We start from the raw sequence: 57,671 nt of genomic DNA, 5'->3' as shown, positions 1-57,671 counted from the left end.
GCTGTTGATTGTTTTGGTGAAGATTTTTATAGTGGAAATTTGAAGTTTTTTGCTAATCTTGATACAAGAGGCGAGTCATTGTTTAAAGCTAAGGTAGTATACTTAATAATATTTTCATTAATTATTGTTATTATTAATTTAGTTTTAGGATTTATAAGTAGTAGTATTGTATTTCATATAAAATTTCAAGGTATATTTAGAAGCTTGATAATTTACCTGTCATCGATTCTTCCGATTGTGTCATTTAATCTTATAGTTGGGTTAATATCAATGTTTATTAGAAATAGAGCCCTAAGAACGGTAGTGGGAGTAGGATTGTGTATATCTGTTGGTATTTTAGACAAGATAGTTAAGGTTGATTATTTTTCACCAATTGGAATAATATCCATAATAGCAAGTAAGCAAGTTGAAAATATAAAATTTATTGATTTAGCAATTTGTAATTCAATTTCTTTAATATATTTTATATTAGCTTTCTTTATTGGCAAAATAATTTTTAAAAAAATAGAGTATAAATATTAAATTCACAGAATCTATTAAATATAGGTTCTTTTTTTGTACAATTAAATTGTGAGATAAACTAAAGATAAGTAACAGAAAATTATTAATTAAGAAATAGAAGTATTATCTTTCATTAAGCTAGAATGGAATCTAAAAAAAGCTGATTCCTGTTTAATCTAGAAATCAGCTCCTTGCTGCTCAGCTCTTTTTTATATTGTCCTTGAACATAGAAAAATATTTTGCTTCTATAAGCTCATTTTCAATAAGCATTAATTTCGAAAACATATTTTTTTATGAATGGTTAGAGAATCTTTAGGTATTTTATAGTTACTTTGTTAAAATTATGATTTTAGTAAATCAGCTTCTAACTCATCCATAATTTCCTTGACAGTAGATAACTTATCTATTTTATAGGCATTTTCACCACAGAAAATTAGGCCTTCATTTAAATTTCCATTAACAGCATTAATTAATGCTTTAGTAATACAATATGGTGTATCTGCTGGATTACATGGGGTTAAACAGTTAAAACATTTTGTGATTTTAATTTTTCCTAGCTTAGTTCTTTCAACAAATGGATTTAATAGGGCTCTTCCAGGCATTCCTACAGGACTTTTAACTATAGAAATATCTTTTTTCTTGGCATTAATATATGCCTTTTTAAATTCTATAGAAGCATCACATTCTTCTGTAGCAACAAACCTTGTAGCCATTTGAACTCCATTAGCTCCAAGATTTAAGTATTTTGCAATGTCATTACCATCAAATACTCCACCAGCTACTATTACTGGGATTTCTTTAGAATATTTTAAGGCATATTTTTTTACTTCTTCTATTATGCTAGTAATGGTTTCATCAAATTTAGATTGTTCTTCATCTAAGTTATCTGCATTAAATCCTAAGTGGCCACCAGCTTTTGGCCCTTCAATAACAACCATATCAGCTGTAGTTTTATCATGCTTATCCCAAAGCTTTAATATAACTTTGGCAGCTTTTAGAGATGAAACTATAGGGGCTATTTTAACTTTAGAATCTTTAACTAGTTTAGGAAGCATGGTAGGTAGTCCTGCTCCTGATATTATAATATCTATTCCAGAATCCACAGCTGTCTTAATATATTCGGCATATCCTTTTGTAGCAACCATTATATTAACACCAAGAATTCCATTATTGCATTTTTCTTTAGCAAGTTTAATTTCATTTTTTAGAGCTCTTAAGTTACAATTTATAGAATCATCTTCAAAGTTATCTTCTCTAAATCCTATTTGAGCAGAGGATATTACTCCTATACCGCCAGCATTAGTAACGGCTGAAGCAAGACCTGATAAAGAAACGCCTACACCCATTCCACCTTGGATTATTGGAAGTCTAGAAGATAAATTACCTATCTTTAATGGATTAATATTCATTTAAATTACATCCTTTCTTTTGACTATAAAATATTTTGATACTCAAAATATACTCATATTATAAAATATATTTTGTAACAATACAACTAAATTAAGAAGATAGAGACTGCTAAAAATAATTTATTGACAATTGTTAGTAAACATGATACAATAAAACTCGTCTTAGGGGTATGGCTCAATTGGTAGAGTAGTGGTCTCCAAAACCATTGGTTCTGGGTTCAAGTCCTAGTGCCCCTGCCATAGAAGTATCTAGATTTTTATCTAGATACTTTTTTTATAAAAAAATAAGTAATGCATTTTATAGCTTATATTTTAGTATTACTCAATTTATATGAACATATTATTTTTTTGATTTAAAAAATGTTGTTAAATTAGATTTAGGGGAAAAATGGTTATAGTACCGTTTTTTTTGAGAATATAAATTTTCATAAAGGATAATATAATAATGTAAGTTAATTAAACAATGGGGTTTAATTAACTTACTAACCGTAAGCCAGAGGAGGGATTTACAATGTCAAGTAATAAAGCATTAGTTCCAGAATCAAGAAATGGTTTAAACAAATTAAAAAACGAAGTAGCTGAAGAGCTAGAAGTTCCATTTTCAGATTATAACGGGGATTTAAGCTCAAGACAATGTGGTTCCGTAGGTGGCGAAATGGTAAAGAGAATGGTGGAAGAATACGAAAGTAAGATAAAGTAAACACCTACTAACCTTACTTAAATTAAGGTAAATCATTTATGGAAATTACACCACCAAAATGTTACATAAAGTATTCTAACTACCAAGAGGATGACGTAAGTCATCCTCTTCATTTTTACGTATGGAATTATAATAGAGTTAAATATGGTAAGAATATTTTTATATAAAAAGGACAAGCTTTCTTTTATTTAAGTATACATTATGTTAAAATGAGAACAAAAGTTCGATGAGAAAGGTGATAAAATGAAAAAAATAAAAATACTTCACTCAGCAGATCTTCATTTTGATACTCCTTTTAAAGAAGTAGGAGAAAAACAAAGAAAATTTAGTAAAGAAGAGTTAAAAGAAGTATTTATGAAAATCATATACTTTTGCAAAGAAAAATCTGTTGATATATTTCTTTTAGCTGGGGATATCTTTGATAATTTTACATTGAGTAAGGATACTTTATATTTTATTGAAAAAGCCTTTGAAGAAATAAAGGATACAAAAGTATTTATAAGTCCTGGGAATCATGATCCCTATATGAATACATCTTTTTACAAGTTAATTAAGTGGCCTGAGAATGTTCATATTTTTACATCTAAAATAGAAAAGGTATATGTGGATGATTTAGATGTTAATGTATGGGGTGGGGCTTTTGTAGATAAATATGTGAGAAGATCTATGTTAGATGGATTTGACGGCAATTCAGATAAAATAAACTTAATGGTTCTTCATGGTGAAATATCTAGTTCTAGTGAAGGAAATGAGTATAATCCAATTACTTTATCGGAAATAAGGGAGAGTGGAATGGATTATATAGCACTTGGACACAGGCATGGATTTAGTGGTATTAATAAAGAAGGATATACTTATTATGCATATAGTGGAAATCCTCAAGGACGAGGGTTTGATGAGCTTGGTGACAAGGGAATAATTTATGGGTTTATATCTAAAGGTATAGTAGATTTGCAATTTATTAAGACTTCAAAAAGAAACTATGAAGAGATTAAGATAGATATTTCAAATTCTTTTGGTTATGAAGAGGTTAAAAATATAATTTTAACTTCAATAGAGGAAAAGGAAAGACAAAAAAATTTGTATAAGATTATTTTGCATGGTGAAATTTCAGGAGACTTTAATATAGATGAAAGAATTTTAGATGAGAAACTTAATTCACATTTTTATTATTGCAAGATTGTAGATAAAACATCAGTTAAGCTAAATATAGAAGAACTTTCTAGAGGTTATTCAGTGAAAGCTATATTTGCAAAAAAGATTCAAAAGATGTTGGAAGAGTCAAGCACGGAGGAAGAAAGAGAAGTCATTAAGATGGCTTTCAAGATTGGTATGAGTAGCCTTACCGAGGGGGAGGTAAATATGGATGATTATTAAGATGTTAAAAATTGATAGTTTTGCTGGCATTGAGAAAAAGATCATAAACTTTGAAAAAGGTTTAAATTTAATTTATGGGGAAAATGAAACTGGGAAAAGTCGTATAGAGTCTTATATTAAGATTATGCTTTATGGGCTGTCACCTAAGCGAGGTAAAAATGAAAGTGATAGGAAAAAGTATTTGCCATTTAATAATAGGCATATAGAAGGAGAATTGGTAGTTGAACATAATGGAAGGGATTACCTCATAAAAAGGAGCTTTGGAAAGACTAAAAAAGAAGATATTTCAATGGTGTTAGATTATTTAACAGGTGAAGAAGAGAAGAATATAAATAAAGATGAGCCTGGTAAATATTTTTTGGGAATAAATAGAGCGACATTTGAAAAGACGTTATATATAGGACAACTAGCAGTTTCATTTACAAAAGATAAAGAAGAAGAGATTATGGATAAGATTACAGCTCTTTTGGGATGTAGTGAACATGAAGTGCCAGTAGCAAAAGCCTTAGAGAAGTTAGAGAGCATAAAAAAAGAATATGTAACTACTAGGGGAGTTGGAGCTTTAGATCTTTTGAAAAAAAAGCATTCATCTCTTTTAGAAGAGAGATATGAAGGATATAAGCTTTCAGAAGAAAATTTAGGTTTAGAACATAAACTTTTAGAACATAAGGCTGATAGAAAAAGAATAATTAACGAAATAGAAAAACTTGAGGTATATAAGAAATATTTAAAAAGAGTTAATCTTCAGAAAGAATACAAGGATATTACTGAATATCTTAAGAAATCTGAAGAACTTAAAAAGAAAGAAGAAGAGATTAAAAATGATTTGGAAAATGGTAAGGATATAATAGATGAAGCATTTATAGATGATTTAAAGGAAGTTAATAGATTATATCTGGTACTGTTAGATAAAAAAGAAGAGCTTAATGAAGAACTAACAAAGCAAAACATGGAACTAAAAGATAATGAAATAGAGTTAGAAAACTATAAGTTTTTAGATTTATTTGGGGAAAATATTAAAGAGAGACTTATTGAGATAAAGTATGAGCAGAAGACATTAGAAGATAAGATTTCTTACATGAAAGATATAGATAATTCTATAGTTTTGGATGAGAGAGAGTTAAACAATAAAAGAAATTTATTGGGAAATATAATAGCATTAGAAAATATAAAAGAAGATATAGAAGAAAAATTTAATTTATATGATGTAAAATTAAGGAGCATTAAGACAATTGCACAGAGTAATGATATAAATTTTGATTCAAAAGTAGATGTTAAGAAGGAAAATTTTAAAGTTTTAATTGGGGGGATTTTTTTAGCTATTGGCTTAGCTATGTTTTTTTTCGGTATGCCATTTATGATAATAGGAGGTATATCTGTGATAACAGGTGCTACCATAATATTAATGACTAATAGCAGGAAAAAGCAGATGAAATATAAGGAAAAGGAAATAGAGAAGCTTAGAAAAGAAATTAATAGTATTGAAGAAGTATTAGATGAAACCATGATAAAGCTAAAAATAAATGATTATGGAGAGCTAATAACATCAATAAAAAAGTATTCTATCTACAAAGAATATGAAGAAAGAATTTTAGTGCGATTAGAAGAAAAGAAAAAGATAATAGATAAAGGAGAGTATGAAGAAACTTTAAATAAATATAATAAAAATAAAGAAATGATAGATTCTCTTATAGGATTATCTTCATGCAAAGATTTAGAGGAAGTCCTTGAAGCAATAAGTATATACTCAAAGATTAGTGAAACCATAGAGGCTATTAAAGAAAAAAGATTTCAGTTAGCTGATTCTATAAAGAATATCAATATAGAATTAGAAATTAAAGAGAAAAAACTAAAAGCTAAATTAGAGATAATGGATTTAGACTTAGGAAACTTATTGGATATTGAGATTTATATTAAAGAATATAAAGAGAAAATAAAAAAGAAAAATGAGATACATGCAAATCTACAGTCTATGGAAGAAACTTATAAAGTATTATTAAAAGATAGAGATATAAATGAAATAAAAAATGAACTTAAGGATATTATTAATGAAAGCAATCAATATTCTTATGAGTCAGAAGAAGAGATTGAAGTTGAAGAAAAGAGAAAATCTAAAGAATTAATTGAAATAGAAAAAAATATAAAAGATTTAGAAAATAAAATAGCAAATAGGTATATTGGAAAAAGAGATTTAATTTTAATTGAAGAAGAAATTGAAGATATTAAGTCAGAAATAGAAAAGGATGAAAAGAAGGTAAAATCGCTCGATATAGCAATTAAAGCTATTGAAGAATCATTTCATGAAGTGCGTAGAGAGGTTGGTCCAACTTTAAATAATAATATAGCGAGCATATTTAAAGTTTTAACTAAAGAAAAGTATGAAGAAATAAAACTAGGGGAGAATTATGAAATGATGGTTCGAGATAAGAATAATTTATTTGCAGGAAATTATTTAAGTAATGGAGCTCTAGATCAACTGTATTTGTCTTTAAGATTAGCATTAATAGATATATTGTTTAATGGTGAAGAGAGGACAATTATATTAGATGATGCATTTGTACAATATGACAACCATAGAAGAGAAAAGGCATTACTACTAATTAATGAAAAAATAAAAGGACAAGGCTTGATATTTACATGTCATACATTAGAGAAGGAAATATTAGAAAATAATAAAATAGAATATAATCTTATAGCTCTATAAATTAATGTTGACAATTTAGAATGGTAGGACTAAAATAAAATAGCATTGCAAATGCAAATTATGTGCAATTAGAGGTGGAGTATGAGAAAGTTCTTATCAAAGATATTAATACTGATGACTATCCCTATGTTATTTGTTGGATGTGGAAAAAGTACTGAAAATGATGGAGATAAACTAAAAGTTGCAGTATCAATAAGTCCATTAAAGGAATTTACTGAAATAATCGGTGGGGATAAGGTAGATATATATACTGTAGTTAAGGAGAATATGGAACCTCATGACTTTGATTTTAGTCCATCAGATAAAAAGGCATTAAGTGATAGAAAGTTATTTATATATAATGGATTAGGCATGGAAGGATGGCTAGATCAAGTTAAGGAAGGAAATAAAGATACTAAATTAATCGATGCTAGTAAAAATGGAAATATAATAGTAGATAATGGGGTAGAAGATCCGCATATATGGCTAAGTTTGAAGGAAGCTACTAACGAATGTAATAACATAAAGGATGCACTAATAGAGGCTGATCCTGAAAATAGAGAGTATTATGAAGGAAACTATAATAAGTATAAACAAGAATTAGATTTATTATTTAATGAGTATTCACAAAAACTTGCTAGTATTAAAGGTAAAACTTTTGTGACTAGTCATGAGGCTTTTGCTTATCTTTGTAGAGATTATGGACTACAACAAAAAGCCATTAAAGGAATTTTTGATGAAGAAGCAGAAACTACTTTTAAAGATATGGAGAGCTTAGCTAATTATTGCAAGTCAGAGAATATAAAGATAATTTTCTCAGAAGGAAGTGAATCTCAAAAGGATTCGGATACATTAGCAAAAGCTATTAATGGTAAAGTTGTACCTATACATACTTTAGAAACAAAGGTTGAAGGCAAGAGTTATATAGAAGCAATGAAAGATAATTATGAAAAAATATATGCAGAGCTTAAATAGCATCTCTTTGGAGATGCTTTTTTTTATGTTAAATTTAAGCGAATAAGTATAAATTTTAAAGGAAATTATTAGGAAGTGTTGGATTTTCCTATTTATTGTGCTATCTTATAATTATAAAAGAAATGAGAGGTAATATATGAGTAGAGCAGAGGCATTTTACAATGAAAATATAGAAAAAAATAAAAGTGAAATATGTAATTTAAACAAAAAAATAGAAGTGATAGGATGGTGTAGACTTGTAATCCTTATATCAGGATTAATCTTCTCTTACAGAAGTTATAAAAGTCAAGGTTTCTTAACAGCTGTTGGCATATTGTCTATGACGGCATTAATATTTTTGGCTGTGGCATTTATACACGGTAAGATTATAGGAAAGAGAGAAAAGTTAGATATTGAATTAGAATTTAATGAAAAAGGATTGAAAAGATTAAAGGGAGAATATAAGGAATTTGAAGATGATGGGAAAGAATTGCTTGAAGAAAATCACGCATTTGCAGATGACTTAGATATATTCGGGAAAAACTCTTTATTTCAAATGATAAACACTACAAGAACTCTAAGTGGAAGAAGAAAACTTGGAGAAATACTTTCATTAAAAAAACTACCAAATAAAAATTCAATTAAAGAAAGACAAGTATCTATTAAAGAGTTAGGAGAAAAGGTAAAATGGAGACAGCAATTATATGTAGATGCAACTTTCAAAAAGAAAAAAGGTGAAGAACTTGAAGAATTAATAAAATGGGGAAAAGAAAGTTCAACCGGAGACAATTTAAGAATTGGAGTTGCAAGTTTATTCATTTTAATTACAGCTGTAATAATATTTTTATGTATTGTGAAAGTAATACCTTTTTCATTTTTAATACTTAATTTTATGATAAACTATGTAGTGATAAAAGTATTAACAAAGGATAGAAATGAAGTTATAGAATTATTTAATTCAATAAAAAATAGTGTTAAAGCTTATTCTAATATATTAACTTTGATAGAAGATGAAAGTTTTAATAGCCCTTATTTAAATAGATTAAAGGAAAAGCTTAAAGATGATTCAGGTTTATTATGTAAAAATGAAATGAGAAAGTTATCTAATTTACTTGATTGGGTTGGAGATTCAGCAGGAAATGCCTATTTCTTTATTTTGAATGTAGTAGTGTTTGCCGATGTGTTTATATTGTTTAATTTAAACAGATGGAGAAAAATAAATGGTTCAAAAATTGAAAATTGGTTAGAAGTCATGGGAGAATTTGATGCTCTTGCAAGTATTTCTAACTTAAGTTTTGATTATGAAGATTGGTGTTATGCTGAAATAACAGATGAAAGTGGAGTTGTTGGTAGGGAAATAAAACATCCATTAATCGGTGACAGAGCTGTAGCAAATGATTATGAATTAATAAAGCCTAAGCAAATAACTTTAATTACAGGATCCAATATGTCAGGTAAAAGTACATTTTTAAGGACTGTGGGAATAAATCTTATATTAAGCTATATAGGAGCACCATGTTCAGCAAAAAGTTTTAAATGTAGTATAATGAACATTTATACTTGCATGAGGACTAAGGATAACCTGGAAGAAAGTATATCTTCTTTCTATGCTGAGATATTAAGAATAAAACTTATTATAGAAGCATGTAAGCGTGGAGAAAAGTTATTTTTCTTATTAGATGAAATATTTAAGGGCACAAATTCTAAGGATAGGCATACAGGGGCAACAGTTTTAGTAAAACAACTAGCTGATAATGGAGCAACAGGATTATTGTCAACTCATGATTTAGAATTATGTGATTTAGAAGAAGAAATGAAGGAAATAGAAAATTATAATTTTAGAGAATATTATAAGGATAATAAAATAAACTTTGATTATAAGTTAAGAAGAGGAAAAAGTACTACTCAAAATGCAGTATATTTAATGAAACTTGCTGGAATAGAAATAAAAAAGTAAATGATAAGGATGATGGTGGTGAAACATAAAAAAAATGGGACCTATAATAAAGATTATAAGCAGAATGATAGAAGCTATAGAAAAATAGTCATCATTTTAATTTCTACTATTATGATTTCATTATCAGTTTCACTCCTATGCTTTAGTAAACAGGTAGATACTCAAGGAGAAGAAAATGTTGAAGAGCATAGTAATTTAAATGAAGAAGCAGAAAAAGAAAGTATTAGAAAAAAAGAAGAAGATATAGAAATTTCAATGCAGAAGATTAACAAAATATCTAAAAAGGTAAGTGAAATTGTAGGAGATAAAAAGGAGTCATACGGGATTTTTTATTATGATATAAACAGCGGACTACAATATACATTGAATTCAGATGTAGGGTTTCATGCAGCGAGTACTATAAAGGTACCTATTGCAATGATGATTGCTGACAAGTTAGATAATAATGAGATTACAAAAGATACAAAAATCAAATATGAGGAGTCAGATAATTGTGATGGAGCAGGGGAACTACAGGGAAGAGTTTCAAAGGGAGATGAATTTCCGGTAATTGATCTACTTAAATATATGATAGAAGATTCGGATAACATTGCTACATCTATGTTAAAAAAATCTATAGGAAGTGTTTCTTCTTATATTTATAATTTAACAGAAATAAGCATGATAGGAGAATCTAATTTTATTACTCCAAGGCAAAGTGGTATTCTGCTAAAGAAGATATATGAGAAGGCAGAAGAAGATAATAACTATAGAGATATTATTAATTTAATGTTAAAAACTAATACTCACGATAGGTTAGATAAAAAAATACCTAAAAATATGGTTGCTCATAAGATTGGTGATTATGAGAATTATGTTAATGATATTGGTGTAATATATAGTGAAAGGCCATATATATTGTGTATCTATACAAAGGATGTTATGGAAGAAGGTAGAGAAAACATAGCTGATATTTCTAAAGTAATTTATGATATTACGTTGGACAAGCTATAGTTTTTATAATAAATGTAGAATAAAATAAATATAATTTAACTAGAAATATGAGGAGAGAATTATGAATATAGCATTTTTTCTTACACCTAAAAATGAAGTGGTCTGCGAAAATGTTGATGCAACGATGAGACAAGTAATGGAAAGGATGGAGCATCACGGATATACAGCGATACCTCTTATTGATAAAAGTGGTAAGTATGTAGGTACATTAACAGAAGGAGATTTGTTATGGAAACTTAAGAATACTCCTGATTTGAATTTTAAAAATACTGAATCTGTTAAAATAAGTGATATTGAAAGAAGAGTTTATCATAAAAGCGTTTCAATAAATGCAGATATAGAAAGCTTGATAAATTTAGCGGTTAATCAAAATTTTGTACCAGTGGTAGATGATAATGGTATTTTTATCGGGATTATAAAGAGAAGTGATATAATAAATTATTGCTTTAGTGAATTAAATAAAATAAGAAAAGAATTATAAATTTTAAGGTTAGCTAAAATTGTGAATTTTAGCTAACCTTTTTTAATAATCAGATTCTTGATAAGCTTGAACTACAGAGTCAAATTCAAATGAATCGGTTATTTCCCCAAAATCATCTGATTTAATTCCAGGGTAGTAATATAGGACTAATTTATCATCTGGATTATACATGTTTTCTAGAAAAATATATAATTTTTCTAGCCTACAATTTTCAACTACGGCAAGTACTTTATACTTATTTGCTTCACCAGTATCGTTGTTAGTAAGATCTAGATTGAAATTAGTATAAGTTCTTACATTAAATTTATCTTTATCACAAGATTTTAATAAGGATCCTTCCTTGCAAGATGAGCAGCTACTAAATTTGCATTCAAATGAACAATTGAGACATTGACATTTTGAGCAGCTTTCTAGTTGCTTAAATGTTGATAAATTATTTTGTTTAAACCTTTGTAAATTAGTAATTCTTTCATCATCTTTAAACATATTAAAAAAAGATTTTTTCTTTGAATCTAATTCACTAGAATTAAGCTTAGTCATATATTCTTTTAGAATACCCACCTTTGTGTAATATCTTCGTGTCATTAAATCTTTTTCTTCAACAAAAGGTGAGATTTCACTTATGGCATAAGTTATGTCGGTAAATATTTTACCCCAGTAATCTTTTTCTTTATCTATGAAATCTATACTTTTAGTCATAATATACCTACTATTGTTGAGTTTTATATTTTTGAAGTTCTAAATCTAAATCAACGTTATCAAGTTTAGCAAATTCGCTTTCAAAATCATCTACTTCTCTAAGTTCACCTAATCCTTGAGCCATTGATTCTTCTCTTGCGATTTTTCTTTCTATATTATCAATTTGTATTGAGTTAGACTTAGTTTTGACATCAGCTAATACTTCATTTACTTTTTTAGAAGCTTGTGCACTAGAGTACCTAGCAGCTGCTTCATCTCTATAGCTTCTAGTCTTATCTATTTCATCTTGAAGAGCTTTTAGATTTTTCTTTAAAGTATCAGCTTGTACTTTTGATGTTTCATAAGTAGCCTTTAAAGTTTCATATCTTTTATCACTATCAACTTTCTTGCTTAAAGCTCTTTTAGCTAAATCTTCATTACCTTTTGCAAGAGCTAATTTGACTTTTTCATCAAAATCAGCAGATTCTTTTTTTGCTAATTCCATTTTTTTCTCTATTTCATGAACATTACCTAGAACTTGTGCTGAATTTAGTTTTGCTTTGCTCAATTGTTCTTCCATATCTTTAATTTTTTGATCTAATAATTCTATTGGATTTTCCATTTCATCCAATGTAGTATTTACTTTTGCTCTTAACATATTTGACATTCTTGAAAAAATTCCCATAAAAGTAACCTCCTAAGATTTGTTATTTTCTTTTATACTTTTGATAAATTTTAATTATAAATATAATAATCATAAATATAATTAAAAGTTTTATAACTGAAGATATTATTGATCCACCGCCAAAAAAGAATGGAATAGGGAACCAAGATCTTCGATAGGAACTACCGCCCCATCCACTATTACCACTAGAGTAGCTTCCTGAATCATTATTTGTATTTTTATCTGTTGAACTAGAAGAATTTTTATCTGTTGAAGAATATGAACCAGATTTAAAATCTTTACTACTAGAACTACTCTTGCCAGATGAAAAACCTCCAGATTTGAAGCCAGATGAACTTTTACTGCTAGAACCAGTTTTTGCCTGGACTATTGTAATTGTATTACTTTGGTTAAAAGGTATAGATACTGGACTTGTAATTACATTAGAAAACACAAATAAAAGTGCAAAGATAGAAGTTAAAACAATCTTTTTTACTAGTCTTTTAATAATATCACCCCCCAAAATGATACAGTGTATATATATTATAGTATATTATATAACAAAAATTTAAGCAATGAAGAGGAAAAGAAGAACTTAATAAAAACTTAATTATATTGTAAGACTTGGATATGTTTATATTTTGGATACTCAATACTTGTATAATAGATATCCTTCGTATAAAATTAGAATTAAGTTAAGATTATATGTAGGGAGTGAATTTTGATGGCAAATGAAACTATAAACGATAGTATGGAAGGTCTATTAGCAGATTATGATGTTAAGAGAATAAAGCAAGGAGATATTTTAAAGGGAAAAGTTATAGATGTAAATGATAAAGAAGTTTCTGTAAATATAAATTATGCTTTTGATGGACTTATAACTAAAGAAGAGTTAACATACGATGACACAAATCCTTTAGATGTAGTAAAGAAGGATGATGAGTTAGATGTATATGTTATATCCCCTAATGATGGAGAAGGTTATGTTCTTTTATCAAGAGTTAGGGCATTAGAGGTTACAGAAAAAGAAAATATAAAAAGTGCTTTTGAAAATGAAGAGATTATTTCTGTAAAAGTTAAGGAAGTTGTAAAAGGTGGAGTAGTTGCTTACTATGGAGGTATTAGAGTATTTATTCCAGGATCTCAAATTAGCAGAGAAAGAGTTGAGTTAGAAACAGTTGTAGGTAAAGTTCTTGAAGTTAAAATAATTGAACTAGATTTCAGAAATAGAAAGGTAGTTGCTTCAAGAAGAGTTATAGAAGAAAAGGAATATGAAAAAAACAAAAAAGAGGCTTGGGCAAAAGTTAAGTCTGGCGAGAAGAGAAGCGGTGTTGTAACAAGAATAGCTAAGTTTGGAGCATTTGTAGATATTGGAGGAATCGAAGGATTAATTCATTTAAACGATTTATCATGGGAAAGAGTGCATAAGGCAGAAGATGTAGTTAATGTAGGAGACAAAGTTGAAGTTTTTGTTGGAGAAGTAGATAGAGATAGAGAAAGGTTGGCATTAGTACTTAAGGATGTAGAAAAGGAACCTTGGAAAGTTCATGGTGATTCAATAAAAGATGGAGAAATATTTGATGGAACAGTAACTAGGTTAGCTTCGTTTGGAGCTTTTGTTGAAGTTCTACCAGGGGTTGAAGGATTAGTACATATAAGCGAAATAACAGATGAAAATATAACAAAGCCAGCAGATGTTTTAAAGACAGGACAAAAAGTTAAAGTTAAGGTGTTAAATGTTGATAAAGAAAATAAAAAATTAAGCTTAAGCATAAAAGATGCAGATGAAAAGAGCAAAGAATACTTACAATATAATGATCAAGAAGAGGGCATAAGCTTAGGAGAATTATTCAAAGATTTTAAATTTGAATAAAGATAAGAATGATATTTATTTTTTATGTTGTAACAAGAAGATAAGCTATCTTTAAGCAAAATAAAGATAGCTTATCTTTTTATTATGTACATTGTGAATTTATAGAAAAGATATTTAATGATTATAGTTTTTCTATTTTCATCATGTTAGTTCCACCAGTATGAGTAGTTGGCATTCCAGCGGCAACTATTACATCATCACCTTTTCTAGCAACATTTAAATCATATACGGTCTTTTTAGCTTCTACCAAAATGTCATCAGTGTTATTAAACATTTCACATTTAGTAGGATGAACTCCAAAAGTTAAAGCTAAAGCTCTTCTAACTTCTTCGTATGGAGTTATAGCTATAATAGGAGATTTTGGTCTATATTTTGATAGTAATCTTGCAGTAGAGCCACTCTTTGTTGCAGCAACAATTGCCTTAGCATTTAAAGCTGAAGCTGTTCTACATGTTGAATAGCTAATTGCATCAGCATATTCAGTTAACGAAGATTCAGCTAAATGTTTAGAAATTTGGTCATAATCTAAGTTAGCTTCAGCTTCTTGAGCTATTCTTGCCATAGTTTCAGCAGCTTCTTTTGGGAAACTACCTGAAGCACTTTCGCCAGAAAGCATAATAGCGTCAGTTCCGTCAAATATTGCATTACATATATCAGAGGCCTCAGCTCTAGTTGGAAGTGAATTCCTTATCATAGAATCAAGCATTTGGGTAGCTGTAATTACAGTTTTGCCAGCTTTTCTACATTTTTTAATAATCATTTTTTGGATTATAGGAACTCTTTCTATAGGAATTTCAACTCCCATGTCACCTCTTGCAACCATAACACAATCAGTTACATCGATGATGGAGTCAATATTGTCAACACCTTCTTGATTTTCAATTTTAGCTATTACTTGAATGTTCTCTCCACCATATTTCTTTAGAACTCTTTTTACTTCTAATATATCACTAGCTTTTCTTATGAAAGAGGCAGCTATATAGTCTACACCTGTTTCACATCCAAAGGCTATATCATCTATATCTTTTTCAGTAATTGATGGAAGTTTAATTTTTACGTTAGGTACATTAACACCTTTGTGATTTTTTATCATTCCACCAACTTTTACCTTACACTTGATTTCTTTACCAACAACTTGTATTATTTCGAATTTTAATAAACCATCATCTACTAAGATGCTTCCGCCAACTTCTACATCTTTATATAATATATCATAAGATATTGAACATTTTGTATTATCTCCAAGCAATTCTTCACCACATATAAATGAAAATTCTTGTCCTTTTACAAGTTCAACACCATCATTTACAAAATTATGAGTTCTAATTTTTGGCCCTTTAATATCCAATATGATGGCAGTTGGTGAATCCATTTCTCCTCTTATTTTCTTTATTAGGTCAATCTTTTCTTTATGCGTCTCATGGGTTCCGTGTGAAAAATTTAACCTTGCGGCACTCATACCAATGTTTATAAATTTTCTAAGCATTTTTTCATTATCACTAGCTGGACCGATTGTAAAAATCATTTTTGTTTTTTGCATATTTTAAGTAACCTCCTAAGATTTATTAATGATTAGTCATATTAAATATTATTAGCATAAACGCTTATAATAATATTGGATTATTTTGAAAATAATTAAATAAAGATATACAATATGGTATACTAAAACTAATCTTAGTATAATATTAACACATTATGGACGAAAGGGAGAATAAAAATGAAAAATTTAAAAAGTTCTAAGGCTGCCTTAGTATTTAAGTATTTTGAAGAAATATCTAAAATTCCTAGAGGCTCAAAAAATGAAAAGGAAATAAGTGATTACTTAATGAAATTTGCTAAAGGGCTTGGACTAGATGTTACTCAAGATAAAGCTTTAAATATAATAATTAGAAAGCCTGCATCAAAGGGATATGAAAATGCACCAACAGTAATTTTACAAGGGCATATGGATATGGTATGTGAGAAGAATAAAGGAACAGAGCATGATTTTGAAAAAGATCCAATAAAGCTTGTAATAAAAGATGATGATATTTATGCAGATGGTACTACACTTGGAGCAGATAATGGGATAGCAGTTGCGTATGCTATGGCAGTTCTTGCTGATGACACAATAGAACATCCAGCTATTGAGGTGCTTATAACTACAGATGAAGAAACAGGAATGTCAGGAGCGCAAGCACTATCTAAAGATGATATCAAAGGAAAAGTGTTGTTAAATCTTGATAGTGAAGAAGAAGGATATCTTTTGGTTAGTTGTGCAGGAGGTATAAGAGCAAAATCATCTATTAGATTACAAAAAGAACCTTTAAATAATGAAAAGTTATTTAATGTAGTTGTAAAAGGACTTAAAGGCGGACATTCAGGTTCTGAAATTCATTTAGGAAGAGGAAATGCTAATAAGATTATGGGTAGAACTCTTAATGAATTAGCAAGTGAGTTGGATTTTAATTTAGTTTCAATTAATGGAGGAGCTAAAGACAATGCTATTCCTAGAGAAGCAGATGCAATTATAGCTATTGATAGAAGCAAAGAAGAATTCTTAATTTCTAAAGTAAAAGCTTTAAGTGAGATAATAAAATTAGAGCTACAAGAAACAGATTCTGAAGTTACTTTAATTGTTGAAGAATATACAGATAAAGTAAGTGAAAAATTAACTAAAGACTGTACTGACAAGATTGTAGACTTATTGTACCTTTATCCAAATGGCATAAGTACAATGAGTGCAAGCATAGAAGGTTTAGTTGAAAGTTCAAATAATATTGGAGTTGTATCTACAGGGGATAAAGAAGTAGAATTCCATAGTGCTGTTAGAAGTTCTGTTACAACATTAAAGGAAGATATAGTAAATAGAATTGGAGTGCTAACAAAAGTTGTTGGTGGTGAATTTGAAGTTCATGCTCCATATCCTGCTTGGGAATATAACAAGGAATCTAAGATTAGAGAATTATGTAAAGATGTTTATAAAAAGATGTATGGAAAAGATGCTGTGGTTTATGCACTTCATGCAGGCGTAGAATGTGGATTGTTTGAAGAAAGATTAGGGAAATTAGATATGATAAGTTTCGGACCAGATATAAGAGATGCACATACACCACAAGAGCATTTGTCTATAAGTTCTACTGAAAGAGTATGGGAATATTTACTTGAAGTGCTTAAAGAGATAAATAACAAATACTAGTAGTAAAAAGGAATGGTAGCCTTAACCATTCCTTTTTTTATTTTTATAATAAAGTGAAGGGAAAAATAAATATTTGTAGAATATCAATATTATAGGAGAGAGTTTACCTAAAAGGAGTGGGTTTATGGTTAATGTTGATTTTAAGTATGAAGATTATGCATTTGAGAGTGTTACAGAAAATGATTTGCAACTTCTTAGTGAATGGATAAAGGAAAATAGCGAAGAGGATAATAATTGTTACTCCTTAGAGCCACAAATTTTTTATAGAAGATATCTAGAGTATTATGTAGCTAGTGGTGAAAGTTTTATTAAGGTTAGTAAAGAAGGAAAAATAATTGCTGTTTTTAAAGGTAGATTTGAAATGGAAAAAGGGAACGAGTTATTTATTTGGCTTTTTATAATAGATAAGAAACTAAGAAATAGAGGAGAAGGTTCAATTATAATAAGTAAAGTAATAGAGTACTTTAAGATGAATTTTTTTATAGATAAAGTTGAAGTAGGGGTTGTACAAAGCAATCTTGGGGGAATATCATTTTGGAATAGTTTGGGATTCCATGTATCTAGAGTAACAAAAGGATTTTTTGATGGAGATAATGATTATGAGAGAAATCTTGTTATTATGAATAAAAGGTAGTAAAGTAAATGGAATTGACCGATTAATAGAGAATAAATATAGTGGTTGAAATGAAAACATTAACATCTTCAATAGCATGCTAAACAAAATTACTAAGTTTAGCATGCTATTGTTTTTTATATAAAAAAGTAAAGAGATAACAGTGTTTTAAGTTAATAACTATAGCCTATAAAGAGGCAAAGGAGATTTTTATAAGTAATAACAAGTTATTAAACTAGAACTACATAATGAATAAAACTGTAACCTTAGAAATATATATTATTAGCAGAGCTTTTAAAAATGTGCAAAATAAATTATTTAATAAGGGGGATACTATGAGATACACAAGATATGATTACAAGCGAAAAAGTGGAGAAAATTTTTTCTTATGGTTAATATTAATAATTATACTTTCAATAGTCTTAGGAGTAGGAGGATATAGGTTATTAATAGGAGATAAAGAAATAGTAAAAGAAAAAGAAAGTGTTAAACAAGAAGATAGTAGTGTAGATGGCATTGAAAAATCCTTTGGAATTATTCAATGTGGATTATATTCAAATAAGAATAATGCTGAGTTGACAATGAAAAGTATACCGGAGGAATATTCAAAGGCCATTATAGAGGAAAATGGAAGTTTTAAAATTATTGCGGGAATTTATTCTTTAGAAGATTCAGAAACTAAAAGCCAAGAACTCACTAAAGGATCTATAAGTAATTTTAGAATTTCATGTAAGCTAGATGGTAAAGAAGTAGGAGATAGAACTGAAAGTGAAATTATTGATGGATATATTAAAATAATAAATAAACTTTATGAAAAAGATGTCAAAAGCATTGATACAAAGGAATTTAAAGCATGGGTTAATAGTGTCTCAGAAAAGGTTAGTGATAAAAGTGATGAATTTAATTTGCTTTTTAATAATGTGAGAGGTCTTCCAGATGAATTGAAAAAAGAGAATACATCAGAATTGTTAGTATTTTTATATAATATAATAATAAAATATAAACAAAATTGAATTATTAAAAAAAAATTAAAAAGTGTTTAATTGGATAAACACCCTTGTTTAAAGGGGTATTAAATGATAAACTATATTAGGTGTAAGAACAGTATTAACTACACTTTATTCAAGTTATGGAATAATTTTAAAAAATATGTTTAAAATTATAAATAAAGGTAATACTAAAGAAGTATACTTTTAAGGAAGTGATGTTTTGAAGGTGATTTTGGCTTCGGCTTCAGAAAGACGACAAGAGCTTTTAAGTAGAATTGTAGAAAACTTCACAATACTTGTCAGTGAATTTGATGAGGAGAAGGTAAAAAAAACAGGAAACATATCAGATTATGTAGAAAATATTGCACTAGGTAAAGCTAGAGATGTACTAAGTAAGGTAAGTGAATCTTCAATAATAATAGCGGCAGATACTGTAGTTTCTTTAGATAATGAAATACTTGGTAAGCCTAAAGATAAGTCGGAAGCTTATGAAATGCTTAGCAAATTAAGTGGTAATACTCACAATGTGTATACCGGAATAGTAATTATCAATACAGATAGTGGAAAAACGCTTAAAGACTTTGTAGAAACTCAAGTTGTTTTTTCTAAGTTAACTGAAAAACAGATTAAAGACTATATAGCTACTGGAGATCCTATGGATAAGGCAGGTGCTTACGGGATTCAAGGAAAAGCTGGGGTTTTTGTCAAAGAAATTAGAGGTTGCTATTATAATGTAGTGGGGTTACCTTTAAATAAACTTAATGAAATGATTGAAAGAGTAATATAATTAAGAGGGAATGGGAATTTGTATTTTAGGAGTTAAATATGGACAACAATCTTAAAATTTCAGATATTCCAAGTAATGAAAGGCCTATAGAAAAGTTGATGAACTTTGGGGCTGATACTTTAAGCAATCAAGAATTATTAGCGATAATACTTAGGTGTGGAACTAAAGGACAAAATATTTTAAACCTTAGTGGCAAAATATTAAGTGAAGTTCATGGTTTAAATGGCATTTTAAATGTAACATATGATGATATAAAGAGAATCAAAGGTGTTAAAACAGTGAAGGCTTCGCAAGTATTGGCCTTAGCTGAACTTTTTAGAAGATTTAATACTTTAAAGGCTGATAATAAAATTACTATTAATTCACCTAAGGATATAGCTGATATGCTTATGATAGAAATGGCTAATTTAAATCAGGAGATTCTAAAGCTAATAATATTAAGTACAAAGAATAAAATAATAAAAATTAAAGATGTTTTTAAAGGAACACTTAATTCATCTTTAGTTCATCCAAGAGAGATATATTGCGAAGCTATAAAAAATAGTGGAGCGTCTATTATAATATGTCATAATCACCCTTCTGGAGATCCAAATCCCAGTGAGGAAGATATAAATATTACCTTAAGAATAAAAGAATGTGGAAATATAATTGGAATAAAGTTATTAGACCATATAATAATAGGTGATAGAAAATATTCAAGTTTAAAAGAAAAAGGAATTATATAACTGAAAGGGGACAAAACAATGGGTTTTTTTGGAAGCAATAAAGACATGGGGATAGATTTAGGTACTGCTAATACGCTTGTCTTTGTAAAAGGAAAAGGAGTAGTATTAAGAGAGCCTTCAGTAGTAGCAATAAATAATGTTACAAAAAAATGTCTAGCTGTTGGAACAGAAGCTAAGCAAATGATAGGAAGAACACCTGGAAATATAGTGGCTATTAGACCGTTAAAAGATGGAGTAATTGCTGATTTCGATGTAGCTCATACCATGATTAAGTCTTTAATAGAAAAGGCAGTGAGCAAGAGTTCATTTAAGAGTCCAAGAATAATAGTTTGTTATCCATCAGGAGTTACTGAAGTTGAGAAGAGAGCTATTGAAGAAGCAACAAAGTTAGCCGGAGCAAGAGATGTTGTTCTTATGGAAGAGCCGATGGCGGCGGCTATAGGAGCAGGATTACCAGTAAGTGAACCAACTGGTAGTATGATAGTTGATATTGGTGGAGGTACAACTGAAGTAGCTATTATTTCTCTTGGAGGAATAGTAACTAGTAAATCATTAAGAGTTGCAGGAGATGAATTAGACCAATCTATAATAGCTTATATTAAAAAAGAATATAATTTGATGATTGGTGAAAGAACTGCAGAACAAGTAAAAATGGAAATAGGTTCTGCATATAAAATAGATGAAGAAGAAATAATGATGGAAATTAAAGGAAGAGACTTGATTACAGGACTTCCAAAGATTATTGAAGTTTCAGAAGTTCAAATTAGAGAAGCAATTAAGGAACCCGTATACGCAATAATTGAATCAATTAAGACAACTTTAGAAAAAACACCACCAGAACTTGCAGCTGATATTATGGAAAAAGGAATAATGCTTGCAGGTGGAGGTGCGCTATTAAGAGGATTAGATGTGTTAATTACACGTGAAACCAATATGCCTGTACATATTGCAGAAGCACCACTTGATAGTGTTGTATTAGGAGCGGGAAAAGCTCTTGAAGATTTCGACAAGATCAGCAGGGAAGAAAGATCATAGTAGATGAAGCTCTTTAAGAACAAACTGGCAGTTACTGTAATAGTACTGTCAGTTGCATTTTTAGGATTAATTATCTTTACTGCAAGTAAGGAAACTAAAGGACCTATGGGTGCTGCAGGCGACGCCCTGAATCCTATTCAAAAAATTGCGTATAATGCGAATCGTGGAGTTAAAGATTTTGTTGATTTCTTTTTAAATTTCTCTGATGTTAAAGAAGAAAATAAACAATTGGCTAAGGAAAATAAAGAGCTTAAGAATGAGCTTCAAGAATATTCTAATTTAAAAGAAGAGAATGATAAATTTAGAGGTATATTAGATTTTAAAGAACAGCATAATAACTATAATTATATTGCTACTAATATCATAAGTTATAGTGGTAGTGGAATTATAGATGGGTACATAGTTGATAAAGGTCAAAATGATGGAATAGAAAAAAATATGATTGTTATTTCACCAGATGGACTAGTTGGTCAAGTGTCTAGTGTTGGTAGCAACTGGGCTATAGTTCAAGGGATAATAAATGAAAATGTAAATGTCAGTGTTAAGGTGGAAAATACTAAGGATAACACTGGTATACTAAAAGGATATAAAGATAATTCAAATAACTTGTTAGTGAAGGTGTCAAATCTTCCAGTAGATTCTCAAGTTAAAGAGGGAGACGTAATTATGACTTCTGGACTAGGCTTTTTATATCCGAAAGATATAAAAGTTGGAACAGTTATGTCAGTAGAAGAAGATAAGGTTAAGGTTATGAAAAGTGCAGTGGTTAAACCGTCTGTAGATTTCAGTAAGCTTGAAGAACTATATATAGTAGCGCCAAAAGATAAGAAAGAAATAAAGTATGACTAGAGGTGGACTATGAAGAAACGAGTAGTTTTAATTATTGTAGCATGTATATTATTAATTTTAGATAATACGCTAGCACCTTTTATTGCAGTAAAAGGTGCGTGGCCTAGTCTACTTTTTATTTTTTCTGTTTCTTATTCTATTATTAATGGAAAAAAAGAAGCTGTGATTATAGGCGTTATTAGTGGATTACTTCAAGATGTATTCTTTTATAATATGTTTGGAGTTAATGCATTAATAAATATGTTTTGCTGCTATCTTGCAGGATTCATAGGCGAAGGAATCTGGAGAGATAGGAAGCTAGTACCAATTATAACTATATTTGTTGGAACAATATTAAAGTATTTAGGAATATTTATTATTTTCTATGCTTTAAATATTCATATTGATTTATTTAGGGGTGTAAGTACTGCGCTTTACAATTCAATAATTATGCTTTTTGTATACAAAACTATCTTAAGGTTTTTTGATAGAGAAGATATGAGGAAAGCGTGGAGGTTCTAAATGATAGTTAACAAACCAAAGAAGAAGAAAAAACCATCTAGGTATAAATCATTTTTAGTTATTATGGGAGTCGTATTTGCCATTATTTTTGGAAAGCTTATATATATTCAAATATATAAGCATGATGATTATAAAGAAAGAGCAGATACGACTTCAACTAAATTTGTCCCAGAAAAGGCACCTAGGGGAATAATATATGATCAAAATGGGAACATATTAGCAACTAATACACAAACATATACAATGATGTATACTACCACAGAAGAAGCTAACAAGATGTTTTTTAATACCATAGATACAGTTTTTAAAATATTATCTGAAAACGGTGAAGGCTTTACTGATGATTTGATACTTAAAGTAAATGAAAATAATGAGCCTTACTTTGCATATAAAACAACTGCTAAAAATGATCAAAATGCTGAAGAGATAAGATTTAAAAGGGATAGAGGATTAAATGAAAAGGTAGAAAAAGATTTATATAGTGGTAAGGAAGAAGAGTTAACAGATTCAGAGATAGAGAGTGTAAATGCTAAACTTTTGGAAATAACTCCAAAGGAAGTTTTTTATGATTTAGTTAAAAGTTATGATTTAATTAAGTTAATTGATCCAAATCCAAGTAGTGAAAAGATTAAGGAATACAATGAAATGTCAGGAGAGGCTTTAACTAACCTGCTACGTTCAAAGTATTCCTTTAAGGATCTTAGAAATTATTTACTTATTAAGGATGCTTTGAAAATTCAAAGTTTCAAAGGATATAAGTCAGTTACACTAGCTAGCAATATAAAAAAAGATACTGCATTAATCATTCTTCAAAAGTTAAATGATTTACCTGGTATAGATATAAAATTAGAGCCTATAAGGCTCTACCCATATAACCAGCTTGCATCTTCAGTTTTAGGGTATATATCTCCAATAGATAGTTCAAATGAGCAAAAATATGAATTAAGAGGGTATGATATATCCAGTGATCTTATAGGTGTTTCAGGAATAGAATCTACCTTTGAAGAGCAGTTAAAGGGTGTTAAAGGTGGAACAACAGTTAAGGTTAACTCAAAGGGAAGAGTCACAGAAGAATTATTTAAGTTAGAAACATATCCAGGAAATAGTGTGCATTTAACTATTGATAAAGGTGTTCAATATGCAGCAGAACAGGGATTAAAGGATACTATAGAGTCTATTAGAACTTCGCCAACAGATCCTTATCCAGGGGCAACTAGAGGAGCTGTTGTTGCAGTAGAAGTTAATACTGGAAGAATATTAGCTAGCGCATCATATCCAAATTATGATCCAAATATTTTTGCTGTTTCAGGACAGTTATCAAATGCACAAACAAAAGAATATTTCAGTCCGGATTTAGAAAAATTTGGAATAAATTACATAAAGTCTAGAGGATTAAATAAAACTGTTGATGAATTGTTCCCAGCGGTAGATGGAGTAAGAACAGATCCTAATGATCTATATCCAAGAGCTTTTTATAATTATGCAACACAAGGGCTTATACCACCTGGATCGACATTTAAACCATTGACAGGATTAGCAGGACTAGAAGCTGGTGTTATTCAACCAACAGAAACTATTTATGATCAAGGAAAGTTTAATGCTCATCCAGAAACTTATGGAACTGCTTTCGCACCAGAGTGTTTACTTTATACAAATTATCATAGCAGTCATGGTGATACAGATATAACTCATGCTCTAGAGGTATCTTGCAACTATTATTTCTATGAAGTAGCTTACAGGTTATATAAGCAAGCTGGATCTAATGTAGAAGCTTTAGATTCTTTAGCAAAATATGCATGGAAATTTGGATTAGGGACAGATCCTAATACTAAGGAAAGAGCGAGTACAGGAATAGAAATTGAAGAAAATTTTGGGCAAGTATATAATTTTAAATCATTTAAGAATCAATCTATATTATATGCTAAGTTTGAAATTAGAGATTATCTAGAATCAGGAGATTATAGAGGAGTAAGATCATTTATACCTTTCGATTATTCAAACAATGATGCTGATAGTGAAAAATTAAAAGAAGCAAAAACATCTTTAAAGGATAAAGTAGCAGCTAGATTTGAAAAGATTGGTACAGATAGTAGTGCGCTAGGTACAGATGCCTTTGCAAAAACGTTAGTAGAAGACATTAAAAATATAATGAATCTTTCAGATAAATATAAACAAAATGTTAGTGATTATGAAGCAAAAGGAAAGGGAAAAGTTAATTTAGATTCTCAGGCACAAACTATAGCTGAGGTAATAGCAAGGTTTGTAGTTAATGATAAGGGCTCAGAAATTACATCTCCAGCTCAAGAAGTATATGCCTCAATAGGCCAAGGAATGAATAACTTTACTCCAACCCAATTAGCAGCATATGTATCAACATTAGCTAATGGAGGAACACGATATAAATTGCATTTTGTTGATAAGATAACCACACCTGATGGAGCGGTTGTCCAAGAATATGAACCAGAAGTGATTGATAAAATTCAGTTGAAAGATTCCACAATAAATGCAATTAGAGAAGGTATGTATAAGGCTAATAATGATGAAGGTGGAACAGCTGCAAGAGTATTTGCTAATTTCCCAATAAGAACTGGGGGGAAAACAGGTACTGCAGATTTTAATGAAAGGCAAAAGGAAATAGGAAGAGCACCTTATGCAACTTATGTAAGTTTTGCACCGCTTGAAAATCCACAAATAGCTTTTGTAGGAGTAATATATGATGGCGGTCACGGGTCGTCTACAGCACCTGTAGCTAAAGCTGTATATGAGGCATATTTCAAAGAGAAGATAGAAAAAGAATTTCCTGCTTATGCATCTACTTCAACGTCATATCAAAAGTATGTGACAGGTGCACCTGCAAATAATAAGTTAAGTTAAATGTTAAAAGAAGCTATCTATTTAAAAAAGATAGCTTCTTTTTTTATTACTTTTTTGTTACAAACTGCAAAAGTGGACACACAAATGGTATAATTACTATTAAAAGTATATAATTAATGTGCTTTTACTATTTATCTGAAAGAGGTTAAATAGTATATATGTAGACACAGGTGGAGGTTCAAATGATAGTTAGTAGACCGAAAAAAAAGAAAAAACTCTCAAGGTACAATGTATTTTTAGTTTTGATGGGATTTATATTTACAGTAATTATCTCCAAACTTGCATATATTCAAGTTTATAAGCATGCTGATTATAAGGAAGAGGCAGATACTACCTCAACTAAATTTATATCAGAAAAAGCACCTAGAGGGGTAATATATGATGAAAAAGGAAATGTTTTAGCTACTAATGTGCAAACATATGCTATGACATATACAAAAACAGATGAAGCTGATAAAAGTTTTTTTAAAACAGTGGATTTAGCTTTATCAATACTTTCAGAAAATGGTGAAGGATTTCAAGATGATTTAATATTAAAATTAGATAGTAGCAATCAACCTTATTTTTCATTTAAGGGGACAACAGAAAGTGCTAAAAAAGCAGAAGAGATACGTTTTAAGAGAGATAGGGGATTAAATACAGATATTGAAAAAGAACTATATGAGGATAAAAAAGTTGATGATTTAACTGAGGATGAAATAAATGCAGTAAATGATAGACTTTTGCAAGTTACACCAAAAGAGACATTTTATTATTTGGTAAAAAGTTATGATCTAATTAGTTTGATAGATCCGGAACCTGTTAAAGATAATACCAAAGAGTATAATGAAAAACTTAAAGAATATAAAGAAAGAATAAAAAAATATAAAGACATGTCTGGCGAAGAATTAACAAATATGTTATTAAAAAAATATACTTATAACCAGATTAGGACTTATATGGTAGTCAAAGATGCTCTAAAGATGGAGAGCTTTAAAGGATACAAATCAATTACTTTAGCTAGTAATATTAAGAAAGATACAGCTTTAATAATATATCAGAAGTTAAATGATATGCCAGGAGTAGATATACAACTTGAGCCAACAAGATTTTATCCTTATAAGGAACTTGCATCATCAGTGCTTGGCTACATATCACCAATAGATACATTAAATAAAGATAAATATGAGTTAAGAGGATATGATGCTTCAACAGACCTTATAGGAGCTTCGGGAATAGAATCTGCTTTTGAAGATCAACTTAAAGGTGTTAAAGGTGGAACAACAGTTAAGGTTAATTCGAAAGGAAGAGTTACTCAAGAACAATTTAAACTTCAATCATATCCAGGAAATAGTGTGCATTTAACTATAGATAAAAATATTCAATACGCAGCTGAGCAATCATTAATTGATTCGATGGCAAATATAAGAGCTGGAATTAGTTCTGATAAACCATATACTGGAGCAAATAGAGGAGCAGCTGTTGCTGTTGAAGTAAAAACAGGAAGGATACTTGCTAGTGTATCATATCCTAACTTTGATCCTAATAAATTTGCAGTGTCTGGACAATTATCAGATGAAGAAACAAAAGAATATTTTAGCCCAGACTTAGATAAATTTGGTAAGGGGATAATAAGTTCAACAGGAGCAACTAAATCACTAGATGAATTATTCCCTAAGGAAGATGGCGTCAGAACAGATCCAAATGATTTATATCCTAAACGCTTTTATAATTATGCAACACAAGGATTATTACCATCGGGGTCAACATTTAAACCACTTACTGCTATAGCAGGCTTACAGGAAGGTGCTATTAATACTGATACAAGAATAAATGATACAGGAAAATTTAATATACACCCAGAGGTTTATGGTACTAATTTTGGACCAATGTGTTTGGAATTTGCAAATGGTCAAGGTGCTCATGGAAGCATAGATGTAACTAAAGCTCTAGAGGTATCATGTAACTACTATTTTTATGAAGTAGCCTATAAGTTATATAAACAAGGGGGACAAAATATAACAGCATTAGATGCTATTGCAAAATATGCATGGAAATTTGGACTTGGAGTAGACCCAAATGGCAAACAAAAAGAGAGCACAGGAATTGAAATAGAGGAAAACTATGGACAAGTATACAATTTTCAATCCTATAAGAATAGGGTAGCATTATCCTCAAAGTTTGACTTGAGGGATTTTTTGGAAGCTGGTTATTATGCAGGAAATAACAGTAATTTTGTATCTTTTGACTTTGCAGATAATGCTGATGATAATGAAAAGTTGAAGGCTGCTAAAACTAGTCTAAAAAAGACCATAACAGATACATTCATGAAGTTAGGTACAAGTGAAGAAGTGAATAACGAAACTGTTTTTCAAAAAAGTATATTAGAAGATGTTAAAAGTATAATGAATCTATCAGATAAGTATAAGGCTAATGTAAGCAAATATGAATCTGATGGTAAAGGAAAAGTTAATATAGATTCTCAAGCAAAACTTGTAGTGCAAGCTATTTCAAAATTTGTAATTAATGATAGGGGATCAGAAATTAAATCACCAGGACAACAAGTATATTCTTCTATTGGACAAGGTATGAATGCCTTTACTCCTATGCAGTTAGCTCAATATATTTCTACATTAGCTAATGGTGGTACTAAGTATAAATTACATTACGTGGATAAAATAACTGATACAGATGGAAACACAGTTCAAGAGTATAAACCAGAAGTATTAGATAAGATTGATTTAAAACCAGAAAATTTAGCAGTAGTTATAGAAGGTATGAAAAAGGTTAATAATGACGACAGTGGTACAGCTAGAGGTACATGGGAAGGATTTCCTATAAATACTGCAGGTAAAACAGGTACTGCAGATGTTAAAGAAGACCAAACAGACTATGGAAGAGCTCCATATGCTACTTATGTCAGTTTTGCACCAGCAGAAAATCCTGAAATTGCAGTTGTAGCAGTTGCATATGATGGTGGACATGGTACTGCTGTTGCTCCTGTTGCGAAGGCAATATATGAAGCATATTTTAAAGATAGATTGGGCGCTGATTATATATCTAAATCTGAATCATATAAAAAATATGTATCAAACGCACCTGCTGATAAAAAGACAAATTAGCAAGTTTTTAATAAAAAAGAGTATCTTTTAAAATATGGATACTCTTTTTTGTACATTAATGTTATAATTATAGGGAAAAAGTATATATTAAGAAGGAATTTTAGAATTTAGATTGAATATATATAGCATAAAATTGGTGGAGGGTAGCCAATGGAGAATAGTGGAGTAATAATTAAAGGAAACAAAAATGGATTAAATGCATTAGTTGACATGGATAAGTTTGGTGGATTTGATGATATGTTAACTATGATAACTGAAAAATTATCGAAGGGTAAGAAATTTTATAAAGGTTCTACTCTATACATAACAATTAATATATCTGCAATAAATGAAAGAGATATGAATAGATTAAAAGACATTCTCTTAGAGGAGATAGGTGTTAAAGAGATTATTGTAGAAGATATAGAAGATAAAGAAATAGAAAAAGAAGTGAAATCATTTAATGGTATTTATGAAGGAAGAACTAAGTTTATAAGAAAGACTGTAAGGGGAGGACAAAGTGTCAATTTCCCAGGAAATATAGTGATAATTGGAGATGTAAATAGTGGTGCAGAGGTATATGCAGGAGGGAATATTATAGTTCTTGGAAGCATCAAAGGAAATGTATTTGCAGGAGATAGTGGCAATAACAAAGCTATAATTGCAGCATTTTCTCTTGAGCCAGAAATACTTAAAATAGGAGATATAATAACTATTTCACCTGACGATTCTCCAAAACCAAAGTATCCAGAAGTGGCGAAGGTCAAAGATGGTGCTATTATAGTAGAGCCATATTTAACTAATAAATATATATATTAATTCTTGGAGGGATAAGTAAATGGGAGTATCAATAGTAATAACATCAGGTAAGGGCGGAGTAGGAAAGACAACTACAACTGCTAATATAGGAACTGCTTTAGCTGCTTTAGGAAATAAAGTAGTAGTTGTTGATGGAGATACAGGCTTAAGGAATTTAGATGTATTAATGGGATTAGAAAATAGAATTGTATATACATTAATGGATGTAATAGAAGGAAGATGTAGACTTAAGCAAGCATTAATAAAAGATAAGAGATTCTCAAATTTATGTTTACTTCCAACAGCACAAACTAAGGATAAAGACGATATAACTGCACAAGATATGTTAAAACTTGTAGGAGAACTTAAAAAAGAATTTGATTATGTATTAATTGATTCTCCAGCAGGTATAGAGCAAGGCTTTGAAAATGCTGTTATTGGTGCAGATAGAGCTGTTGTAGTAGTAAATCCAGAAATAACTTCAGTAAGAGATGCAGATAGAGTTATAGGTAAGCTTGATGCAAAGGGATTAGAAGATCATGGAGTTATTGTTAATAGATTAAATTACGAGATGGCAAAGAATGGTGATATGTTAGATGTCTCAGATATAATAGAAACATTATCTGTAAAACTTATTGGAGTTGTTCCAGATGATAAGAATATAACAGTTTCAACTAATAAAGGAGAACCTATAGTTCTTGAAGATAAAGCTAGAGCTGGTCAAGCTTTTAGAAATATTGCAAAGAGAATTACAGGAGAAGATGTGCCATTAATGGAATTAAGTACTGAATCAGCAGGCTTCATAGGATCATTGAAGAAGCTATTTGGACGTAAATAGGGGGTGTACTAGATGGGAATTTTTAGTGGTTTTAGCAATAAACAAAGACCTAAAGACGTAGCAAAAGATAGATTAAGATTAATTTTAATTCATGATAGAGGAGACATCCCAACAGAAACTATAGACAAAATGAGAAATGAAATATTAGAAGTTCTTTCTAAGTATATTGAAATTCAAGCTGATGATGTTGAAATAGCAGTTACAAAGAGTGATGTTATTGAAGGCGATGTTGCCTCTTCTTTAGTAGCTAATATTCCTATTAAAGGAGTAAGAGGAAGATAGATAAAATAAGTAGAATTGTTGAAATAAATTTCAATAGTTCTACTTATTTGACTATTTATTAAAAAATTATTATATTTCAGTATATTCTCTTTTTCTTATGGTGAAAAGTAAGATAATAATATATAATTAATATGTCATTTATAGAGTATGGAGGTGGGACATTGATTAAGGAAAGAGGACTCTTAAATAGATATAAATTAGATTTTAGATTGCTAAGAGATATGGATAAAGCACTTTTGTTTTCATTGATAGCTTTAGTTCTATATGGTTTGTTAAATATATACTTATCAACTAAAGGAAATACAGGCGATTTAAGTCCGTTTTATCATGTAAAGAGACAGTTAGCTTGGTTTGCAGTTTCACTAGTAGCATTATATTTCTTTGTTGCTATAGATTATAAAGTAATTTTTAGATATATCCCAATAGTCTATTGGGGATCAGTAATTTTGCTTATTGCAGTTTGGATTCCTCATATAGGTATTGAAGTAAATGGTGCCCGTGGGTGGATCAGAATTGCAGGTCAATCAATGCAGCCAGCTGAATTTGCAAAGTTTGCTATTATATTAAGAACGGCAAAATTATTAGATGAAATGGATTGTGAAATAAATAATATAAAAAATATTTTTACCATTTTTATATGGGCTATGATTCCTGTTGGGTTGATTTTAATTCAACCAGACATGGGAATGGCTATGGTATGTTTTTTCATAGTTCTTGGAATGCTATTTGTTGCAGGTCTTGACAAGAGAATAATATGGGGAGGAGCCTTAGCGTTATTTTTATCTGTAATAGTATTATGGTATTCAGGCCTTATACTTCCACACCAAAAGGCTAGAATAGTATCATTTATGAGTTCAGATTCACAGGATTCTGCAAATGGATATCAGTTAAGTCAATCGCTTATAGGAATTGGTTCTGGAGGCCTTTTTGGATCAAAACCATCATTAGATCCAAATGTAGCTCCAGGATATTCAGGGACTCATGTACCTGAAGTACAAACAGATTTTATATTTTCTGCTATAGGAGAACAATGGGGACTTGCTGGAGCATTAGTTTTATTACTTTTATATGGAATATTAATTTCGAGAATGATTGCTATAGCTAGAAGGACAAAAGATAGATTTGCGTCCTTAGTATGTATGGGGTTAGTCTCATATTTTCTATTTGCTATAACTCAGAATATTGGAATGACCATTAACTTGATGCCAATAACAGGTATTACTTTACCATTGATAAGCGAAGGGGGAAGTTCTCTTCTTACAACAGTAATAGCAGTAGCTTTAATACTGAATATTGGGATGAGGAAAAAGAAAATACATTTTTAGGGGGATAACTTTTATGAAGATTGCGTTAATTGCACATGATAAGAAAAAGGAAGAAATTATAAAATTGGCTTTAGAGTATAAAGATAAGCTTAAAAATCATGAACTTATAGCAACTGGAACTACAGGGCTTAAAATTACGGAAGCTACTGGCTTAGAAGTTAAGAGGTATTTTTCAGGTCCATATGGTGGTGATCAGCAGATTGGGGGAAGAATTGCAGAAGGAAAAGTGGACTTAGTTATATTTTTAAGAGACCCACTTACAGCTCAACCACATGAACCCGATGTTACAGCTCTTATAAGGGTGTGTGATGTACATTCTGTACCAATAGCAACAAATATAGGAACAGCAAAGCTTTTAATGAATATAGTTGATTAATAAAAAAGTTCTAAACTTATAAAAAGTTTAGAACTTTTTTTGTTGAAATTTGTATATTTGTAAAACTCATAAATCCTAATACTTAAAAATATACTTTAATATAGAACTACCTGGAGGAATGAGATGGGAAATTATAGAGTTCAATATGAGAGATACTATGGAAGTGTGAGGGCAAAAGGAGGGGGTGCTTCATATAGAAGGGTAAGCTCAACTAAAGGTGGAGGTATAAAGAATAGTAGCAATGCAAACATTTTAAATAAAGTAGTAAATAAATTAATTTGGCAGCTTGGTGGTGCGCTTGTATTGTTAGGATTATTGTTTATTATAAAGACAATACCATTAGAGGGAACCAAAGATGCATATACAGTTTCAAAAAAAATGATAGATGAAAAATTTAATGTAGAAGAGGCTATAATGGCTGTAAATATTCCGGATGTTGACGAATATAAGGAAAAAACTTTAGATTATATAGATGAATTTAAGCATATGCTTACAGGTGAAAAGACATTGAAAGAAACTATGAAAGAAGATTATATAGTACCTACTATCGGAAAGAAAAAGCATATGGAGAAAGATAACAAAGGCATTGTAATAGTTACAGATGGAGATAAAGATGTTAATGCAAGTTTTAACGGAATTATAAGAGAAGTAAAAGAAGAAGATGGCAAGAAACATATATTAATAGATAATGGGAGTGGAGTGGAAACCTATTATGGATTATTATCAGATGTTCAGATAAAAGAGGGAGATGAAGTGAAAAAAGGACAATGCTTGGGAAAAACAGGGGATATTGATTCTACAGGAACAAAGGGGATAATATTTAAAATAAGTTTTATGGGAAGTGAGAAAGATCCAAATGAAATGATGGATTTATCATCATTGGAGGAGGTTTAGGAAAGAGCAATGTAGTAGGAGTATTATATGAAGAAAAAAACTAAAATATTTCTATTAGAATTTTCAATTTTAATAGTTATAGGAAGTTTTTATAGTGAGTTATTATTGGGATTTATTTGGGTAATACTACATGAAATAACTCATATTATAGTTGGAAGAAAATTTGGTATTAGAGCATACGATATACAGCTTCATATTACAGGGGTTAGTGCAGATATTAGAGATTTAGACGATTTAAATGAAAAAGAAAAATTAATAGTATTCTTATCTGGACCTCTGTTTAATATAGGGGCAATTATTTTGTTATTATGGCTTAAAAAATATTTTAATATAGATTATATTGAAAAGAGTATAGATACTAATTTAGTATTGTTTATATTTAATATGCTGCCTGCATATCCACTTGATGGTATAAAAGCTTATGAAATTGTACTAGGAAAGAAAATACTATATAAAAGAGCAAAAAAGATATTAGTAAATATAAGTTTTGGAGTAGGGATATTTTTAATATTACTATTCTTTAGCACTATTTATATACATAAAGTTAATTTTAGTTTGTTACTAGCAGCAATATTAATAACATATTCAACCTTCTTAGAAAAGGAAAAGACCATATATATTATAATGGGGAATTTGTTTAGAAAGAGAAAAAGGTTAATCAAGGAGGAATATATTGAAAATAAAAGTATATCAGTTTATTACAAAAAAGATTTAGTTAAGGTATTAAGTTTGGTAGATAGAAATAAATTTAATTCCTTTTTTGTTTTAGACGATGAGCTGCAACTTTTAGGAGTAGTCTATGAGGATGAGCTTATAGAAGCCTTAAAAGAGTATGGTAATATAACTTTAGAAGAACTTTTATTCAAAAACAAAAAAGATAGTATTAAATAGCTTTATATACGATTTGGAGGTATATAAAGCATATTTTTTATAAAAAGATACTTGTAAAATTATCTACTTATGGTTATAATGATTATATGAGAAACATATAATCATTTAGATTATAAGAGGAGGGCGAAATTGATTAATAAAGATGGATTGACAGAAGAAGAATTTTTAAAAAGCTATAATCCGGGCAATTATGAAAGACCTTCATTAACTGTAGATATGGTTTTATTTACATTAGATGATGAAGAAGAGATGGACTTAAAGAAAGTTCCTGAAAAAAAATTAAAAGTACTATTAATTAAAAGAAAAGATCATCCTTTTATGGGGTGTTATGCTATCCCAGGAGGATTTGTAGATATTAATGAAAGTATAGAGAATGCAGTATATAGAGAATTAAAGGAAGAAACGAATATAGATAATGTTTATTTAGAACAATTATATACATGGGGAGAAGTTAACAGAGATCCTCGAATGAGAGTTGTATCAACTTCTTATATGGCATTAGTTAACAAGGATGATATAAGTCCCAAAGCTGGGGATGATGCTGAAGAAGTAGATTGGTTTGATATTAGCAAAAAGATTATAAAAACTGAAGACTTAAAAGTAATATCTGAAATAAAACTAGAAAATGCTAAACGAAATATAATTATAATTTATGAAATAACAGAAATTATTGAAGTGAAAGGTTATAATAAAACATCTAAATATGATATTAAGCTAGTTAAAGGTGAAAGAGCATTAGCTTTTGATCACATTAAGATATTAAATTATTCTTTAGAAAGAATGAGAAACAAGGTTCAATATACCACAATAGCTTTTAGTTTATTGCCAAAGTATTTTACATTAATGGAACTTCAACAAGTATATGAATTATTACTTGGAAGAGAATTAACCAAACAAAATTTTAGAAGATGGATTAATCCGATGGTTACTAAAACAGATAAAGTGAAGAAGAATAGAGCTTATAGGCCATCAGCTTTATATGAATTAAATAGAAGTTATATCATAGATGAAATTAAAAATATTTAAGGAGAGGATAGTATGTATGATGCAATTGAAGGTATAAAAAAAGAAATAGGTTCTTTAAATAGCATAAGTTTAAAGGAAATAGGAGAAAACAAGAAAATATTAAATAAAACTACAGCTTTAATAGTAGTAGATATGGTGAGAGGATTTTACGATATTGGTCCATTAGCATCGGATAGGGTGGAGAGAACTATTAGTCCCATAGAAAAATTAAATGAAGATTTAACAGGATGCAAAAAGGTATTTTTTATAGATAGTCACACTGAAGAATCAGTAGAGTTTAATAACTATCCACCACATTGTTTAGAAAATACAGCAGAAGAAGAGTTAATTTCGTTAATAAAAAGTGATGACAATACAGTTTTAATTAAGAAAAATAGTATAAATGGATTTCATGCACCTAAGTTTAAGGAATGGTTAGATGAAAATAGTGAAATAGAAAATTTCATAGTGGTAGGTGTATGTAGTAATATATGTGTTGAAACTTTTGTTATAACTCTAAAGACTTATTTTAATCAATTTAATATGAATAAGAGAATTATAGTTCCAATGAACTCAACTGAAACTTATGAACTTGGAAATCATAATGCAGATTTAATGAATTTAATGACTTTTTATAAATTAAAAAATAATGGTATAGAAGTAGTAAAAGAAATAAATTAAATTTTTTTAAAAAATCTTATCATCAAAATGATTATAAGGAGAAGGTTATGAAGAATTTTTATATTGAATTTATTAATAAATTGAGAAAAGATTATAGATTTAAAGAAATGGAATTATCTTTTACAGAAGATAGGAGAAAATATTATAAGGATAGAGAAGAATTAGAATTAAAAACTCTAAGGATTGTTGTGAAGGTTGATGTTAATAATGGGTTATTCTTAAAATCTTATGGATTTAAAATTAATCATATTTTAGAGGAAAATTTAACTGAAATAGTGATGGATAATGGCTATATCAAAAAGAAAATAAAAGGGCTAAATTATAATACAATTAGTTCAATCATATATGAAAAATCAGTTAAGGATATTAAAGGAAAGGATTTTAGTACAATAGTACTTTAATTATGGTGATTATAAATGAAAAAATTAGATTTAAGAGATAATAGAAATATGAGTATGTTAATGGATTTTTATGAATTAACGATGAGTAATGCATATCTTCTAGACGGGGTAGGAGAAAAAATAGCATACTTTGATATGTTCTTTAGAAAAGTGCCTGAGCAAGGTGGATATGCTATAATGGCAGGCCTTGAACAAGTTATAGAATATATAGAAGGGTTAAGATTTGATGAAGAAGATATAGAATATTTAAAAGGGTTAGATATATTTAATGATAAGTTTTTAAATTACTTATCAAACTTCAGATTTACAGGCTCTATTTATGCTGTACCAGAAGGGACTCTAATATTTCCAAATGAACCTATAATAACAGTTAAAGCTCCTGTAATAGAAGCACAACTTTTAGAAACTATGATTCTTTTAACAGTAAACCATCAATCTTTAATAGCAACTAAGACTAGCAGAATTTGTAGATCTGCTGATGGAAGATCTGTACTAGAATTTGGTGCAAGAAGAGCACAAGGATATGATGCGGCAATTCATGGAGCTAGAGCAGCTTATGTTGGTGGGGCTGATGGAACAGCGACGACTATAGTGGGAGAAGCATTAGGAATTCCTGTATCAGGTACTATGGCACATTCATGGATTCAATTTTACGAAGATGAATATAAAGCATTTAAGAAATATGCGGAATATTATCCAGACAATTGTACACTATTAGTTGATACTTATTCAGTATTAAAATCTGGTATTCCAAATGCTATTAGAGTGGCAAAAGAGGTATTAGAACCAATGGGAAAAAGATTAAAGGGAGTAAGACTTGATAGTGGGGATATGGCATACCTTTCTATTAAAGCAAGAAAGATGCTTGATGAAGCAGGTCTTATTGATTGTAAAATTGTGGCTTCAAATTCTCTGGATGAATATACAATAACATCTTTATTTAATCAAGGAGCTAAGATTGATGTGTTTGGAGTTGGAGAAAGACTTATAACATCCAAAAGTGCACCTGTATTTGGAGGGGTTTATAAACTTGTTGCTGTTGAAGAAGATGGGGATATAATACCTAGAATAAAGATATCTGAAAATGTTGAGAAGGTATCTAATCCTGGATATAAGAAAGTATATAGATTTTATGATAAGGAAAGTAATAAATTTTTAGCAGATGTTATAACAATGGCTGATGAAGTGATTAATGTGGAGGAAGATTATGTTATTTTTGATCCGGTGTTTACTTGGAAAAAGAAAACTTTAAAGAATTTCTACGTTAAAGAGTTACAAGAACCAATATTTATAGATGGGAAACTAGTTTATGATATTCCAAGCTTAGATGAGATTAAGGCTCATGCAAAAGAACAACTTGCTAACACATGGGACGAAATAAAGAGGTTTGAGAATCCTCATACTTATTATGTGGATTTATCTAAAAAATTGTGGGATGTAAAAAATGAGTTGATTGAAAAATTGAAGGAAAACAAGTAAGATAAGAAGGCTTTAGTATAATATCAATTATTATAGGTTTTATGAATAACATATGTAACGCAAAAAAGGTTGATTATAGTCAACCTTTTTTATTACTTAATTTTTCATTTTCTATAATTACTTACTTGTGTTAAAATATATTGATGTAAAACAATAAATACAAATGAATTTGGAGGATCTATTAATGAATAAAATAACAGATCACATTCTATGTAAAGTAGAAAAACCATCTAGATATATTGGTGGAGAACTTAATCAAGTAATTAAGAATCCAGAAGAAGTTGATGTAAGATTTGCATTTTGTTTTCCAGATGTATATGAGGTAGGAATGTCTCACTTGGGAACAAGAATACTTTACCATACAATTAATCAAAGAAAAGATACATATTGTGAAAGAGTTTTTGCTCCATGGCCAGATATGGAAGAGCAATTAAGAAAAAATAATATACCTTTATATGCTTTAGAAACAAAGGATCCTATAACTAACTTTGATATGATAGGATTCACCCTTCAATATGAAATGAGTTATACAAATATATTAAATATGCTTGATATGGCAGGAATACCAATTAGAGCAGAAGATAGAGACAATGATGCTCCTTTAATCATGGCAGGGGGGCCTTGTGCATATAATCCAGAGCCTTTACATGGAATAATTGATTTCTTTGAACTTGGTGAAGGCGAAGAAATGATGAACGATGTTATAGATGTCTATATTAAATATAAAAATAGTAAGTGGGATAAGAAAGCTTTTTTAAGGGAAATATCTCATATAAGAGGTATATATGTTCCTTCATTATATGATGTTGACTATAATGAAGATGGTACTATAAAGAAATTTAAACCTAAATATGAAGATGTACCTGCAAAAGTAAGAAAGAGAATAGTAGCTGATTTTGATAAGGTGGATTTTCCAGAAGAAATTTTAGTGCCTTATACAGATATAGTACATGATAGAATTGTACTTGAACTTTTTAGAGGATGTACAAATGGATGTAGATTCTGTCAAGCTGGTATGCTTTATAGACCAGTAAGAGAAAAATCAAGAGAAACTTTAATAGAACAAGCAAGAAAATTAATTGATAGTTCGGGATACCAAGAAGTATCTTTATCATCATTAAGCACTTGTGACTATTCAGATATTGAAGCTCTAGTACATGATCTTATGGAAGAGCATAGTGAAGATAAGGTGGCTGTAGCTTTACCTTCAATTAGAGTTGATGCTTTTTCAGTCGATTTAATTAAGGAAATCCAAAAGGTTAAAAAGACTGGTTTAACATTTGCTCCAGAAGCAGGTTCACAAAGGATGAGAGATGTAATAAACAAGGGTTTAACAGAAGAAAAGATATTACAAGCATCAAAGAATGCTTTTGAAGCTGGATGGAGCACAATTAAATTATACTTTATAATAGGGTTACCTTATGAAGAACTAGATGACTGCAGAGCTATAGGAGAACTTGCTCATAAGATACAAGATCAGTATTTTGCAGTGCCAAAAGGTGTGAGAAATAAAGGGTTAAAGATAACTGTAAGCACATCAATACTTATACCAAAGCCATTCACACCATTCCAATGGGCTCCTATGGCAAAAATAGATGAAGTTAATGAAAAGATTAAGGCTGTAAAAGGGTCAATTAAATCTAGAAGTATCTATTATAACTATCATCATCAAGAAACTTCATATATGGAAGCTTTATTTGCTAGAGGAGATAGAAGAATGTGTGAAGTATTAATTAAAGCTTTTGAAAAGGGTGAGAAGTTCGATGGATGGTCAGAGTACTTTAACTTTGAAACTTGGCAAGAAGCATTAAAAGAATGCAATGTAGATGGAGATTTCTATGCATATAGAGAAAGAAGCTACGATGAAATACTTCCTTGGGACTTTATAGATATTGGAGTTAATAGAAAATATCTTGAAATAGAAAATGAAAGAGCTAAGAAAGCTGAACTTACTCAAAATTGTAGAAAAGGCTGTACCGGTTGTGGAATAGATGTAAACTTTAAAGAAGGGAAGTGTTTTGCTGGTGCGATATCTAATTAAATACTCTAAAGAAAGTGAGATAAAGTTTATTGCTCACTTGGACTTAATGAGAACAATTCAAAAGGTAGTAAGAAGAGCAAAACTTCCAGCTAAATATTCAAAGGGATTTAATCCACATATGGCAGTTTCAATAGCACAGCCTCTATCTGTTGGTGTTTATTCTTCTGGAGAATACATGGATTTAATCTTAGTAGAAGAGGTAAATGAACAAGAAATTTTAGATAGATTAAATGAGAAGAGTGCAGCAGGTATAAAGTTTTTGTCCTGTAAAAAGATTGTTGAAGTGGAGAACGAAAAGAAGCTTCCTCAAGGTATGGCATTAATTGATGCATGTAGATACACAATAAAAGTTTCTTATAATGATATAAAGAATTTAGAAGAAGAAATTAATACCCTTTTAGCTGAAAAGGAATGGAATGCCATTAAAAAGAGTAAAAAAGGGGAAAGAGAAGTTGATATAAAGAGTCTTGTTTATGAGTTTAAGTTCTGGATTAAAGACAAAGAATTAATAATAAATACTCTAATTCAATCAGGAAGTAGGGAACATTTATCAGCAGATTTGTTAGTTGATTATATTAAATCACATACCTTAGGGTGTGATAATGATGCATTTGTTGATATAAAGAGAGAAGAAATGTATTTCTTGAGAGATAAGAAATTTATACCACTTTGTGATTGTAGGTAGGATGTGTTTATATATGAGAGAGATATTTATAGAGAGAAGAGAAAAGAAACTTAGGATAGGGATTAAAAATAAAGGCATATTAGAAGAATGTATTGTAGATGAGGAAAGTACTGGACCTAGTATAGGTGAAATATATAAAGGACGAGTTAAAAATATTATTCCTGCTACTAATTCTATTTTTGTTGATATTGGGCTTGAAAAGGAAGGCTACCTTTATTATAGTAACGAGCTTAAGTCTAAAGGAATTAAAAAAGGTGATGAAATTCTAGTTGAAATCTTAAAAGAGCCATTAAATGAAAAGGGAGCCAAGCTGACTACAAAGGTTGGAATTCCTTCAAAGTACATGGTCCTTGAAAGCACAGAAAGTGGAATAGAATTTTCAAAGAGATTTAAAGATGAGGTGAAAAAAGAACTTATATTAGCTGAGCTTAAAGAAGTTAAGGGTGGAAAGCTTATTATAAGAACTGAAGCAGCTAACGTTAGTATTGAAGAACTGAAGCATGAAAGAAAGCTTTTAGAAAAGGAATATGAAGAGATTAATAGAAGGATGAACTATTCTACAAAGCTTGGAAAACTTTATGGAGATAATCTTGCTATAAATAAGATATTAAGAGATAAGGTTGGAATAGAACCTGTAAAGATAATTGTGGATAATAAAGGGGACTTTGACTTTGTAGAAGATTATTTAAAGGAAGAGGAAAATGTTAAACTTGAATTGTTTGATGATTCTAAAAGATTGTTTGACTATTATGATATAGAAAAAGAACTACTAAAATTAAGACATAACAAAGTTGTACTGCCTTGTGGAGGGTCTATAGTAATAGATAGAACTGAAGCTATGTATGTTATTGATGTTAACACAGGCAAGAACATAAAGGAAAGAAGTTTTGAAAAAACTATTTTAGATACTAATATAGAAGCAGCTAGGGAAATAGGAAAACAGATTCTTCTAAGAAATTTAAGTGGAATTATAGTTATTGATTTTATAGACTTAAGGGACAAATCTCATAAATCTATAGTTATGAAAGAACTTAAAGAAGCATTAAAAGAAGATGGAGGAAACCATAAGATATTCCCATTCACGGAATTAAACTTAGTTCAAATTTCTAGAAAAAGAGTAGGTAAGAGTATCTATGAATATATGGAAGAACAATGTCCATTATGTTTAGGTAGCGGAGCTTTACTAAAATTATCCTACTTAGAAGGTCTAATCAATAATGAGATAACTAGATATCATAATGAAAATGGTATTAATGATTTCTTTATAGAGGTAGATGAGACATATAAGGATAACATTAGAGAAGATATAGTTTCTTTTTTAAATAATATAGATGGGCTTGATAAAGAAATTTATATTAATTATGTGAGCGGTATTGAAGGGTATAGGATTGAACCTTTAATATTTAAAAATCAAAAGAAGAATATTGAACAATATTTAATTAAAATAGAATAAGTTGGTATTAATATACTGATTCAGAAAAATCAAAGTTAGACTGATTTTCTGAATCAGTTTTTTTTATTTACTAACTTTATGAAAATAATGCACTAACAAAATTAGTGGAATTAATCCACATAGAAGCTCAATTATACAAAAAATATTGTATTAAAATGGATAAAATGTTAAAAGAATAATGTAATATTAATTAATTAATTATTAAAAAATCAAAAAGAGTGCACTCATAAAAAAAATATAATCGAATAGGAGTGATACCATGAGTAAATTAGCAGAAGAAAAAAAATATATGTTTAGAGGAGATGAAACTTCAGATTTAGAGTTTGTAAAAGGAGAAGGTATTTATCTTTATGATAAAGAAGGCAATCAGTATATTGATTGTGAAGCTGGTACTTTTAATTTGAGCTTAGGTTATTCAAATAAAGAAGTTAATGAAGCTGTAAGTAAGCAAAGTGAAAAGTTAACTCATTTAACATCTTCACATATGTGTAAACCTGTGGTTAATTTGGCAAAAAACTTAGTAGAAATTTCACCTGAAAATCTTACAAAAGTTACTACAAAGGTATGTGGTGGATCTACAGCAAATGAAGGAGCTATTAAATTAGCGCAATATTACAATAAGAAAACAGAAATTATAAGTTTCTATAGAAGTCATGTTGGACAAACTGTATTTATGCAAAATGTTTCAGGAAACAGTTTTAGGAAAAAGCCATTTCATTTTGCTCAGGCAGATATAGCACATTTGCAATATCCTTATTGCTATAGATGTCATTTAAATAAAAAGTATCCAGAATGTAATTGTCAATGTGTTAAGGAAATTGAAGATTATTTAAACTATGGATCTACAGGAAGCGTATCAAGTTTGATCATTGAACCAATACAAGGAAATGGTGGGAATCAGATACCTCCAAAGGAATATTTTCAAAAACTAAAGAAGGTTTGTAATGAAAATAGCATAGAACTTATTTTTGATGAGATTCAAACAGGAATGGGAAGATTAGGTACAATGTTTGCAGCAGACTATTTTAATGTAAGTCCTAATATCATGACAGTTGCAAAAGGATTGGGAGGAACCGGATATCAAGTAGCAGCTATTTTGATGGAAGAAAAATTTAATGAAATGGAAGCTCATTTTCATTCATTCACATATGGTTCTAATGTATTAAGCTGTACAGCAGGAAATAAAACAATAGAAATTATTAAAAGAGATGGTTTCTTAGAACATGTAAAAGAAGCGGGAAATTATATTATGGAACATCTTAAGGTATTTAAAGAAAAGTATGAGTTTATTGGAGATGTACGAGGGGTAGGATTGATGATAGGAATTGAGGTCGTTAAAGATAAGAAGTCAAAAGAACCAGATACCCAATTAACTAATGCAATAGTAAAAAAAGCATTTGAAAATAAATTGTTATTAAGATCTTCATTGTATGGATTTGGGAATGTATTCAAAATTAGACCTTCTCTTAATATTACATTGGAAGAATGTGAAATAATGATGAATAAGTTAGATAAAGTATTAGAAAGTTTTATATTATAGAGGAGGAAAATAGCTTGAAAGATTTTATTTTTAGTTTGTCAAAAAGTGTTATAAAGTCAGTTAATGACAACTTCGATATTTTAAAAGCAAAAAGAAATTTAGGGATTTCATCGGGAGGGGATACTCAATTTAGTATTGATGATATTGCAGAAGAGGCTGTCTTTGATTTTTTGAAAAGTAGTAATGAGAGTATTGCATATTATTCAGAGGATAAAGGATTAATCAGATTTTGTGAAGATCCCCAGTATATTTTAATTATTGATCCTATTGATGGGACAAGAAGTGCAGCAGCTGGATTAGAAAGTTGTTGTTTTTCAGTGGCAGTAGCTAAATATAAAGAAGATGCCTGCATAAATGATATTCAATATGCTTTACTTTATGAGTTTAAAAGTGAATCATACTTCTATTCTGATTATTTAAGTGAGGATATATATGTATCTAATGGAGAAATTAAATTATCTAAAAACACTTCATTAGAAAAAATGTTTTGGAGTTTTGAATTTAATGGACATCCTTCTAAAATAATTACTCATTGTATTGGAGATCTGATTGATTCATCAGCCAATAAAGGGGGAGTATTTATTTTTAATAGCTCTACTTATTCTATATCTAGAATAATTACAGGACAGCTAGAGGCTTATATAGATATTGGAAATAGATTGGTAAAAGAAAATTCATTTTTAGAAAATGAGTTTAGAAAAGTAGGAAATGGGAAAATGTTACACCTGTTTCCATATGATATAGCAGCAGCCGTATATATTGCTAGAAAGGCTGGAGTTATAATTACTGATGCTTTTGGAAAGGATCTTGGGCTAACAAAACTAATTGATATAAGCGAAAAAAATCTTCAATCTTGTATTGCTGCATCAAATTTGGAGTTGCATTCTAAAATTTTAAATTCTATAAATTGGATTAATAGTATTAATGAAGTTATAGATCTTATGAAAGATTAAGGAGGAAATATTATGAAGGCTATTGTTTATAAAGGAAGTAATTCAGTTAATTGTGAGTATAGAAAGGAACCTAAAATTAATAAATCAACAGATGTAATAGTTAAAATTACTTTAACAGGAGTTTGTGGAACAGACTTGAGGATTTATTCCGGTAATTTTCCAGGAGCAAAAGACGTAGTTTTAGGACACGAAGCAATAGGAAATATTGAAGAGATTGGTAAAGATGTAACTACAATAAAAGTTGGAGATAGAGTTGTTATTGATCCTACATTGTTTGATGGAAAGTGCTATTATTGTCAAAAAGGTTTTCATAACTTATGTGACAATAAGGCAAATACTGAAACAGGAGTAGACAAAGATGGAACTTTCGCTGAATATATTGTAATGCCAGAAGATTTTGTTTATTTATTGCCAGATACTATTAGTGATGATAGAGCTGTTCTAATTGAACCTCTTACATGCGTGCTTAACAATTTAGAAGCATTAAAATTAGCTTTTGATGATAAGTTAGTAATATTGGGAGGAGGCCCAATTGGAACATTATTTGCAATGGTAGCTGAAAAAATGGCTTTGAAAACAGTTATTGTAGAAAAAAGACCAGAAAGGCTAAACTTTTTGAGAAACATATTAAGTAATAGTGAAGTTGTAGATGCAAATGACAAAAATTATATAGATGGTATTGTTAAGAAGTTTGGAAGAAAACCAAATGCTGTTGTAGATGCAACAGGATGTTTATTTGAAGAGGCTTTAGAATTAGTAGATAAAGGTGGGCGTATTGTGTTAATGGGATTTAATTCTAATTACAAAGCAACAATTTCCCCACTATATATTACTAATAATGCAATAACAATAATAGGTGCTGGTGACTATAATAATATGTTTATTAGAGCTATTGATATGGCAGAGAATATTGATTTAGAAAAATTAATTACTCATAGATTTAAGTTAAGTGAAGCAGAAGATGCTTTTAAAATATTGGTTGGAGAAAAAAATGTTTCAGATAAAAATGAAATAATGAAAGTAGTATTTGAAATGTAATAGATAAAAAAATAGTTAAATTAGGGGAAGGCGTATTTGTAAATTAATAATAGAAGAAAAGGGGAAATCATATGCCTCCCCTATTTATTAAATTTTATTAGAAAGGATATATGTGAATGAATAAATCAGAGAATGTTTCTTTTAAAAACAATATTTTACAAATAAATGGAGAAAAAAATTTTTTAATAACAGCAGATTACCCATATTATAGGGATAAGAAAGAATTTTGGAATGAAAAGTTGGATGAAATAAAGAGATTAGGCATATCCATTGTTACGTTTTATATTCCATGGAGACATCATTCTGCTCAAAATTATGTTTCTATAAAATACTTTTTTAGTGGAGAAATATATAATAATTCTGATATAAATTTTTTATTAAGATTAATTAGAGAAAAAAATATGTATTGTATTATTAAACCTGGGCCATTTATACATGCAGAAATTAAACATGGAGGTTTACCGGATTTTGTATTAAAAGGAGAGTTTGAAAATATTTTAAATTACGATGGAAAAGCAATAAAATATATGAATACTGAATTACCAAATCCATTAAATGAAGATTTCTTTAATTTAACAAAGGAATGGTTTGATAATATTTGTTATAACATATTGGAAGTTAATGCCTACCCAAGAGGACCTATTATTGGGATTCAAGTAGGAAATGAAGGAATATACTGTAATGCTAATAGTAATATTACTGATTATGATTTTTCACCAAAAGGGTTAGATAACTACAATAATTATCTTAAAGAAAAATATCGATATATAGGATTATATAATTTACTTCATGATACAGACTATAGCAGTTTTGAAGATATATTTGAAAGAAATAAGGAAGATTTATATAAAGATGACTTAGATTATATTGATTGGGGCGAATGGAGCTGTGAATATTTAGAAAAGTTTTACAAAAATTATTCAGCAATTTTTAGAAAATACAATATTCCTATTATTGCCAATATAAATCCTCCTAAGATTGATGAAGATAGCTCTTATGCATCATGGATTACAAGAAATAGGGTTAATGATACTCGGATTACTTTTGCTTACACTAATTGGCTTCCTAATGCTATGTATAGCCAAAAAGCATTTAATGAGATAATTTTTGTCGCTAGTTATGCAAAGTGGGGGAATATTGAGGATAATTGGGGACATTTATGGGCTGGAGAAGAATATAAATATTCTATTACTTCTCTATATCATGAAGTAATAATGATATCAAGAGGATCTAATGGATTTAATGTTTATAATGTATGTTCAACAAATTCATGTGCAGAACATCTTAAATTTAGTGATGAAACAATAAATATGTATGCTGAAGATCCTAAATTATTTAGTGGTCCATATTGTGAAGCAGCTCCTATTAGTGATTCTGAAAGCTCACATAATAAATATAAGTCACTACAACATTTTAATACTTTTTTAAATGCGCAAAAGGATTTGCTTGATTGTGATGTAGAGGCAGAAATAGGGGTATGTATTTATAGACCATATTACTCTTTGGAAGCATGGGGCAAGATTAGTAATAATTTGGATGTAATTGTTTCTACATGTATTAATGAAAATTTGAAATTTAATTTAGTTGATTTAGAAAATGTTAAAGAAGAGTCTTTAAGAAAATATAAGTATTTGATTTTTTATAGCTTTAATTTTCTTTCATCTCAAGTTCAACAAAAACTTATCAATTATTTAGAAGATGGAGGAGAGTTACACTGTTATAATGATATTCCAAATTTAGATGAAAAATTAAAGGCATGTTGTGATTTAAGAAAATATTATGAAAATAGAGATATTAATTCTAAGTTTTTTTACAAGTTTGAGCTAGATGAAAAAAATTTCAATTTGGTATTTGAAAAACGATTGAATTTGGAAGTTTTAAAGGGAAATGTATTTATATCTACTCGCGTTGATAGTGATAAGAAAATTAAATATTTATTTGTTGTTAGCAAAGATGAGAAAAATCAGAAAGTAGAAATTAATATAAATGGGGAAATGCTCAAATTTATATTAGTAGCGAAAGCTTTTGCAATATTTAAGTTTAATCATAAAGAATTAACTGATTTTTATATTAAAAATGTAAATGAAATTTATAATATATCAGAAAAAGCATATGTAGAATATAAAAATAATATCATTTCATTAGATTTTTATGGAGATATTTGCAGGGTAAGTAATGAAATTACTGTATTGACATAAAAAGTAAAATGGGCTATACTTTTGTTATGTACTTATAAAAGTATGTAATAAAAGTATAGAGAAGGGGTATGATTATGAGAGATTTGGATTTTAACGTAGATTTGCATTTACATTCTTATTATAGTGATGATGGAGAATATACGCCCAAGGAATTAATAGATATCGGTTATAAAAATAAAATGAGTGTATTAGCAATAGCAGATCATAATAGTACGCAAGGTGTAAAAGAAGCAGTATCATATGGAAAGACACTGGGAATAACTGTAATTCCTGCTATAGAATTAGATTGTACTTATAATAATATTAATTTACATGTATTAGGATATGGAGTAAATCCGGATTATGAAAAATTTGAAGAAAATAGAATTAATATATTAAATCAAGAAAAAAGAGCTGCTGCTAAAAAAGTTCAGATAATAAAAGAGTTAGGAATATATGTTGATGATGATAAGGTGAAAGAAATATCGAAAGATGGCGTAGTAACAGGAGAAATTATTGCAGAAGTTGCTTTGGGGGATGAGAGAAATAAAGATAATAAGCTACTTAAAGAGTACTTTCCGGGGGGGAACAGAGATGATAATCCATATGTAAATTTCTATTGGGATTTTTGCTCACAAGGAAAACCAGCATATGTTGAGATAAAGTATATTACTTTGACAGAAGCTATAAATATGATTAATAGAGCAGGGGGAGTAGCGGTATTAGCACATCCTGGTAATAATATTAAAGAAAATATAGATATTCTAGATGGAATTGTGGAAGAAGGGATTGTAGGAATTGAGGCATTTAGTAGCTATCATTCTGAATATCAAAGAGACTTCTATATCGAACAAGCATCTAGGCTAAAGTTAAGTTTAACTTGTGGTAGTGACTTCCACGGAAAAACAAAACCTAAGATTCAAATAGGAAGCGTAGATTGTACCTCTAAGAAAAAGGAGATATTAGATGGACTTATTAAACATTGGTTATTATAACAATGAAACAGTTGTAAAACCAGAACTAATTAAAAGAATGAATATGGGTTTGATATATAAGGTTCTAATTAGTCGTAGTTCTGCAACTAGAGGAGAAATATCGAAAGAAACTCAAATAAGTTTAACGACAGTAAGAACTTTATTAGAAGAATTAAAAGAAAATGGAGATGTTATTGAATTAAAGTTAGATGAATCTAGTGGTGGTAGACGGGCTCAACGATATACAATAAATCCAGAGAAAAACTTAATCTTAACGTTCTGTGTTGATAATGGAGAAATTATTTATAAGATTAGCGACTTGCTTAGCAATGTAAAAGAAGAAGGAAATATTAATGCTATTGAGAATAACATTGATATTTTAATAAATTTTATGTTGGAAAAAAAAGGTGAGTGGGATATTTGCTCTGTAGGAATAGGAGTGCCAGGAATAGTAAAGGAAAAACACTTCTATATAAGTAAAGGGTTTAATATTTGGCACATAAATAAAATGGGACAAGAAATTCAAGAAAAGTTAAATATACCAGTAATTCTAGAAAATGATTTAAATGCTATTGCTTATGGATATGTTATTGATAAAGTTTGTGAATTTAATGATATAAGCGTTAAAAGTAGCAATATTGTATATATTCATTTTAATAATAGTTGTATAGGAGCAGGTATAATAGTTGATGGTAGGATAGTTCATGGTAATAATAAATTTGCTGGGGAATTAGGTTTTCTACCATGGAAGGATGGCAAAAATATTAATGAGATTTTAAAATATTCTACTTATGAAGAATGCGTAGAATTAATTGCTAGAATAATCTCAATTCTAAATTGTGTCATAAATCCTTCTTTAGTTGTAGTTGGGGGAGATAATGAAAATATAAAAAACATGAATTTAGAAATAATCTATAAATATGTTAAAAGATATATTTCAGACATTATGATGCCTAATATTGCTTTAGCAGAAAATGATACAAAATATTATCTTGAAGGGCTTACTCATTTAACAGCTAGAAATTATATTGAAAATATATAAGATCTAGCAAATCGAAAGAGTATGAGGAGGTAATAAGGTGATTAAAAATAAAAAAAATATATTAATTATAATTATATATTTAGCTTTCATTAGTCTAGGGATTCCAGATGGAGTACTAGGAGTTGCTTGGCCTAGTATAAGAGTTGATATGAATTTGCCACTTGAAAGTATTGGTATATTAACAACATTACTTTTATGTAATTCGTTCATTTCTAGCATAATGAATGGGAGATTGTTGAAAATTTTCGGAACTGGAGGTATTGTATTTTTTAGTTGTTTATTAACTGGATTATCTCTTTTAGGATATTCATTTTCATCTAATTTCGTATGGTTAATTATATGTACTATACCTTTAGGATTAGGACAAGGTGCTGTTGATTCGACACTTAATTATTATGTAGCACGTAATTATACGTCTAGGCATATGAATTGGTTACACTGTTTTTGGGGAATTGGTGCTACTCTAGGACCATTTATAATGACTTATTCAATAACTAATATTAATACATGGCAGATTGGATATATTATAATTTCAGGTATACAATTATCAATATCAATTCTTTTATTGATAAGTGATTTGTTAGGGCTTTGGAAAATTGAACCTAGAACTTTAAATCAAGAGAAAGAGCAAGAGGAAAAGCTTAAAGTAAAAGGATTATTTTCGAAGGATGTTCAGTTTTTAGCTGTAATATTATTCTTTTTATATACTGGAATGGAATTATCAATGGGAACATGGTTAAATAGTGTATTGATAGAGTCAAGATATATTTCTATAGAATTAGCAGGAATATCAGTAACTATTTATTATTCATCTATTATGGTAGGAAGGTTAATTTCAGGGACTATCGTAAATAAGGTAGGGAACGGAAAGATGATTACAATAGGACTAGTCATGGCTATTCTAGGGCTATTATTCATTATTTTCACCTATAGTTATACATGTAATGTAATTGGAGTAATTATGTTCGGTATGGGATTATCTCCGGTATATCCATGTCTAATGCATGAAACACCAATACGTTTTAGTAAAGATGTGGCAGAGAAATTGATTGGATACCAAGTTGGGGCAGCATGCCTTGGAGGATCTATAATTTCTTCAGGAATAGGATTACTTTTATCTAAATATTCACTGGAATTACTATTTATTGCGCTATTAGTTATATTAATAATGTTTATAATAATTAATAAGATAATATGTTATAGGTTCCAATTATTAAATAATGATAGGCAATAAGAAGCTTTCAAGAGAGTGTCAACGAAATTGACGCTCTTTTTAGTTTGATGAAAGTCTTATAGATATGATTATTCCATATGTAATTCTTATATTCTTAGAAAATATATTTAATTTCGGACTCAAATCTAGTTAAAATTATATAGGGGCATTAAGTAATTTGTTGCCCCTATATTTTAATGCAAAAAATTAAGTATTATCAATATTTTTTACATCTATTTTTTAAAATGAAGTTAAATTTTTTTGTTTTATTGAAAATTATTTAGACTAACTGTTCTTTTTGGCTAAGCCTCTAGTTATTAGATAGTAATTGACTTCTATAAAAGTTTAATAATGCTTCTAAAAAACCTATTTTCCTATTTTTGCTTAATGGCAATATTTCATTATTCTTTAGGGTAATATCTAATTTTATTATTTTACTTATATATTTAAAATTTACAATATAACTTTCATGGCACCTATAAAAGCTGTTATTTAGAATTTTTAAATGATATTTCATAGTTTTATAACTTAAAATGTTTTCCTTTTTCGTGTGAATTAATGTATTTCTCTTATACGTTTCTATGTATATAATATCTTCTAAATATATCTTATATATTCCCTTATCAGTTTTATCAACTATATATGGTTCACCATGCTTCCAATTTAGCTCAACATCATTTGGCCTTTTCATGTTTTCTCACTCCTTAATTAACTAAAATTTACTTTAAGCTTCATTATTTGCATTTTCAATTTTTAAAATAGAAAATATCAATTTTCATCACTATTTTCTTTTTCATACTCCATAAGAGCATACTCACAACATTGAAGAATTAATTGATTAAAAGATATATCTTCGTTTATTGCTACATTATTTAATTCATTAAATAGTTCCTCCGTAAATCTAATAGTTCTTGGTACATTTGAAGAAATTAATTTCTTATGGACTTTAAACATATCTATCCCTCCTTCATACAAATATTATAATGTAAGGATTATATTGCTTATATAACCATATTATGTAACCTAAGATTTATTGATAGAAATGAGTGGAATATCATACATGTATTTCAAACAAAATAACTAAATAGATACCTAAGCAATGTTAAAGGGTTCTAAGATGATATCAACAGGCTCTCGTGCCTGAGTTTTTTATAAAAGATAACTGTAAGCACATCGATACTTATACCAAAGCCATTCACATCATTTCAATGGGCTCCTATGGCAAAAATAGAGGAAGTTAATGAAAAGATTAAGGCTGTAAAAGGGTCAATTAAATCTAGGAGTACCATTATCAAGAAACTTCATATATGAAAGTTCTATTTGCTAGAGGAGATAGAAGAATGTGTGAAGTATTAATTAAAGCTTTTGAAAAGGGTGAGAAGTTTGATGGATGGTCAGAGTACTTTAACTTTGAAACTTGGCAAGAAGCATTAAAAGAAGATGGAGGAAATCATAAGATATTCCCATTCACGGAATTAAACTTAGTTCAAATTTCTAAAAAAAGAGTAGGGAAGAGTATCTATGAATATATGGAAGAACAATGTCCATTATGTTTAGGTAGTGGCGCTTTACTAAAGTTATCTTATTTAGAAGGTCTAATCAATAATGAGATAACTAGATATCATAATGAAAATGGTATTAATGATTTCTTTATAGAGGTAGATGAGGCATATAAGGATAACATTAGAGAAGATATAGTTTCTTTTTTAAATAATATAGATGGCTTGATAAAGAAATTTATATTAATTATGTGGGTGGTATTGAAGGATATAGGGTTGAACCTTTAATATTTAAAAATCAAAAGAAGAATATTGAACAATATTTAATTAAAATAGAATAATTGATGATGGTATACTGTTTGAAAATAATTTTATTTATAAAAGTTGTTTTTAAACAGTTTTTTTGTCGAATAGTAGTGAAATACTTTGCGAATATATATTAATATTTAACTTTAAATAATAAAGTGTGTTAGTTATTTACTTAATAGGAATCTTGAAAAATATTTTCAGAGGGTATTTGCAGGTATATCAAAAGGAAGGAAATTTACTGATTCAGTAACAAAAGAACTATTTAGGTATATTGTAGAAGATATAAGTATAGTTTTATTAGTGGGAATGTGACTTGATATATCTTCCCTTAAAAAAGATGACTTTTTCATAAAAATGGGACAATTATTTTTTGTAGAATGAACTAAATACAATAGTCGAAACAGCTCGTATTATGCATGAATATGAAGAATGATAATATAATTACATGACATACAGTATATGTTATCATGGGGAAGGAGGTGGGTAAATGATTAAAATTATAAAAAGGACCATAATTATATCTATACTAGCATTATTAGGTAAATGTGTGATGGATATACCAGTGTATACGTATGCGGCAGAAGTTATACCTGTGAAAGGTGATATTAGCCAAAGTGAATATAACGAAGAAATGACAAATAATAAGGAAGCTGGGGGATTAACTACAAAAGAAAATGTTGTAAGTACTAATACTTTTGTCAGTAGTGACAGTGGAACTACTACTGTGGATAGTACTTTGTCTGAAGAAGAAAAAGCCATTATAAGAATAAATAATGGAACAGAAGATTTGAACGATTATACTTTACTGAGAATAAGAAAAGTAAAATTAGATAATATTCAGGTCATAAGAAAAGCAGTAGCAGATGCAAAGATAAAAAAGAAAGAAAATTTGAATAAGGATGAGATTTCAGCTATTGTAGATGACACTGTAGCAAAAATAGATGTGATTTTTGATAAGATAAACTTAGGCCAAGGAGAAGAAAGTGGCTATAGTTTAATTCAAATTACTGAAGTTAATAATAAAAACATAGCAGACATTAATAATTGGTTAAAAGACAAAAGATATAGAAGTATAAGTAAAATAAAAGAAGTGGTGGATAAAATATTATTAGCTACTTCAAATATAAATAATGGGATAGAAACAATCGATGATTACAATACATTAGAAATATATAATGTAAAGTTTGATTATATTGAGTTAATAAGGAAAAGTGTAACAAGTAAAAAAGCTACAAAAGGAGATAATTTAAATAGAGCAGAAATAATAGATGTTACTCAAAAAGTTATAGATAAAATAAAAGTAACTTTAGATAAGATAAATCAGGGACAAGCTACTATAGATGATTATAAATTCATAGGAATAAATGAAGTTAATGAGGTTAATATCTCAGATATTAATGAATGGGTAAAGGGAAAAGGTTGGACAGAATTAGGAAATGTAAAAGTAGAAATAAATACAATTATAGAACCTTTGCGTAAAATAAACGATGGAAAAGAAACAGAAGCAGATTATGAAATATTAGGAATAGAAGGGGTAACTAAAGATAATATTAGTTGGATAAGAGAAGTAATATTAGGGAAAAGAGCTATTAAACAAAAGGATTTAACAAAATCTGAGATAGCTAGTGCAGTGGATGAAGCATTAAAGATAATAGATTTCTTCTATTATATAAATTCAGGAAAAGCTACAATAGATAATTATAAATACATTGGAGCAACTGGAGTAAATATTAATAACATATTTGATGTAAATGAAGCACTAAAGGGGAAAAACTATAGAACTTTAAAAAGTGTACAAGAAGCGATAGATAAGGTAGTAATACCATTAAGGAATATAAATGGAGGAAATGATAGTCTAAAGGATTATGAAGCATTAGCAATTGGAGGGGTAACTCAAGAAAGTATTAATGCTATAAGAGCTGATATAAAAATTTTTAGAGATAAAAAAGGAATTGATTTATTAAGAAGTGAAATAAAAGAATCTGTAGACAGTACATTAAGATTATTTAAAGCTATAGAAGCTATAAATTCAGGTAATGCTACTATAGAAGATTATGAAGCTATCGGAATAGATGTGGTTACATCTACCAATCTATTAGTTGTAAATAGAGCATTACAAGGAAAGAATTATACAACTATAGCACAAATAAAGATAGCAGTAGAATTAGTAATTAAAAATGATGCTATATATACAAGAATAAATTTAGGACAAGCAACTTTAAAAGATTATGAGTCTATAGGAGTAGTTGGTGTTACTGCACAAAATCTAGCATATATAAATATTAATGTTAGAGGAGAAGATTATGTAGCAAAAGAAGCAGTTCAGGAAAGAGTAAATATAGTAATAAAAATATATGAATCAATTATAAAAGCTAATGAGTGTTTTAGAAAAATAAATGAAGGAATAGCAACTGTTGAAGATTACAAATATTTAGGAATAGTTGGATTAACAACAGAAAATTTAACATATATAAATTTAGATTTAAAGGGAAGAAATTATACTACTTCTCCGGAAATCCAAGAAAGAGTAGATATTCTAGTAAAAGTTTATGATGCTTATGGAAGGATAAGTAGAGGGGAAGGAACATTAGATGATTATACTACTATAGGTGTAATTGGAGTAACAGTAGACAATTTAGTATATATAAATGTAAATATAAAAGGAACTATCTATAGTGCATCAAAAGAGATACAAGTAAAGGTAGACGTATTAGTAAAAATGTACAATGCATTTGTGAGGATAAATGCAGGACAAGGAACAATAGAAGATTATAAAGTAGTAGGAATAGTTGGAATAACAGTAGATAATTTAGCATATGTAAATATAAATATAAAGGGAAATGACTACTTTGTAGCAGAAAAATTACAAATAAAGATAGATGTGCTAGTAAAAATGTACAATGCATTTGTAAGGATAAATGCAGGACAGGGAACAATAGAAGATTATAAAGTAGTAGGAATAGTTGGAATAACAGTAGATAATTTAGTATATGTAAATATAAATATAAAAGGAAACACTTCTTTTGTAGTATCAGAACTACAAATAAAGATAGATGTTTTAGTAAAGGTATATAATGCATATGCAAGAATAAATTTAGGACAAGGAACTATAGAAGACTATAGAATTATAGGGGCTGTTGGAGTAACAATTGATAATTTAGTATATGTAAATGCTGATTTAAAGGGAAGATCTTATGAGGCAATTGGAGATGTACAAGCTAGAATAGATATAATAGTTAATATATATGAATCAATAATAAGAATTAATTTAGGTGAAGGTACTTTAGCAGATTATAATTTATTGGGTATAGTTGGAGTAAATGTCAATAACCTAGCTTATATTAATGCAGATTTAAAAGGCAAAGGTTATATTACTATAGCAGAAATAAAGACAAGAATAGAAGCTAATATAAAAATATATGATGCATTAATTAGGATAAATTTAGGACAAGGTACTTTAGATGATTATAGAATTATTGGAGCAACAGGAGTAACAGTAGATAACTTAATATTTATAAATATAAATATTAAAGGTTATGGTTATAGGATTTTAAGTGATGTCCAAGTAAAGGTAAAAGATATTGTAGCTCAATATGAAATACATTTAAAAATAGCTGCAATAATTGAAAGGATTAACTTAGGAACAGCTAGTGTAGATGATTATGAATTCATCGGAATAACAGGAGTTAATGTTCAGAACTTAATTTATGTAAATGTAGATTTAAAGGGTAAAAATTATAATAATCAAGCAGATATACAAGTAAGAGTTAATTTAGTAATTAATATAAGAGCTGCTTATGGAAGAATAGATCTAGGAAATGCAAGTTTAGACGATTATGAACTTATAGGAGCAACGGGAGTAAATATTAATAATCTAATTTATATAAATGCAGAATTAAAAGGAAAAGGATATGGAGATTTAGTACAGGTACAAGCATCTATAAATAAAGTTGTTAGCTATGTGGATATTTTTGTAAGAATTAACGGAGGCGAAGGAACTTTAAATGATTATATAGTACTAGGAATACTAGGAGTAACTAAACATAACATTATATATATAAATGCAGAGATAAAAGGAAAAGGATATTTGACCTTAGGAGAATATAGAATTGCAGTTAATACAGTAGTAGCTGTTTGTGCAACATTTGATAGAATAAATGATGGGCAAGGAACGTTAGCAGATTTTCAGTTATTAGGATTAGTTGAAGTGAATATTGATAATCTAATATATATAAATGAAGGATTAAAAGGCAAAAACTACAGAACAATACCAGAAATAAAGGTAGCAGTAAATACTGTAATTGAAATACATGCAGCATTAGACAGAATAAATAATGGACAAGGAACATTAGCAGATTACAATCTTATAAGTGTTACGGGTGTAACAGAAATAAATTTAATCTATATAAATGCAGAACTTAAGGGGAAAGGTTATAGTACTTTAGCTGAAATTCAAGCATATATTAATAAAGTTACTTCAATAAATGAAATATTAGTAAGAATAAATGCAGGAGAAGGAAATTTAAGTGATTATGCATATTTAGGTATAACTGGAGTAACTATAGATAATTTGATTTATGTTAATGCAGATATTAAAGGTAGAGGATATACTGATTTAGCAAAAATAAAAATTGATATTGCTGTAATAATCAATATTAATAATGCTTATATAAGAATTAATAATGGTCAAGGGACTTTAGATGATTATAATTTAATAGGGGTCACTGGAGTTACTGTTGATAACTTGATTTATATCAATGGTGAAATGAAAGGTAATGTAGATATTAAAGCTAAAAATGCTCAAGTAATTGTGAAAGCAGCATTAAGTGTTGAAGATGTTATTAAGAGAATAAATAACGGACAAGAGACAATTGAG

General features: G+C 29.0%; 48 protein-coding genes, 1 tRNA gene and 1 pseudogene (1 of these 50 running past the window's edge). 43 read left to right on the top strand and 7 right to left on the bottom strand.

What is annotated here, in order from left to right; all coding sequences use genetic code 11:
• Positions 1 to 522: the 3' portion of a hypothetical protein gene (locus FAY47_RS06090; RefSeq protein ID WP_143315688.1), read on the top strand. The gene continues 291 nt to the left of window position 1, outside the view; the window shows 522 of its 813 coding nt (coding positions 292-813); its start codon lies off the left edge, out of view; the stop codon is at positions 520 to 522.
• 320 nt (positions 523 to 842) lie between these two features.
• Here the strand turns inward: FAY47_RS06090 and FAY47_RS06085 are convergent, their stop codons facing one another.
• On the bottom strand, positions 843 to 1,910 hold the full coding sequence (locus tag FAY47_RS06085) for a nitronate monooxygenase (RefSeq protein ID WP_143315686.1): 1,068 nt from the start codon (positions 1,908 to 1,910) through the stop codon (positions 843 to 845).
• A 164-nt stretch (positions 1,911 to 2,074) separates the two neighbouring features.
• Here FAY47_RS06085 and FAY47_RS06080 point away from each other — a divergent pair.
• From FAY47_RS06080 to FAY47_RS06045, 8 genes are all read left to right on the top strand, one after another.
• A tRNA-Trp gene (locus tag FAY47_RS06080) sits at positions 2,075 to 2,150 on the top strand.
• Between the two features lie 271 nt (positions 2,151 to 2,421).
• Complete coding sequence (locus FAY47_RS06075; protein ID WP_143315684.1) at positions 2,422 to 2,610, top strand: alpha/beta-type small acid-soluble spore protein; 189 nt, start codon at positions 2,422 to 2,424, stop codon at positions 2,608 to 2,610.
• Positions 2,611 to 2,853: 243 nt separating this feature from the next.
• Positions 2,854 to 3,987, top strand: coding sequence for a metallophosphoesterase (locus FAY47_RS06070; protein WP_143315682.1), 1,134 nt, complete (start codon positions 2,854 to 2,856; stop codon positions 3,985 to 3,987).
• Positions 3,977 to 6,691 carry an AAA family ATPase gene (locus tag FAY47_RS06065; RefSeq protein ID WP_143315680.1) on the top strand — a complete coding sequence of 905 codons (2,715 nt, stop codon included), beginning with the start codon at positions 3,977 to 3,979 and terminating at the stop codon, positions 6,689 to 6,691. Before FAY47_RS06070 ends, FAY47_RS06065 begins: the two co-directional genes overlap by 11 nt.
• Positions 6,692 to 6,772: 81 nt before the next feature.
• Positions 6,773 to 7,645, top strand: coding sequence for a zinc ABC transporter substrate-binding protein (locus FAY47_RS06060; RefSeq protein WP_143315678.1), 873 nt, complete (start codon positions 6,773 to 6,775; stop codon positions 7,643 to 7,645).
• A gap of 136 nt (positions 7,646 to 7,781) precedes the next feature.
• Entirely contained in the window at positions 7,782 to 9,581 is a 1,800-nt protein-coding gene (locus tag FAY47_RS06055) for a MutS family DNA mismatch repair protein (protein ID WP_143315676.1), read from the top strand.
• 18 nt (positions 9,582 to 9,599) lie between these two features.
• Positions 9,600 to 10,574 carry a serine hydrolase gene (locus FAY47_RS06050; RefSeq protein WP_185966743.1) on the top strand — a complete coding sequence of 325 codons (975 nt, stop codon included), beginning with the start codon at positions 9,600 to 9,602 and terminating at the stop codon, positions 10,572 to 10,574.
• A gap of 61 nt (positions 10,575 to 10,635) precedes the next feature.
• On the top strand, positions 10,636 to 11,055 hold the full coding sequence (locus FAY47_RS06045) for a CBS domain-containing protein (RefSeq protein ID WP_143315672.1): 420 nt from the start codon (positions 10,636 to 10,638) through the stop codon (positions 11,053 to 11,055).
• A 42-nt stretch (positions 11,056 to 11,097) separates the two neighbouring features.
• Here FAY47_RS06045 and FAY47_RS06040 read toward each other — a convergent pair whose 3' ends face one another.
• Genes FAY47_RS06040 through FAY47_RS06030 form a run of 3 tightly spaced genes read right to left on the bottom strand, consistent with a single transcriptional unit; the run spans position 11,098 to position 12,851 of the window.
• On the bottom strand, positions 11,098 to 11,754 hold the full coding sequence (locus tag FAY47_RS06040) for a DUF1292 domain-containing protein (protein WP_143315670.1): 657 nt from the start codon (positions 11,752 to 11,754) through the stop codon (positions 11,098 to 11,100).
• 10 nt (positions 11,755 to 11,764) lie between these two features.
• Positions 11,765 to 12,418 (bottom strand): PspA/IM30 family protein, encoded by a 654-nt coding sequence (locus tag FAY47_RS06035; protein WP_143315668.1) that lies wholly within the window; start codon positions 12,416 to 12,418, stop codon positions 11,765 to 11,767.
• Between the two features lie 22 nt (positions 12,419 to 12,440).
• A complete protein-coding gene (locus FAY47_RS06030) occupies positions 12,441 to 12,851 on the bottom strand; it encodes a hypothetical protein (RefSeq protein ID WP_207706226.1) in 411 nt (136 codons plus the stop codon).
• A 270-nt stretch (positions 12,852 to 13,121) separates the two neighbouring features.
• On the opposite strand from FAY47_RS06030, the gene rpsA reads away from it, so the two are divergent.
• Entirely contained in the window at positions 13,122 to 14,270 is a 1,149-nt protein-coding gene (gene rpsA, locus FAY47_RS06025) for a 30S ribosomal protein S1 (RefSeq protein ID WP_143315666.1), read from the top strand.
• A gap of 121 nt (positions 14,271 to 14,391) precedes the next feature.
• Here rpsA and pyk read toward each other — a convergent pair whose 3' ends face one another.
• Complete coding sequence (gene pyk, locus FAY47_RS06020; RefSeq protein ID WP_143315664.1) at positions 14,392 to 15,810, bottom strand: pyruvate kinase; 1,419 nt, start codon at positions 15,808 to 15,810, stop codon at positions 14,392 to 14,394.
• 177 nt (positions 15,811 to 15,987) lie between these two features.
• Between pyk and FAY47_RS06015 the strand changes: the two genes are divergently transcribed.
• From FAY47_RS06015 to FAY47_RS05865, 31 genes are all read left to right on the top strand, one after another.
• Positions 15,988 to 17,448, top strand: a complete 1,461-nt coding sequence (locus tag FAY47_RS06015; protein WP_143315662.1) for an aminoacyl-histidine dipeptidase — start codon at positions 15,988 to 15,990, stop codon at positions 17,446 to 17,448.
• Between the two features lie 124 nt (positions 17,449 to 17,572).
• Positions 17,573 to 18,082: a GNAT family N-acetyltransferase gene (locus tag FAY47_RS06010; RefSeq protein WP_143315660.1), complete on the top strand. Its 510-nt coding sequence runs from the start codon at positions 17,573 to 17,575 to the stop codon at positions 18,080 to 18,082.
• Positions 18,083 to 18,396: 314 nt separating this feature from the next.
• Entirely contained in the window at positions 18,397 to 19,074 is a 678-nt protein-coding gene (locus FAY47_RS06005; RefSeq protein WP_143315659.1) for a hypothetical protein, read from the top strand.
• Between the two features lie 196 nt (positions 19,075 to 19,270).
• Complete coding sequence (locus FAY47_RS06000) at positions 19,271 to 19,837, top strand: Maf-like protein (protein WP_143315657.1); 567 nt, start codon at positions 19,271 to 19,273, stop codon at positions 19,835 to 19,837.
• Between the two features lie 38 nt (positions 19,838 to 19,875).
• A complete protein-coding gene (gene radC / locus FAY47_RS05995; protein ID WP_143315655.1) occupies positions 19,876 to 20,562 on the top strand; it encodes a DNA repair protein RadC in 687 nt (228 codons plus the stop codon).
• An 18-nt stretch (positions 20,563 to 20,580) separates the two neighbouring features.
• On the top strand, positions 20,581 to 21,597 hold the full coding sequence (locus tag FAY47_RS05990; protein WP_143315653.1) for a rod shape-determining protein: 1,017 nt from the start codon (positions 20,581 to 20,583) through the stop codon (positions 21,595 to 21,597).
• 3 nt (positions 21,598 to 21,600) lie between these two features.
• On the top strand, positions 21,601 to 22,446 hold the full coding sequence (gene mreC, locus FAY47_RS05985) for a rod shape-determining protein MreC (RefSeq protein ID WP_143315651.1): 846 nt from the start codon (positions 21,601 to 21,603) through the stop codon (positions 22,444 to 22,446).
• Positions 22,447 to 22,455: 9 nt separating this feature from the next.
• Complete coding sequence (gene mreD, locus FAY47_RS05980) at positions 22,456 to 22,947, top strand: rod shape-determining protein MreD (protein WP_143315649.1); 492 nt, start codon at positions 22,456 to 22,458, stop codon at positions 22,945 to 22,947.
• Complete coding sequence (locus tag FAY47_RS05975) at positions 22,948 to 25,821, top strand: penicillin-binding transpeptidase domain-containing protein (protein ID WP_143315647.1); 2,874 nt, start codon at positions 22,948 to 22,950, stop codon at positions 25,819 to 25,821.
• Positions 25,822 to 26,003: 182 nt separating this feature from the next.
• Complete coding sequence (locus FAY47_RS05970; RefSeq protein ID WP_143315645.1) at positions 26,004 to 28,922, top strand: penicillin-binding transpeptidase domain-containing protein; 2,919 nt, start codon at positions 26,004 to 26,006, stop codon at positions 28,920 to 28,922.
• 150 nt (positions 28,923 to 29,072) lie between these two features.
• Positions 29,073 to 29,720, top strand: coding sequence for a septum site-determining protein MinC (gene minC / locus FAY47_RS05965; RefSeq protein WP_143315643.1), 648 nt, complete (start codon positions 29,073 to 29,075; stop codon positions 29,718 to 29,720).
• Positions 29,721 to 29,739: 19 nt separating this feature from the next.
• A complete protein-coding gene (minD, locus tag FAY47_RS05960) occupies positions 29,740 to 30,537 on the top strand; it encodes a septum site-determining protein MinD (protein ID WP_143315641.1) in 798 nt (265 codons plus the stop codon).
• Positions 30,538 to 30,549: 12 nt separating this feature from the next.
• Positions 30,550 to 30,819 carry a cell division topological specificity factor MinE gene (gene minE, locus FAY47_RS05955; protein WP_143315639.1) on the top strand — a complete coding sequence of 90 codons (270 nt, stop codon included), beginning with the start codon at positions 30,550 to 30,552 and terminating at the stop codon, positions 30,817 to 30,819.
• Between the two features lie 221 nt (positions 30,820 to 31,040).
• Positions 31,041 to 32,144 carry an FtsW/RodA/SpoVE family cell cycle protein gene (locus tag FAY47_RS05950; RefSeq protein WP_243129560.1) on the top strand — a complete coding sequence of 368 codons (1,104 nt, stop codon included), beginning with the start codon at positions 31,041 to 31,043 and terminating at the stop codon, positions 32,142 to 32,144.
• A 13-nt stretch (positions 32,145 to 32,157) separates the two neighbouring features.
• Entirely contained in the window at positions 32,158 to 32,520 is a 363-nt protein-coding gene (gene mgsA, locus FAY47_RS05945; protein ID WP_143315635.1) for a methylglyoxal synthase, read from the top strand.
• Positions 32,521 to 32,643: 123 nt separating this feature from the next.
• Complete coding sequence (locus FAY47_RS05940) at positions 32,644 to 33,414, top strand: M23 family metallopeptidase (RefSeq protein WP_143315633.1); 771 nt, start codon at positions 32,644 to 32,646, stop codon at positions 33,412 to 33,414.
• Positions 33,415 to 33,441: 27 nt separating this feature from the next.
• The gene (locus tag FAY47_RS05935; protein ID WP_143315632.1) at positions 33,442 to 34,305 is read left to right on the top strand and encodes a peptidase M50; all 864 of its coding nucleotides are present in this window, start codon (positions 33,442 to 33,444) and stop codon (positions 34,303 to 34,305) included.
• Between the two features lie 129 nt (positions 34,306 to 34,434).
• Positions 34,435 to 35,331 (top strand): NUDIX domain-containing protein, encoded by an 897-nt coding sequence (locus FAY47_RS05930; protein WP_243129557.1) that lies wholly within the window; start codon positions 34,435 to 34,437, stop codon positions 35,329 to 35,331.
• 12 nt (positions 35,332 to 35,343) lie between these two features.
• Positions 35,344 to 35,991 carry an isochorismatase family cysteine hydrolase gene (locus FAY47_RS05925; protein ID WP_143315631.1) on the top strand — a complete coding sequence of 216 codons (648 nt, stop codon included), beginning with the start codon at positions 35,344 to 35,346 and terminating at the stop codon, positions 35,989 to 35,991.
• Positions 35,992 to 36,038: 47 nt separating this feature from the next.
• Entirely contained in the window at positions 36,039 to 36,392 is a 354-nt protein-coding gene (locus FAY47_RS05920) for a hypothetical protein (RefSeq protein WP_143315630.1), read from the top strand.
• A gap of 15 nt (positions 36,393 to 36,407) precedes the next feature.
• On the top strand, positions 36,408 to 37,871 hold the full coding sequence (locus FAY47_RS05915; RefSeq protein ID WP_143315628.1) for a nicotinate phosphoribosyltransferase: 1,464 nt from the start codon (positions 36,408 to 36,410) through the stop codon (positions 37,869 to 37,871).
• 184 nt (positions 37,872 to 38,055) lie between these two features.
• Positions 38,056 to 39,912 (top strand): TIGR03960 family B12-binding radical SAM protein, encoded by a 1,857-nt coding sequence (locus FAY47_RS05910; protein WP_143315626.1) that lies wholly within the window; start codon positions 38,056 to 38,058, stop codon positions 39,910 to 39,912.
• A complete protein-coding gene (locus FAY47_RS05905; protein ID WP_143315744.1) occupies positions 39,896 to 40,597 on the top strand; it encodes a TIGR03936 family radical SAM-associated protein in 702 nt (233 codons plus the stop codon). The genes FAY47_RS05910 and FAY47_RS05905 overlap by 17 nt, the downstream gene beginning before the upstream one ends.
• Positions 40,598 to 40,610: 13 nt before the next feature.
• Positions 40,611 to 42,050 carry a ribonuclease E/G gene (locus FAY47_RS05900; RefSeq protein ID WP_143315624.1) on the top strand — a complete coding sequence of 480 codons (1,440 nt, stop codon included), beginning with the start codon at positions 40,611 to 40,613 and terminating at the stop codon, positions 42,048 to 42,050.
• Positions 42,051 to 42,309: 259 nt separating this feature from the next.
• Positions 42,310 to 43,590, top strand: a complete 1,281-nt coding sequence (locus FAY47_RS05895) for an aspartate aminotransferase family protein (protein ID WP_207706225.1) — start codon at positions 42,310 to 42,312, stop codon at positions 43,588 to 43,590.
• 14 nt (positions 43,591 to 43,604) lie between these two features.
• On the top strand, positions 43,605 to 44,543 hold the full coding sequence (locus tag FAY47_RS05890) for an inositol monophosphatase family protein (protein ID WP_143315622.1): 939 nt from the start codon (positions 43,605 to 43,607) through the stop codon (positions 44,541 to 44,543).
• Positions 44,544 to 44,555: 12 nt separating this feature from the next.
• On the top strand, positions 44,556 to 45,581 hold the full coding sequence (locus FAY47_RS05885; protein WP_143315620.1) for an alcohol dehydrogenase catalytic domain-containing protein: 1,026 nt from the start codon (positions 44,556 to 44,558) through the stop codon (positions 45,579 to 45,581).
• Positions 45,582 to 45,697: 116 nt separating this feature from the next.
• On the top strand, positions 45,698 to 47,779 hold the full coding sequence (locus tag FAY47_RS05880; protein ID WP_143315618.1) for a beta-galactosidase: 2,082 nt from the start codon (positions 45,698 to 45,700) through the stop codon (positions 47,777 to 47,779).
• A gap of 74 nt (positions 47,780 to 47,853) precedes the next feature.
• Positions 47,854 to 48,753 carry a PHP domain-containing protein gene (locus FAY47_RS05875; RefSeq protein ID WP_243129556.1) on the top strand — a complete coding sequence of 300 codons (900 nt, stop codon included), beginning with the start codon at positions 47,854 to 47,856 and terminating at the stop codon, positions 48,751 to 48,753.
• Complete coding sequence (locus FAY47_RS05870) at positions 48,725 to 49,774, top strand: ROK family protein (protein ID WP_143315616.1); 1,050 nt, start codon at positions 48,725 to 48,727, stop codon at positions 49,772 to 49,774. Before FAY47_RS05875 ends, FAY47_RS05870 begins: the two co-directional genes overlap by 29 nt.
• A 37-nt stretch (positions 49,775 to 49,811) precedes the next feature.
• A complete protein-coding gene (locus tag FAY47_RS05865) occupies positions 49,812 to 51,008 on the top strand; it encodes an MFS transporter (protein WP_143315614.1) in 1,197 nt (398 codons plus the stop codon).
• A gap of 289 nt (positions 51,009 to 51,297) precedes the next feature.
• Here the strand turns inward: FAY47_RS05865 and FAY47_RS05860 are convergent, their stop codons facing one another.
• Both FAY47_RS05860 and FAY47_RS05855 read right to left on the bottom strand, forming a co-directional pair.
• A complete protein-coding gene (locus tag FAY47_RS05860; protein WP_143315612.1) occupies positions 51,298 to 51,678 on the bottom strand; it encodes a LytTR family DNA-binding domain-containing protein in 381 nt (126 codons plus the stop codon).
• A gap of 77 nt (positions 51,679 to 51,755) precedes the next feature.
• Complete coding sequence (locus FAY47_RS05855) at positions 51,756 to 51,941, bottom strand: hypothetical protein (protein ID WP_143315610.1); 186 nt, start codon at positions 51,939 to 51,941, stop codon at positions 51,756 to 51,758.
• Between the two features lie 201 nt (positions 51,942 to 52,142).
• Here FAY47_RS05855 and FAY47_RS05850 point away from each other — a divergent pair.
• Both FAY47_RS05850 and FAY47_RS05845 read left to right on the top strand, forming a co-directional pair.
• Positions 52,143 to 52,426: pseudogene (locus tag FAY47_RS05850) on the top strand (B12-binding domain-containing radical SAM protein); the annotation flags it as partial.
• Between the two features lie 856 nt (positions 52,427 to 53,282).
• On the top strand, positions 53,283 to 57,671 hold a 4,389-nt coding region (locus FAY47_RS05845; RefSeq protein WP_185966741.1), incomplete at its 3' end, for a hypothetical protein.

This window comes from Clostridium sp. HBUAS56017 (genome assembly GCF_007115085.1).
GTDB lineage: Bacteria > Bacillota > Clostridia > Clostridiales > Clostridiaceae > Clostridium > Clostridium cibarium.
This window is presented reverse-complemented; position numbering and strand designations above follow the sequence as displayed.

Bases quoted from the DNA above. Each gene is read 5' to 3' on its own strand.
- FAY47_RS06085 (WP_143315686.1), bottom strand. From the start codon at position 1,910: ATGAATATTAATCCATTAAAGATAGGTAATTTATCTTCTAGACTTCCA.
- minD (WP_143315641.1), top strand. From the start codon at position 29,740: ATGGGAGTATCAATAGTAATAACATCAGGTAAGGGCGGAGTAGGAAAG.
- FAY47_RS05860 (WP_143315612.1), bottom strand. From the start codon at position 51,678: ATGAAAAGGCCAAATGATGTTGAGCTAAATTGGAAGCATGGTGAACCA.
- mreC (WP_143315651.1), top strand. From the start codon at position 21,601: ATGAAGCTCTTTAAGAACAAACTGGCAGTTACTGTAATAGTACTGTCA.
- FAY47_RS05920 (WP_143315630.1), top strand. From the start codon at position 36,039: ATGAAGAATTTTTATATTGAATTTATTAATAAATTGAGAAAAGATTAT.
- minC (WP_143315643.1), top strand. From the start codon at position 29,073: ATGGAGAATAGTGGAGTAATAATTAAAGGAAACAAAAATGGATTAAAT.
- FAY47_RS06015 (WP_143315662.1), top strand. From the start codon at position 15,988: ATGAAAAATTTAAAAAGTTCTAAGGCTGCCTTAGTATTTAAGTATTTT.
- radC (WP_143315655.1), top strand. From the start codon at position 19,876: ATGGACAACAATCTTAAAATTTCAGATATTCCAAGTAATGAAAGGCCT.
- mreD (WP_143315649.1), top strand. From the start codon at position 22,456: ATGAAGAAACGAGTAGTTTTAATTATTGTAGCATGTATATTATTAATT.
- FAY47_RS05870 (WP_143315616.1), top strand. From the start codon at position 48,725: ATGGACTTATTAAACATTGGTTATTATAACAATGAAACAGTTGTAAAA.
- FAY47_RS06060 (WP_143315678.1), top strand. From the start codon at position 6,773: ATGAGAAAGTTCTTATCAAAGATATTAATACTGATGACTATCCCTATG.
- FAY47_RS05880 (WP_143315618.1), top strand. From the start codon at position 45,698: ATGAATAAATCAGAGAATGTTTCTTTTAAAAACAATATTTTACAAATA.
- pyk (WP_143315664.1), bottom strand. From the start codon at position 15,810: ATGCAAAAAACAAAAATGATTTTTACAATCGGTCCAGCTAGTGATAAT.
- FAY47_RS05975 (WP_143315647.1), top strand. From the start codon at position 22,948: ATGATAGTTAACAAACCAAAGAAGAAGAAAAAACCATCTAGGTATAAA.
- FAY47_RS05875 (WP_243129556.1), top strand. From the start codon at position 47,854: ATGAGAGATTTGGATTTTAACGTAGATTTGCATTTACATTCTTATTAT.
- FAY47_RS06045 (WP_143315672.1), top strand. From the start codon at position 10,636: ATGAATATAGCATTTTTTCTTACACCTAAAAATGAAGTGGTCTGCGAA.
- FAY47_RS06065 (WP_143315680.1), top strand. From the start codon at position 3,977: ATGATTATTAAGATGTTAAAAATTGATAGTTTTGCTGGCATTGAGAAA.
- FAY47_RS05970 (WP_143315645.1), top strand. From the start codon at position 26,004: ATGATAGTTAGTAGACCGAAAAAAAAGAAAAAACTCTCAAGGTACAAT.
- FAY47_RS05910 (WP_143315626.1), top strand. From the start codon at position 38,056: ATGAATAAAATAACAGATCACATTCTATGTAAAGTAGAAAAACCATCT.
- FAY47_RS05940 (WP_143315633.1), top strand. From the start codon at position 32,644: ATGGGAAATTATAGAGTTCAATATGAGAGATACTATGGAAGTGTGAGG.
- FAY47_RS05915 (WP_143315628.1), top strand. From the start codon at position 36,408: ATGAAAAAATTAGATTTAAGAGATAATAGAAATATGAGTATGTTAATG.
- FAY47_RS05935 (WP_143315632.1), top strand. From the start codon at position 33,442: ATGAAGAAAAAAACTAAAATATTTCTATTAGAATTTTCAATTTTAATA.
- FAY47_RS05925 (WP_143315631.1), top strand. From the start codon at position 35,344: ATGTATGATGCAATTGAAGGTATAAAAAAAGAAATAGGTTCTTTAAAT.
- FAY47_RS06005 (WP_143315659.1), top strand. From the start codon at position 18,397: ATGAGATACACAAGATATGATTACAAGCGAAAAAGTGGAGAAAATTTT.
- minE (WP_143315639.1), top strand. From the start codon at position 30,550: ATGGGAATTTTTAGTGGTTTTAGCAATAAACAAAGACCTAAAGACGTA.
- FAY47_RS06035 (WP_143315668.1), bottom strand. From the start codon at position 12,418: ATGGGAATTTTTTCAAGAATGTCAAATATGTTAAGAGCAAAAGTAAAT.
- FAY47_RS06010 (WP_143315660.1), top strand. From the start codon at position 17,573: ATGGTTAATGTTGATTTTAAGTATGAAGATTATGCATTTGAGAGTGTT.
- FAY47_RS05900 (WP_143315624.1), top strand. From the start codon at position 40,611: ATGAGAGAGATATTTATAGAGAGAAGAGAAAAGAAACTTAGGATAGGG.
- FAY47_RS05990 (WP_143315653.1), top strand. From the start codon at position 20,581: ATGGGTTTTTTTGGAAGCAATAAAGACATGGGGATAGATTTAGGTACT.
- FAY47_RS05895 (WP_207706225.1), top strand. From the start codon at position 42,310: ATGAGTAAATTAGCAGAAGAAAAAAAATATATGTTTAGAGGAGATGAA.
- FAY47_RS05885 (WP_143315620.1), top strand. From the start codon at position 44,556: ATGAAGGCTATTGTTTATAAAGGAAGTAATTCAGTTAATTGTGAGTAT.
- rpsA (WP_143315666.1), top strand. From the start codon at position 13,122: ATGGCAAATGAAACTATAAACGATAGTATGGAAGGTCTATTAGCAGAT.
- FAY47_RS05950 (WP_243129560.1), top strand. From the start codon at position 31,041: ATGGATAAAGCACTTTTGTTTTCATTGATAGCTTTAGTTCTATATGGT.
- FAY47_RS05855 (WP_143315610.1), bottom strand. From the start codon at position 51,941: ATGTTTAAAGTCCATAAGAAATTAATTTCTTCAAATGTACCAAGAACT.
- FAY47_RS06040 (WP_143315670.1), bottom strand. From the start codon at position 11,754: ATGACTAAAAGTATAGATTTCATAGATAAAGAAAAAGATTACTGGGGT.
- FAY47_RS06070 (WP_143315682.1), top strand. From the start codon at position 2,854: ATGAAAAAAATAAAAATACTTCACTCAGCAGATCTTCATTTTGATACT.
- FAY47_RS06075 (WP_143315684.1), top strand. From the start codon at position 2,422: ATGTCAAGTAATAAAGCATTAGTTCCAGAATCAAGAAATGGTTTAAAC.
- FAY47_RS06055 (WP_143315676.1), top strand. From the start codon at position 7,782: ATGAGTAGAGCAGAGGCATTTTACAATGAAAATATAGAAAAAAATAAA.
- mgsA (WP_143315635.1), top strand. From the start codon at position 32,158: ATGAAGATTGCGTTAATTGCACATGATAAGAAAAAGGAAGAAATTATA.